40 protein-coding genes and 3 pseudogenes are annotated in these 57,671 nt (G+C 44.9%); 16 read left to right on the top strand and 27 right to left on the bottom strand.

The features are described from left to right. Nucleotides 1–118: 118 nt before the first annotated feature. Nucleotides 119–418, top strand: coding sequence for a ferredoxin (locus QUB56_RS20420; RefSeq protein WP_332957643.1), 300 nt, complete (start codon nucleotides 119–121; stop codon nucleotides 416–418). Between the two features lie 271 nt (nucleotides 419–689). Here QUB56_RS20420 and QUB56_RS20415 read toward each other — a convergent pair whose 3' ends face one another. Beyond that, nucleotides 690–2,336, bottom strand: a complete 1,647-nt coding sequence (locus tag QUB56_RS20415) for a SpoIID/LytB domain-containing protein (RefSeq protein ID WP_332957642.1) — start codon at nucleotides 2,334–2,336, stop codon at nucleotides 690–692. A 594-nt stretch (nucleotides 2,337–2,930) separates the two neighbouring features. Here QUB56_RS20415 and QUB56_RS20410 point away from each other — a divergent pair. Further along, a pseudogene (locus QUB56_RS20410) lies at nucleotides 2,931–4,165 on the top strand (RNA-guided endonuclease InsQ/TnpB family protein). A 238-nt stretch (nucleotides 4,166–4,403) separates the two neighbouring features. On the opposite strand, the gene QUB56_RS20405 reads toward QUB56_RS20410, so the two are convergent. The 3 genes from QUB56_RS20405 to QUB56_RS20395 form a co-directional block, all read right to left on the bottom strand. Further along, nucleotides 4,404–7,133, bottom strand: a complete 2,730-nt coding sequence (locus QUB56_RS20405; RefSeq protein ID WP_332957641.1) for an ATP-binding protein — start codon at nucleotides 7,131–7,133, stop codon at nucleotides 4,404–4,406. Between the two features lie 4 nt (nucleotides 7,134–7,137). Then, the gene (locus QUB56_RS20400; protein WP_332957660.1) at nucleotides 7,138–8,517 is read right to left on the bottom strand and encodes an ATP-binding protein; all 1,380 of its coding nucleotides are present in this window, start codon (nucleotides 8,515–8,517) and stop codon (nucleotides 7,138–7,140) included. A gap of 132 nt (nucleotides 8,518–8,649) precedes the next feature. Beyond that, complete coding sequence (locus QUB56_RS20395) at nucleotides 8,650–9,840, bottom strand: M20 family metallopeptidase (protein WP_332957640.1); 1,191 nt, start codon at nucleotides 9,838–9,840, stop codon at nucleotides 8,650–8,652. A gap of 339 nt (nucleotides 9,841–10,179) precedes the next feature. Here QUB56_RS20395 and QUB56_RS20390 point away from each other — a divergent pair, with 339 nt between their 5' ends. Continuing rightward, the gene (locus QUB56_RS20390; RefSeq protein WP_332957639.1) at nucleotides 10,180–11,610 is read left to right on the top strand and encodes a glycosyltransferase family 87 protein; all 1,431 of its coding nucleotides are present in this window, start codon (nucleotides 10,180–10,182) and stop codon (nucleotides 11,608–11,610) included. A gap of 128 nt (nucleotides 11,611–11,738) precedes the next feature. Here the strand turns inward: QUB56_RS20390 and QUB56_RS20385 are convergent, their stop codons facing one another. The 5 genes from QUB56_RS20385 to QUB56_RS20365 form a co-directional block, all read right to left on the bottom strand. Further along, nucleotides 11,739–11,945, bottom strand: coding sequence for a ribbon-helix-helix domain-containing protein (locus tag QUB56_RS20385; RefSeq protein WP_332957638.1), 207 nt, complete (start codon nucleotides 11,943–11,945; stop codon nucleotides 11,739–11,741). A 118-nt stretch (nucleotides 11,946–12,063) separates the two neighbouring features. Then, nucleotides 12,064–12,243 (bottom strand): ribbon-helix-helix domain-containing protein, encoded by a 180-nt coding sequence (locus QUB56_RS20380; RefSeq protein WP_332957637.1) that lies wholly within the window; start codon nucleotides 12,241–12,243, stop codon nucleotides 12,064–12,066. Nucleotides 12,244–12,445: 202 nt separating this feature from the next. Beyond that, a complete protein-coding gene (locus QUB56_RS20375; protein ID WP_332957635.1) occupies nucleotides 12,446–12,715 on the bottom strand; it encodes a ribbon-helix-helix domain-containing protein in 270 nt (89 codons plus the stop codon). Next, complete coding sequence (locus tag QUB56_RS20370) at nucleotides 12,699–13,169, bottom strand: GIY-YIG nuclease family protein (protein ID WP_332957633.1); 471 nt, start codon at nucleotides 13,167–13,169, stop codon at nucleotides 12,699–12,701. The genes QUB56_RS20375 and QUB56_RS20370 overlap by 17 nt, the downstream gene beginning before the upstream one ends. A gap of 39 nt (nucleotides 13,170–13,208) precedes the next feature. After that, the gene (locus QUB56_RS20365; RefSeq protein ID WP_332957632.1) at nucleotides 13,209–13,433 is read right to left on the bottom strand and encodes a helix-turn-helix transcriptional regulator; all 225 of its coding nucleotides are present in this window, start codon (nucleotides 13,431–13,433) and stop codon (nucleotides 13,209–13,211) included. Nucleotides 13,434–13,655: 222 nt separating this feature from the next. On the opposite strand from QUB56_RS20365, the gene QUB56_RS20360 reads away from it, so the two are divergent. After that, entirely contained in the window at nucleotides 13,656–13,889 is a 234-nt protein-coding gene (locus tag QUB56_RS20360) for a hypothetical protein (protein WP_006633397.1), read from the top strand. A 111-nt stretch (nucleotides 13,890–14,000) separates the two neighbouring features. Here the strand turns inward: QUB56_RS20360 and vapC are convergent, their stop codons facing one another. The 7 genes and pseudogenes from vapC to QUB56_RS20330 all read right to left on the bottom strand — a co-directional run bounded on the left by vapC (nucleotide 14,001) and on the right by QUB56_RS20330 (nucleotide 21,249). After that, nucleotides 14,001–14,369: a type II toxin-antitoxin system VapC family toxin gene (gene vapC / locus QUB56_RS20355; protein WP_332957630.1), complete on the bottom strand. Its 369-nt coding sequence runs from the start codon at nucleotides 14,367–14,369 to the stop codon at nucleotides 14,001–14,003. Then, nucleotides 14,356–14,568, bottom strand: a complete 213-nt coding sequence (locus QUB56_RS20350; protein ID WP_096829519.1) for a type II toxin-antitoxin system VapB family antitoxin — start codon at nucleotides 14,566–14,568, stop codon at nucleotides 14,356–14,358. Before QUB56_RS20350 ends, vapC begins: the two co-directional genes overlap by 14 nt. Nucleotides 14,569–15,018: 450 nt before the next feature. Further along, nucleotides 15,019–17,094 carry a WD40 repeat domain-containing serine/threonine-protein kinase gene (locus QUB56_RS20345; RefSeq protein WP_332957628.1) on the bottom strand — a complete coding sequence of 692 codons (2,076 nt, stop codon included), beginning with the start codon at nucleotides 17,092–17,094 and terminating at the stop codon, nucleotides 15,019–15,021. 33 nt (nucleotides 17,095–17,127) lie between these two features. After that, nucleotides 17,128–17,223 (bottom strand): annotated as a pseudogene (locus QUB56_RS37345) (hypothetical protein); the annotation flags it as partial. A gap of 346 nt (nucleotides 17,224–17,569) precedes the next feature. Further along, on the bottom strand, nucleotides 17,570–19,354 hold the full coding sequence (aspS, locus tag QUB56_RS20340) for an aspartate--tRNA ligase (RefSeq protein ID WP_332957627.1): 1,785 nt from the start codon (nucleotides 19,352–19,354) through the stop codon (nucleotides 17,570–17,572). 277 nt (nucleotides 19,355–19,631) lie between these two features. Next, nucleotides 19,632–20,237, bottom strand: coding sequence for a hypothetical protein (locus QUB56_RS20335; RefSeq protein WP_332957626.1), 606 nt, complete (start codon nucleotides 20,235–20,237; stop codon nucleotides 19,632–19,634). A 382-nt stretch (nucleotides 20,238–20,619) separates the two neighbouring features. Continuing rightward, nucleotides 20,620–21,249: a macro domain-containing protein gene (locus QUB56_RS20330; RefSeq protein WP_332957625.1), complete on the bottom strand. Its 630-nt coding sequence runs from the start codon at nucleotides 21,247–21,249 to the stop codon at nucleotides 20,620–20,622. 125 nt (nucleotides 21,250–21,374) lie between these two features. Here QUB56_RS20330 and crcB point away from each other — a divergent pair, with 125 nt between their 5' ends. Further along, nucleotides 21,375–21,773: a fluoride efflux transporter CrcB gene (gene crcB, locus QUB56_RS20325; RefSeq protein WP_332957622.1), complete on the top strand. Its 399-nt coding sequence runs from the start codon at nucleotides 21,375–21,377 to the stop codon at nucleotides 21,771–21,773. Between the two features lie 793 nt (nucleotides 21,774–22,566). Here crcB and QUB56_RS20320 read toward each other — a convergent pair. From QUB56_RS20320 to QUB56_RS20305, 4 genes are all read right to left on the bottom strand, one after another. Then, nucleotides 22,567–23,526 carry a diguanylate cyclase gene (locus QUB56_RS20320; RefSeq protein WP_332957620.1) on the bottom strand — a complete coding sequence of 320 codons (960 nt, stop codon included), beginning with the start codon at nucleotides 23,524–23,526 and terminating at the stop codon, nucleotides 22,567–22,569. A 10-nt stretch (nucleotides 23,527–23,536) separates the two neighbouring features. Next, entirely contained in the window at nucleotides 23,537–26,632 is a 3,096-nt protein-coding gene (locus QUB56_RS20315; protein WP_332957618.1) for a response regulator, read from the bottom strand. Between the two features lie 126 nt (nucleotides 26,633–26,758). Beyond that, the gene (locus QUB56_RS20310) at nucleotides 26,759–32,206 is read right to left on the bottom strand and encodes a PAS domain S-box protein (RefSeq protein ID WP_332957617.1); all 5,448 of its coding nucleotides are present in this window, start codon (nucleotides 32,204–32,206) and stop codon (nucleotides 26,759–26,761) included. Nucleotides 32,207–33,103: 897 nt separating this feature from the next. Next, complete coding sequence (locus QUB56_RS20305) at nucleotides 33,104–33,280, bottom strand: hypothetical protein (protein WP_332957614.1); 177 nt, start codon at nucleotides 33,278–33,280, stop codon at nucleotides 33,104–33,106. Between the two features lie 829 nt (nucleotides 33,281–34,109). Between QUB56_RS20305 and QUB56_RS20300 the strand changes: the two genes are divergently transcribed. Both QUB56_RS20300 and QUB56_RS20295 read left to right on the top strand, forming a co-directional pair. Beyond that, nucleotides 34,110–34,346: a hypothetical protein gene (locus tag QUB56_RS20300; protein WP_332957612.1), complete on the top strand. Its 237-nt coding sequence runs from the start codon at nucleotides 34,110–34,112 to the stop codon at nucleotides 34,344–34,346. Between the two features lie 226 nt (nucleotides 34,347–34,572). Then, on the top strand, nucleotides 34,573–35,916 hold the full coding sequence (locus tag QUB56_RS20295; protein WP_332957611.1) for a nitrate/sulfonate/bicarbonate ABC transporter ATP-binding protein: 1,344 nt from the start codon (nucleotides 34,573–34,575) through the stop codon (nucleotides 35,914–35,916). 105 nt (nucleotides 35,917–36,021) lie between these two features. Here QUB56_RS20295 and QUB56_RS20290 read toward each other — a convergent pair whose 3' ends face one another. Further along, nucleotides 36,022–36,246 (bottom strand): hypothetical protein, encoded by a 225-nt coding sequence (locus QUB56_RS20290; RefSeq protein WP_332957609.1) that lies wholly within the window; start codon nucleotides 36,244–36,246, stop codon nucleotides 36,022–36,024. A gap of 25 nt (nucleotides 36,247–36,271) precedes the next feature. Here QUB56_RS20290 and QUB56_RS20285 point away from each other — a divergent pair, with 25 nt between their 5' ends. The 4 genes from QUB56_RS20285 (at nucleotide 36,272) to QUB56_RS20270 (ending at nucleotide 41,889) form a co-directional block, all read left to right on the top strand. After that, complete coding sequence (locus tag QUB56_RS20285) at nucleotides 36,272–38,008, top strand: ABC transporter permease subunit (RefSeq protein ID WP_332957607.1); 1,737 nt, start codon at nucleotides 36,272–36,274, stop codon at nucleotides 38,006–38,008. Nucleotides 38,009–38,283: 275 nt separating this feature from the next. Beyond that, nucleotides 38,284–39,168 carry an amino acid ABC transporter substrate-binding protein gene (locus QUB56_RS20280; RefSeq protein ID WP_332957604.1) on the top strand — a complete coding sequence of 295 codons (885 nt, stop codon included), beginning with the start codon at nucleotides 38,284–38,286 and terminating at the stop codon, nucleotides 39,166–39,168. 153 nt (nucleotides 39,169–39,321) lie between these two features. Next, nucleotides 39,322–40,719 carry a magnesium transporter gene (gene mgtE / locus QUB56_RS20275; RefSeq protein WP_332957601.1) on the top strand — a complete coding sequence of 466 codons (1,398 nt, stop codon included), beginning with the start codon at nucleotides 39,322–39,324 and terminating at the stop codon, nucleotides 40,717–40,719. A 261-nt stretch (nucleotides 40,720–40,980) separates the two neighbouring features. Then, on the top strand, nucleotides 40,981–41,889 hold the full coding sequence (locus QUB56_RS20270; RefSeq protein ID WP_332957599.1) for a hypothetical protein: 909 nt from the start codon (nucleotides 40,981–40,983) through the stop codon (nucleotides 41,887–41,889). Nucleotides 41,890–42,233: 344 nt separating this feature from the next. Here the strand turns inward: QUB56_RS20270 and QUB56_RS20265 are convergent, their stop codons facing one another. Then, a complete protein-coding gene (locus QUB56_RS20265; RefSeq protein ID WP_332957597.1) occupies nucleotides 42,234–42,752 on the bottom strand; it encodes a hypothetical protein in 519 nt (172 codons plus the stop codon). Nucleotides 42,753–42,772: 20 nt separating this feature from the next. Beyond that, a complete protein-coding gene (locus tag QUB56_RS20260; RefSeq protein ID WP_172185049.1) occupies nucleotides 42,773–43,855 on the bottom strand; it encodes a ParM/StbA family protein in 1,083 nt (360 codons plus the stop codon). Between the two features lie 330 nt (nucleotides 43,856–44,185). Between QUB56_RS20260 and ftsH2 the strand changes: the two genes are divergently transcribed. The 5 genes from ftsH2 to QUB56_RS20235 all read left to right on the top strand — a co-directional run bounded on the left by ftsH2 (nucleotide 44,186) and on the right by QUB56_RS20235 (nucleotide 52,179). Continuing rightward, on the top strand, nucleotides 44,186–46,072 hold the full coding sequence (gene ftsH2 / locus QUB56_RS20255) for an ATP-dependent zinc metalloprotease FtsH2 (RefSeq protein ID WP_332957594.1): 1,887 nt from the start codon (nucleotides 44,186–44,188) through the stop codon (nucleotides 46,070–46,072). 236 nt (nucleotides 46,073–46,308) lie between these two features. Further along, complete coding sequence (locus QUB56_RS20250) at nucleotides 46,309–46,719, top strand: hypothetical protein (protein ID WP_332957593.1); 411 nt, start codon at nucleotides 46,309–46,311, stop codon at nucleotides 46,717–46,719. A gap of 139 nt (nucleotides 46,720–46,858) precedes the next feature. Then, nucleotides 46,859–48,148, top strand: a complete 1,290-nt coding sequence (locus QUB56_RS20245; protein WP_332957592.1) for an aminopeptidase P N-terminal domain-containing protein — start codon at nucleotides 46,859–46,861, stop codon at nucleotides 48,146–48,148. 260 nt (nucleotides 48,149–48,408) lie between these two features. Beyond that, complete coding sequence (locus QUB56_RS20240; RefSeq protein ID WP_332957590.1) at nucleotides 48,409–50,955, top strand: PAS domain S-box protein; 2,547 nt, start codon at nucleotides 48,409–48,411, stop codon at nucleotides 50,953–50,955. Between the two features lie 6 nt (nucleotides 50,956–50,961). Then, complete coding sequence (locus QUB56_RS20235) at nucleotides 50,962–52,179, top strand: ATP-binding protein (protein ID WP_332957589.1); 1,218 nt, start codon at nucleotides 50,962–50,964, stop codon at nucleotides 52,177–52,179. Between the two features lie 240 nt (nucleotides 52,180–52,419). Here the strand turns inward: QUB56_RS20235 and QUB56_RS20230 are convergent, their stop codons facing one another. The 4 genes and pseudogenes from QUB56_RS20230 to QUB56_RS20215 form a co-directional block, all read right to left on the bottom strand. Beyond that, complete coding sequence (locus QUB56_RS20230) at nucleotides 52,420–53,004, bottom strand: HAD family hydrolase (RefSeq protein ID WP_332957587.1); 585 nt, start codon at nucleotides 53,002–53,004, stop codon at nucleotides 52,420–52,422. Nucleotides 53,005–53,479: 475 nt separating this feature from the next. Continuing rightward, on the bottom strand, nucleotides 53,480–54,619 hold the full coding sequence (locus QUB56_RS20225; RefSeq protein WP_332957586.1) for an ATP-binding protein: 1,140 nt from the start codon (nucleotides 54,617–54,619) through the stop codon (nucleotides 53,480–53,482). Beyond that, nucleotides 54,616–56,844, bottom strand: coding sequence for a WD40 repeat domain-containing protein (locus tag QUB56_RS20220; protein ID WP_332957585.1), 2,229 nt, complete (start codon nucleotides 56,842–56,844; stop codon nucleotides 54,616–54,618). Before QUB56_RS20220 ends, QUB56_RS20225 begins: the two co-directional genes overlap by 4 nt. 1 nt (nucleotide 56,845) lies before the next feature. After that, nucleotides 56,846–57,671 (bottom strand): annotated as a pseudogene (locus QUB56_RS20215) (WD40 repeat domain-containing protein); the annotation flags it as partial.

Genomic DNA, 57,671 nt, shown 5'->3' with positions numbered 1-57,671 from the left:
TTTCCCCTAATATCATAGAGGGAACGAACCTAAGACCTAACCTCAAAGCTAATAGAGCCTTGAAGGTTGCATTAGGAAAAATTATCAATCTTGTTGAATTTTTGAGAGGATTTAGTGCATGGCAACTTACAAAGTTACCCTCGTCAACGAAACCGAAGGAATTAACCAGACCATTGACGTTGATGACGATACTTACATTCTTGATGCTGCTGAAGAAGCAGGAATCGACCTCCCCTACTCTTGTCGCGCTGGTGCTTGCTCCACCTGCGCCGGCAAACTCATATCAGGCACAATTGACCAATCCGACCAATCTTTCTTGGACGACGAGCAAATCGAGGCCGGATTTGTTCTCACCTGCGTCGCCTATCCCATGTCTGACTGCACCATAGAAACTCACAAAGAAGAAGAACTGTACTAAAAAGGTGGCCGTCAGCCATCTGCTCTAGCTCCCAGCTATGGATTAATAGCAGTTTGAGGCTATAACTGACCGAATAATTTTAGATTTTAGATAGCAGATTTTAGTTAACTCGTAAAATCCTGTCTAGAATCTAAAATCTAAAATCTCAAAATTTTAGGACTTGCGCTAAAGATTCGGAAAAATCCGGGATTGAGATTGCTTGGCTCCTGCTTGCATTCGATAGTTTTTACGCAAGTCCTCACTCAATTTTGGGTGTTTAATTTTATGGGTGTCAAAATTTAATGGCATCGCTGAGCGGCACAACTTGAGCGCCGGGAAAATAAAAGCCCAGAATTCGAGAGCCATTCCAGCCCAAATTAGCTAAATTGTAAGAACCAGTCTGACTCATTCCCACCCCGTGCCCGAAACCGCCTCCGACAAAAGCATAACCGTTGAGAGTTTTGTCTGGATTGTAAATTGGTTCGAGGTAAAAAAGCGTGCTAATCGGCGGGTAAAAAGCATTGCGAATCTCGTCTTTGTCGATATCAATGGGACCCAAGTCAGTTTGAACCTTCATTTTCAAAACACGACCGGCAGGCGACCTTTCCACCACTTGCACCTGAGTGAGAGTTTTAAAATTAGCCAGCGGGTGCTGTTTTTTCTGAAGATACTGTTTGAGAAATCCACCAATCGCTGTCAAAGAAGCTGGTTCGCGCCAGCGAAACGTGTCTTCTTTTTCCTCATTAAACCCTTTTTCCAAACTGATAAAGCGGCGGAAATTGTTTTCGTCAGACAAACTCTGCTTGGACAAATCCCAAATATTATTAGGCGAATCGACGATCGATCGCAAATATGGACGTTCCGCGCCCTCCCACACATCGCCAAAAGTCGCTGTCACGCCGCCGCTAGACGCGGAATAGAGCGCGTCAACCAACTGATTTTGATAAGTTAGCACCAAACCAGTCGTTTCGGCGATCGCCTTATCACTTTGCGGGTAAACTTCAGTCAAACCCTTATAAACTTGACAGTTAACATCAGCGCACAACTCATAATTATCCACAGCAAACCGGCGCAAATTTCTCAGGGCGTAGGTTCTCGCTAAAATCGTTTGAGCGACAATCGCAGCGTAAGGCGAAAAGGCCCCAATTTCGTGAGGAACAACACCCCGCAAATAAGTTTCAGTCGGCACTTGATTCACCAAAGTATAAGTGCCGTAAGCATTTTTTTGCAGGCGCAAACTGCCGCCATAACGGTGAGTTTGTTGAATAGCTTTTTCTGGTTCAGTAGCTGTCGCCTCTTGGGTGGTTTGTTCAAATACCTCAATCACATTTTTCCCCGCCGTCACATCCAACTCATTGCGGTTGAAACGAAAGCCGTTTAAAACCCAAAATGCCTGGGGTATTTGTTTAAAAACTTTGGAATCCAAAAAAGCTGTTTTGTTCCCTTGAGCTTGCAAACTTTGCAACAGCCAGCGCCGCACCAAAGGAGAGTTGTAAGTATCTCTTTTCGCCCAAACTTGCCAGCGAAAAGGTTGAGCAATTTCTACCTCAATTCCCTTAGCCCGCCACTGATTGGCGCTATCTTCTGCACTCTCGAAACTGCGGTGAGAACTCAGTACCACTCGTTCTTCTACTAAGGGCGATTCCAGCGGTTTCGGGGCTATTTCTAACTTGACGCTAGCAGCAGTTTTGGTTTCTATGCCTTGAGGAGTTTTGTAACGCAAAGTTAAGCTGTCGCCCGGTAATGCTTTCAGCGTCAGTTTGTCGGTTGCTTTGGTGCCAAACCGCTGCACCACGCCGATTTTGATGGGTCTATTTTGGGGAGTTTGGGCGTAGGCCGCAGCGCCCAAAAGGGGCAACAGGCACAGTGCGGTGAAAACAGTGCTGGAAATGCAGCTAAACCATTTGTAATTGGGAGTTGGAGGTGCTTGAGCGAACACGGTTATCTGTCTCGCGATAGTTGAAATTGAGGGATTTTTGATTGTACGTTAGCACATTTGACCGCTGCTATAGGGAAATTCCGGAAGATAGGCCAATACGCTTGAGCTAGCCGTGGGTGTGTCGCCTGAGATAAATCCCTAAAAAAAAGCGACAATCTCGCAGCGACGCACCTTGCAAAATAGTTGTGCTCTCAGAAACCGGGTTTCTTCGTAGATTTCTCGCTACTAAACACAAAATTTCCTAGAAACCCGGTTTCTAGCCTCCCATGAGAAGCCCTGAAACTATCCAAACTTTAGGTACAGGTGCGTCACCACTCGAAAAGTCGATATGCAAGTTGGGGATTTTCTGTGGCGACGCACCCTAGGACTACTTTAAATAGAGTATTGAAGGCGATTTATGAAAAGGCATGAAAATTTTGTCAGGGCATCCTGCCGAGAAATAACCTCTAACCAGACAACCGTCAGGGCATTAAGTCCCTGAGTTCCCCAAAGTTAGGAAGGTATGGAGCGACCAAAAAACGAACAACAACCCTGTGCTTGACAAGGCTAAACAATAATTTTATATTCAACCTAGAGAAGTAGTCAAAATATCTCGTGCAACACCAAGCCATCAAAGTTAGAATCTATCCAACGCAAAGCCAAGAACAAAAATTGGCTCAAGCATTTGGTTGTTCGCGTTGGTGGTGGAATTTTGCCCTAAATAAGTCGATCGAGACTTACAAACAAACAGGTAAAGGAATAGGACAAGTAGCACTAAATTCTTTATTGCCAAAACTCAAGCAGCAAGAAGAAACATCTTGGTTGGCTGATTGCTACAGTCAGGTATTGCAGGCTACTACTCTCAAATTAGTTACAGCTTATAAAAATTTCTTTGAGGGTCGAAGCCGATTTCCCAAATTCAAGTCAAAGAAAAGTAAGCAATCTATTCAATACCCTCAAAACGTCAAAATATTAGCCAATAACACTATTAAGATTCCTGGTGAAGTCGGGGAAGTGAGAGCTAAAATTCATCGACAGATTGATGGAAAAGTGAAAACCGTTACCTGAGCAAAACACCTGCTGGAAAATATTTTGCCTCGATATTGCTTGAGACGGAAGGAGAAAACCCACGGATCTCAACTGAGGGCAAGGTAATAGGTATTGACTTAGGCGTTAAGGACTTTGCAGTAACTCACGATGGAGAGAAAGTATATAAATATAGCAATCCCAAACATTTAGCTGTGCATGAAAAAAATCTCAAGAGGAAACAGCAAAAATTAGCCAGAAAAAAAGATGGTAGTAACTCAAGGTTCAAAGCAAAAAAAATAGCCTCTAGGGTATACGAGCGAGTATCAAACGCACGTCAAGATTTTCTACACAAGCTTTCGCATAAGCTAGTCAACGAAAACCAAGTTGTCGTTGTAGAGAATCTTAATGTCAAAGGCATGGTGCGAAATCATAGCTTAGCTAAAGCAATATCTGATTGTGGATGGGGAATTTTCACTAATTTTTTAGCCTATAAATTAGAACGTAAGGCGGGAAAGTTAGTAGAGATAAATAGATGGTTCCCTAGTTCCAAACTCTGTTCTAATTGTTTCTATCAAATAGATGAAATGCCGCTGGATGTAAGGGACTGGACTTGTCCCCATTGTGGCACTCATCACGATCGAGATGGAAACGCTGCTGCAAATAATAGAACAGAAGGAATCAGAATGCTACAGACGGATGGAACAGCCGTTTCTGCTGTAGGAGGGGAAGTAAGACCTCATAGCGGGCGTCAGTCTGTTTTGAGGCATTCGCCTGTGAGTACAGAAGCCCCCATCAAGCCGCTTGCGGTTAGTGGCGGGTAGTTCACATTCTTGTATCAGCTTGTCTGTTAGATCGCTCTATTTGATTATTTCCCCACTCAAACAGTCTCAAAGCATCACTTGCCGATCGCTCTAATTTTATCAATTTCTATGCTTGGTTTAGTTGTTGTTACGCTACTCCCCTTATAATCATATCGACCACTATAATGCTCAACAGAATTATACTATTAATAATAAAAATAGCCATAATTTTTAAATTTCTATTTTGTATTGCTAACAACTATTCTAATTCCTCTTGTATTTTTAAATTTCTATTGAGTAGTGCTAACAATTTTTCTAATTCCTCTTGTTGTTGGTCGCAAATTTTTCTGATTTCTTTGGCGCTCTGCTTTAAAGCTTTAATCTCCTCAGATTGTTCCATTATTTCTGGTAATTTAGCCTTGTCCCATTGGCGGACAAAAGGCACTAAATAATCGTGAACAAGTTGGTAGCGTTTCGGAGTTCCCGGCACTTCTAATACCAATCCCGATTTAACGATTATCTCTAAAACTAACTCTAATTCTACTAACTCTATTCGTAAACTTGCTGCTAATTCAGCAAAATTTTTCTGAGGACGAGTGTTGTTTTCATCCGTCAGTAAATACAACACAACTTTGGCAATATTTTGATTCTCCTTACCACAATCTGCGATAACTTCATCTAAAAACTCCTCAACCAGTTTGACCTTAGCCTGACTGCCAAGTTGCTGATATTCACTCAGTCGAGTAATCTGCCTTTTTTCCAGTTGCAATCCCACGATTTGCAGTTCGATCGGCCGTACTTCTCCCACTTCACCTGCTAAATCTGCTACCAGTGCGTTTACCAAATCATCGTCCAAGTAAAATTGAGATCCTTTTGTTAATGTTTGAACAATAGCTTTCGCATCTGAAATTGAGAAATTTCCCAAGTAATAGCAGATTTTTTTCGTGAGAATGTCGTTATCAATAATATATAAATTGGTAGCGCGATTGAACTCTAACAAGTAGAAAAGATAATCTTCCCGCAGCGAGAAGATAATTTTGAGCTCGCTAATCTGATTTAAACATTCAGCCAGAAAATCATATAACTCTTGCCTAGCAATTGGATCTCGATAAGCAAAGAAAAATTCCTCAAACTGGTCAAAGATTAATACAGTTAATAAATTACGGTCTTGATTCAGTCGCAACTGTTCTAAAATAGCTGTCGGAGTGTCGATCGCCCCTGACAAATTCACAGCTTTTAATTGTTCAATTCCTGCTTTCAAAGACTCACCGCAATCCCTCACCCAATCATGATATGATTGCAATAAAATAGGCAATATGTCCCGCGCTTCAAAGGTTGTCAGTTGCAGTGCCGGAACTAACCATGCCTGAATTATCGAACTTTTTCCTACCCCAGATTGTCCGTGAACGATCGTCAGCTTGCAAGCAGGTATACGTATCCGTTTACTGAGCTCTTTAATATCGTGCGATCGCCCGGAAGCTGCTTCAATTTCCTCAATAATTTCAGCTTTTGACTTACCGGATTCTAAACCGATGTCAATTATTTGTTGCGGCGACTGCAAGCGGCTGGCACCGATAAAAGCTTGCAGTCGATATTTGCTTTTAACTGCTTGTTGTTCTAGTTTAATGTGAAATGCTTTTAAATATTCGCTTTGCTCAAAATAGAGAGTTCTCAACTCTTCTAAAATCCTCAAATAAAGCTGCACGTCATCTTGAGGCTGTGTAATTTCTTTCGCTTGTGTTAAAGTTTCTATAATCTCAAGAGGGGAAAATACAGACTCACTCCCCCCCTTAGCAAGGGGGGGCTGGGGGGGGTTAACTGTCGAACAGGGGATAAGATTTCGCTGCGCTTTTGCCAAAAGTAGCAGATACAAACCAGTCTCTTTTTTATTTATTCCTGCTTGCGCCAAAACAGACAATGCTAATTTAGCCGATTCGCAAGCTTTTTCCCACTGAGATTGTTGCAGCGCCACCTCAGCCAAAAAGCCGTAATCTTCAGCTACTTGACTCGGAGTACCGTAAATTTCGTGCATTTCTAAGGCTTTGACTGCTAAAGTTTGCAACTCTTCCCAAGCTTGTAAAAGTCGCAGCACTTCGCCAAGTTCGCTAATACATTTAGCCGCTAAATCATTTCGTTGTGCTTGCTCAAAACTCTCCAGAGATTGCTGTAAATACTTTCTAGCTTCGCGCCAATAATCTTGATTTCCTGCCCGGTGCAATTCCGCTTTGCGGTTGTAAGCTTGGGCAATTTTCTGGCAGACAATTCCTTGCCTTTCCCACTGCTGATTTTGCTGCCAAAATGTCAAACTTTGCTGATAATGTTCTAGTGCTAAATCTATTAGACTTTTATGAAAGGCAACTAAACCCCCAATAAATAGCCAACTTGCGTGCAATTCTGGGTTTAATGTTTCTCCCAAACTTGACAGGTCATTCCTCAGGGACTCAATTTTACAGTCATCTAATTTGAAATTCTCAGCATTAGCAAAAGCTTGCTCTGCTTTTTGCCACAACAAATTCATCAAATCATCGGGCGGCATGGTAAACTGAATTGGGGGAGGAGCCCAAGACTTCAAATCACTCGCCGATCGACTAAATTTAGACAGTACAGCATCCGTCACCCATAATATCAAAGGAAAAGCAAAATCTTGCTTGAATTGGTCTCGCGCTCGATTAGCCCCAGCCAGGAGGTCATCAATGGCCACCACCGATTCTATACCGACAATTATTAAAGCTTTCGGCGGTTGCTCTTGGACGGCATTGAGAATGGTTTGATAAAGTGTTTTAGTCGCAGGTTCGAGGACTAATTCTTGATATTCAACAGTCGAGCGATCGCGCAATTTGTCCAGCATTGCCGAACGCAAGCTAGCATAATTGCAGCGCACTATAGTTAAAGAAAAACTTCCTTGAAAGCGGGCGATCGTCCGTACCAAAGTAGAGAGCGATCGCTCATTTTCTGCTGCAATATCTTCGGCTAGATTTGAGTTTATCATAATCTCACGAATTGTGCTGCTGCCACAGCTTAAATTTGTCAGTTTCCATCAACAGCGGATTCAACGCAAACCAAATTCCTTGAAGGTCTACATATTCAAAAACCCACAGGTTTCGCAGCAAGTCTTGGTATTCTTTATCTCCCTTAATGCTTTGTTCTTTCACAACCTTAAACAGTAATTCCCACTCATCATTATCAATGCCGCGAATCAGAGTGTCGCGGGCACTGCGAATCACTGATTTCAAAACACTTTGCGAAATAGGAGGGTCATCTTGCTGCAAGCAACCAAACAGCATCCCCATCAAGTTTCGCAGATGACCTCCGCTGACACGACACAATTCATCTAAAGTTTCAGGACTGTCAAAAACTTCGGTAATTAATGTAATATATTCCTCGGTTGGCACATCGGGAAAAGCCCGCGACATCACCATGCGCCGCAGCAAATTCATCCCCTCAACACATTCGCTGCCGTCTCTATTCTTTACTGGTACCATCGGCAAAACTTTCGGGTCAACTCCGCCTCCCAAGCGATTTTTCAAAATTTCACTTTCATTGCCAAAAATCAATCCCAGCGGCAGGGTATAAACTAAATGGCAATTCAGTTGCCGCAACTGATCGCCCCGGTCAATAAAGATATATTCTGGCAACAGTCGCCCCGCTGCATTGGGTCGAAAAACTATCCGGTCTAAGTTGTCAACAATCACCACCAATCCTTCTTTACTCCGCTGCTTTAGCTGATTAATGGCTACATCAATAATTTCTTGATTGATCAGTTCTAACATTTTATTCGCTTGCGGTTCCATGTACTGTCTCAGTTTAGATCGCAAGTCGGGATTGCTTTTGGTTTTGGCAATGATTTTGGCGATGCCTAAAGGCAGAGAAACTTCCAGATTTCCGTCTGTATTGCCCTTGATTTTGTTGCCAAAAAGTTCTCCTTCGGCTTCTAAAGTCACAGGGGTTTGTAAAAAATTCCAACTATTTTTTAAGAATTCTTTAAAACCCTGGGGCTGCAAGGAAATTTTGTTCTCTTCCAAGCTTTGGGTGACTCGCCGGGCGATCGCCAACATGATATCTGTCAAATCGAGATCCATTTGATCGAGGTCTTGTGTTGACTCGAAGTAAACTACATGAAATCCCTGATCTGTCAACTCTTTTTGCAGTCGCGACAATTCAGTAGACTTTCCGCAACCAATATGTCCGGTAAACAATTGGCAACTCGGTTTATCTGATGACGAACGGCTAATTGTCCGTTTGAGTACGTCAATAATTTTCTCGCCACGCACCTTAGAAAAATCAATGTAATACCGCCGATCTTCGGCATTGCCTAATTTTAGGGACTCAGTGGAGTTGCAGGCATTCCAGAATTTATCGAAATCTAGGTTCATAAAATTTTCTATCATTAGTTATTGTAGTTATTGTAGGGTGGGTCAGGGCTGAATGTCTTTACCAGAGACTAAACATTTTTGCCGCTAAGTACCCTACGGTTAGTTAGCTGACCACCCATACGTTCAAGACTATTAGTGTGAACCTGGATGCTGTTTCCAATATTGCCAGGCGGCATAGGCTAAGGTGACAGCGCCGGTCACAATCGCAGATTCATCAACTTCAAATTGCGGGTGATGGAGGGGATAGTTGGGTTTGTCAGTCAGTCCCACTCCTAAGCGAAACATGGTTCCCGGTGCGTGTTCTAAGTACATCGAAAAATCTTCGGCGCCGAGGGATGGTTCTGGTAAAATTTGGACGCGCGATCGCCCTAAAGCTTCTAAAGCCGCACTTTCGACTAATTGTGTGAGTTTTGGGTCGTTTTGGACTCCGGGCACGCCGCGCTTGTAGGTGAGTTCGTACTTAGCGCCGTAAGTCGCGCAAACGCTGGAGACAATTTGTTCGATCCAAGCCGGCAGGTTCTCGTGGGTTTCCGGATGCAGCGATCGCACGGTTCCCAATAATTTTACTCGATCGGCAATCACGTTCGGCGCTCGTCCGCCGCTTATTTGCCCGATCGTCAAAACCACAGGCCTCAAAGGATTTTGGGTGCGGCTAATTGCCTGCTGCAAGGTGGTAATTATCTGAGAAGCAATCCAAATTGCGTCGATCGCCTCGTGGGGACGCGCACCGTGGCCGGATTCGCCCATCACAATCAATTCTAGGTCATCTGCAGCCGCCGTCAGTGCCCCGTGGCGGATACCGACGCAACCGCCGGGAATCGTCGGGAAAACGTGCACTCCGAGGATGCCGGCAACATCTTGCATCGCCCCGTCTTTTATCATCCAGTGAGCACCTTGGGCAATCTCTTCTGCTGGCTGAAACAAGAAGCGGACGTGACCGGGCAGTTTTTCTTCTAGCTGAGACAATATCATGGCTGCGCCCAAACCGACGGTGGTGTGGATGTCGTGGCCGCAGGCGTGCATGACTCCTTCGTTGCGGGAGGCAAATTCTAAGTTTGTGCGTTCTTGAATCGGTAAAGCGTCCATATCGGTGCGAATTGCCAGCCACCGGGAGTCGCTGCTGTGGCCTTTGAGTTCGCCGAGCACTCCTGTTTTGCCGATTCCTTCGATGGCGTGAACTCCGCTGGATGCGAGAACTCCGGCTACGTAGGCGGCGGTTTGATATTCTTGGCCGCTGAGTTCGGGGTGGGAGTGGATGTGCCGGCGTATTTCGATTAAGCGGGGTGCTAGGGTGGCGGCTACTTCTTTGATGCGAGAAAGCATGAATTTAGTTGGGGAGTGCGGTACAAGTTGTAGTCAACTAGGGTAACGCATATGTTTGGGGGCGAACAGGGTTATAAGGCACAAAAGTGCGATCGGGCTTTTAGATGGCCATGCTATTTTGTTGGTGAATAAGATTTTTTTTTCTCACCGCAGAGGGCGCAGAGGACGCAGAGAAAAGATAGAAGAGAGAATTAGGTTGAAACGGGGAACAAAAGTCTATATTTTAGGTTTAAATGCTGATTTTTAGTTGAGGATTTCTGGTTGTGATATCATCAAAGAGTAAATTTATTAAATTTATTTTTTATGATTAGCTTTGGATTCTGGAATGTAATCATTCTAATGGCAGTCGCTTTGTTTCTCAATTTTAATTGGCGATTAGATAGCGAAAAAACTGCATGGCAAGATTCTTTGTTTTTAAAACATCCTTCGATCGAAAGGTTGACTCTGTTTTTTCGTCAACCTATCGTTAACTTTATTTTGCAAGCAGTTATTGTATTAGTTCTCACTCGATTTCTCTGTTATACGGGTTGGTTGGTTTACAATCTGACTAATCGACCGGATCCGCCTTACTGGGATTTTAAGTGGTTTTATGTAGCGAGTAGATTAGCCCATCAGCATTTGAGTCCCTTTAATGTCGAGGTGTTTAACATCGGTTTCTGTAGCATCACTAAAGTGTGTGGGTTTATTCCATCTTTTGTTTATCCACCTAATATCATTCCTCTGCTGTGGTTTTTGGGCTATTTCCCGATGAAGACTGCATTCACAATCTGGACTTGGCTGCATCTTATTGCCACAGGTTTTGTTTTATGGGGAGCGAATATCTTGTTGGTGTCGCACTCACGAGCTTTTCGGACTATTTGTAGTATATCAGTTGCATTCCTCTACGGTTTTGTCTTCGATCTTCAAGTTGGCAATGTGGCAACTTTTATTGCGGTTATGCTGTTAGGGATGTTTATTTATGCTAAAAAAAATCAGGATATAATTGCAGGGGTTTTATTAGGCGTTGCCCTTTTTAAACCAACTTTAGTTATATTGTTTATTCCTTATTTTTTAATCAAAAGACGGTTTAAGCTAGTTTTTATATCTATAGTCACGGTAACTTTTTTGGCAGTTATAGGTCTAGCTGTAACGGGCAATTCTTTAACAGGATTTATACAGGATGCAACTCGGGGATTTCCACTCTGGCTCAACGATCCATCGAATAATGCTTATATTTCTATGAGTCGCCTTGATTTAAGGGTTATGGGGCCGAGATTTTTCCCCGATAGTCCCTTGGTGGCGAAGCTATTTTCTGACTCTATGTGTCTGGTGCTAGTTGGTTTAGTGAGTTGGTATTTTTACAAAAAACAATCTCGCAATGCTTGGTCAAAAAAGGTTGACTTATCTGAAATGGTGCTAATTTCTACTTTGAGTATTGCTATCAACTATTCTCAGCCCACCAGTTCTGTGATGTTAGCACCGGCGGTGGTTTTTTTGCTGAATGATTTATGTTTTCAGATTAAAAATTGTGCCTTCTCTAGGCAAAGAATGTCGGTTTGGTTATTGGGGGTTGGCTGTGTCATGGTGCAAACCGCTGTGATTCATGGCGGGCTGTTGGTGTTTCTAGGAAAGCGGTGGAACTGGAAGGGGGGGGAATTGCCTTATTTGTTTAAAGTAACTATTTTTTCACTACCGAGTTATGCGATTTTAGGCCTTACCTTAAGTGTTTTAGTCTTAGCAATTACCTCTCTTCGTCAAAAACAGGTTGCTGAATTTGACCTACCGAGCTGAAGCAGGAAATAGACATTCACCTAGCCAAGAGTAAGTAATAGGTAGGGTGTTCAAAATGTCATTTTATAACAAATTTATTCATCTCTCTCTTCTCTTCCTCTGTGCTCTCTGCGTCCTCTGCGGTTAAATCATTCAGAGTCGCTGTCGCTTTTCTGTTGCTGCGATCGCTCTTCGCTTTGAATTCTCCCCTCAGATTTAGCCTCATCTACTGCTTGTTGAATTAATGTCAACACCATATTCGAGACCGGCCGATAATGCGATTTGGCTAACCGCTCTAGGTCTGCTTTAAGTTCTTCTGGAAGATATACAACTATTCTGGGGAGTTTTGCTGGCAAGGCTGTTATTTGTGCTTTTACTGCCCTATTGTACCTTACTGCGTCACCGTCCAAAACAAACTACACGGCAGGACACGCAGGCAGTTGAGAGCGATCGCGCGCAGTGGTAGTTGCTAGTTTAATCGTCTTTGGATTCATTAAACTTGCCTTCCTTCTGCGCTCTTTCGAGTCCTTCTTCCACCAAAAGTAATGCCATTTGGGAAATCGAACGACGCTCAATACTCGCCAGTTTTTCTAACTTCTCCTTAATTTCGGGCGGCGGGTAAAAGGCAACTCTAGGAGATTTTGCAGGACTCACATTGTTTGGGGGTAGCGTGTTCACGATGTCATTTTACCTGACTGCAAATTTTTTAGAAAAATTTTAAGCCAAGGTAGCACACCACAATCTAGTTTATGCTCAAGTAATCTAAACACCCAAAAACCAAACCCCACTCCAACACAAAATCAACGGCCCGACAGGTTGGCAGTTGAGAATGACCCATCAGCGTAGAGATCAAAGGTTAATTGCTGCTGGGTTCATCTTCTGTAGTCTTTTTAGCCAAGTAAGCATCTACAGCTTCAGAGACAATCCGACTTACGAGATTGCTGACTGTCCGGTCTTCTTTCTTGGCCCAATCTTCCAAGACGTTGTAGGCGTTTGGAGGAACGTAGCTGGTGACTCGTTTTAGGTTTTTTGCTGGCAAGTTAGGCAACTGGGAATTTACTTCATAGATCGATCGTACTTTCTTTGTACGCCTCTTTGGTGTCGCCCCTTCAGGTGTTTGACTCATCCCGTTTCGCCTGGGCTTGCTCTTGCTCTTGACACCAGTTTTCTATTAGTTGACCTCCGACGCTGCTCATATCCCTTTCCGCACGAACGCACAAGGCTTTGAACCTGATCTTCAATGCCTTGGGAATTACAAGTTTGATCGTGTTTTGTTCGCCTTCAACCCTTGTTCGGTTAAGAGATGGCTGGAAGTGTTCAATCAAGGCTTTTTCAATAGCTACCAGCAGACTAGCATCGCTGCATTCGAGCCAAGCGATGCGAATATTACCACTCATTACCTTTAGCTGATACCAGCGATGATGTGCTAGCCAACGCTGTTGAAGGTTCCTAGTTCTGCCAATATACAAAACCGCATCACCGTCTAAAACGAAGTATACGGCAGGACACGCAGGCAGTTGAGAGCGATCTGCCAGCAGCAGTGAGGGTAGAGTTAGTGGCTTAATCGTATTTGGATTCATGAACCTCCATTCCTGCTGCACTCTAATGTGTTAATCATGTCATTTTAAGTCATCGGGATTGTCCTCCTCGTAAACCATTAAGTCCCCAGGCTGACAGTTCAGTGCTCTGCACAAAGCGCTAAGGGTTGCTTCGTCAATTCTGGTGAGTCGGCGGCGGGTTTTGATTTTAGACACAGAAGTTGGGTGCATCCCAATTAAAGCAGCCAACTCTTTATTGCTGATATTACGCTCGGCCATCACAACTGCCAATTTCCAACGGATCACTACTGACTCTCAACTGCTAGCCATGATATTGCAAGCAGATGTTACCATTCTGCAACCTTGACTCTCCCTTAAATTGTCGCTACGACCATTTATTTTGTCGTAACGATTGACAAACGGCAGCGATTGAACTAGACTGAGGATGTACAAACGGAAAAGCGATCGCCCCTGGCCTGGAAAACTTGAGGGCGATCGCAATTCCACTATTCGTGTAATTCAAAGTCTATGATATCACAGCCAAAGTCAGTTCCCGAACTGCTCCGGGAAGAAATTCCTGATGTACCTCAAGGTAAGCAACCGATTCGTTTGCTGTTGTGTGGCGTTCCCAAAGCGGTAGAAAGTATCGTTAATCTGTTGCACGTTTTAGGTTTTGCAGAAGTTGGGGAATGGAGCCCGCCTCTACCATCGCCGATAGCGGGTGAGGTAATTCGGATTTTAACCCGTTACTGGAAAGAGTAATGTTTGAGGGCGATCGCACTTTTTTTGTGAAGTGCGATCGGCCTGATTAATTTCTAACCTTGAGATTAATCTTTAATTATTGTCAGGTCGGAAGCGCAAACAATTGAGCGATCACACTCTCTGAATTGTTTCAAAATCGCGATCGTTATGAACTAGAATAAGTTGGTGTTCGATCGCGAGTTGGGCAATGCAACAGTCGATACTACTTCTAACCGTCAACCCCTGTCGTTGCAAATCGTAATAAATCCGAGCAGCCGCTACCCAAGTATTAGGCGTAGACTCGATGTAGTCTTGTTCTTGGAGATAAGTTTCTAATAGTGTCCACTCGCGATCGTCTCGACAACCTTGCAAAAGCTCCATCTGAGTAAATCGGTTCAAAAAAATACTTTCATCATTAATTATTGCTTCCAGGGATTGGCGTACTACACCTGTCCTGTCGCGGAAAAGGCTGATCCAGACTGAGGTATCAATCAGAAACATTTCGGTTTTCCCGCAAAGCTTTGTAGTCGTAGTCAGTCGAAAATTGAATTTGTCCGCTTAAATCGAGTAAATTCCGCTTTTTACGGGTGCGAATTAATTCTTGCAAAGCAAAGTCTATCAGTTCTTTTTCTGTCTTGAAATTGGTTAAGCGAAATGCTTCTTTAACCAACTCTTCGTTAAGTTCAACGGGGGTTTTCATAGTTAATCTTTCATCTCATTGTAATGATACTTACCAGCCACGATCGCAATTTCTTGATCCGTAACTTGAATCGTAATTACTGCCATAGCCTTTAAAAAAGTCTTAACGGGAAAACAATTTCTTGTTTTCACAGTCCTGGATGCAAGGAATCATTTTTTATATTATACCCAGATTCCCGACTTTTTCAAGAAGTCTGGAATCTACAACTGGTTAAATTGTCAAGGTGTTTAATAATTATGACTTACGCATTTCAATGTAATTCTGAGATGCTTCGTTTCGCTCAGCTATTCAGTGTAATGATACTTACAAGCCGCGTTGGGAAACCATCAACTTAGTAAGAAACCCGGTTTCTTTTCTCTCCACCCTAGCCTCAGAAACCGGGTTTCTTTCCACCCTATCTTAGGGAAACCATCAACTTAGTAATAAACCCGGTTTTTGGAATCAAAAAAACTAATTTCCCACCCTCCACAATTTGATTATTTTGTCATCACTCCCACTAGCTAAAACCTTACCATCTGGACTAAATGCTACAAAATTAACAGGACCAGAATGACCTGAGAGAGTGTTGATTTCCCTTCCCGTTGCGACTTCCCACAATTTGATGGTTTCGTCCCTACTCCCACTAGCTAAAACCTGACCATCTGGACTAAATGCTACAGACTCAACTAAAAAAGAATGACCAGAGAGAGTGTTGGTTTCCCTTCCCGTTTGTACCTCCCACAATTTGATGGTTTTCTCCCCACCACTGGCTAAAACTTTACCATCTGGACTAAATGCTACAGAATAAACAGGATGATAATGACCTGAGAGAGTGTTGATTTCCCTTCCCGTTTTCACCTCCCACAATTTGATTGTATAGTCATAACTCCCACTAGCTAAAACCTTACCATCTGGACTAAATGCTACAGACTTAACAGAACTAGAATGACCTGAGAGAGTGTTGATTTCCCTTCCCGTTTTCACCTCCCACAATTTGATGGTACTGTCATTACCCTCCCTACTAGCTAAAACCTGACCATCTGGACTAAATGCTACAATAAACGAATCAGAATGATCTTTGAGAGAGTTGATTTCCCTTCCCGTTGCGACTTCCCACAATTTGAGGGTTTTGTCATAACCCCCACTAGCTAAAACCTTACCATCTGGACTAAATGCTGCACATCTAACCCTATCCCCATCAGAATAACCAGGGAGAGAGTTGATTTTCCTTCCCGTTTTCACCTCCCACAATTTGATGGTTCTGTCAGAACTCACACTGGCTAAAACCCTACCATCTGGACTAAATGCTACAGACTTAACAGACTCAGAATGACCTGAGAGGGTTTGAGCAAGGGAGATTTTTGTATATTTAATGAGTTGAATAGGTATAGTTTCAGGAGTAGGTGTTTCTATTGGAGTAGGTGTTGTTTCAGGAATTGGTGTTAACCTAGGAGTATTTATTGGGGTTGGTGTTTCTGTTGGTTGATTGGTTGTCACAATAGTTTCAGGAGTCGGTGTTTCTATTGGAGTCGGTGTTGTTTTAGGAATTGGTGTTAACCTAGGAGTATTTATCGGGGTTGGTGTTTCTGTTGGTTGATTGGTTGTCACAACTGATGAAGGTTGACGTAAAGAAACAATTCCTAAACCTAATAAAGTAATACTTCCGACAACAATCAAACTGTTTCTAATCTGTTTTTTGGGGAATTGAGGAGGTGAAATCGGTACAGGATGAGGTACAGGATTTTGAGGTTGTTTTAAATTCTGTTCAATACGCTCTAATCGTTGTAAAATAACCTGAGTATTTTGAGGGCGATCAGCCACTAATCTAGCCATTAAATCATCAATCAAATCTAATAGTAAGGGGTTAATATTTTCCGTATATCCACGCCAACTTAAAACATCCCTCATAGGATCATACATATCACAAGGATGTTTTCCTGTGAATAAATGGACAAAAGTTCGCCCCAACGCAAAAAAATCAGACGGTGCCACAGCTTGACCATGTTGTTGTTCAATGGGTGTATAACCTACGGAACTAATCCCCGTAACTTGTCCACCCTGTACTTTTTGATAATAAGTTTGCGTTTCTTCCCTAGCTGTGCCAAAATCAATTAACACCAATTCTCCATTATTTCGCATCATAATATTATGCGGTTTAATATCCCGATGGAAATATTTTTTCTGGTAAATTTTATCTAAAATTAAAACAATTTCTCGTAACCATTTTAAAGCCTGAGTTTGATTCACCTTGCCATTATTATTTAACCATTGAATCAAATCAACACCCTCGACCTTTTCCATCACCAAACAATATAATTTTAACCCTGGTTTGGTGGTATATTCAAAATAACTTTCCGCTTGGGGAATCCCTCTGACACCTTGTTGACTTAATTCCTTTAAAACCTCATATTCCCGTTTAAATAATTCTATCGCCTTCGGTTGATTATTCCATTCGGGCTTTAATACCTTTAAAATCTTCGCGGAAAAGCCCTGAAAAACCTCATAAATATTGCCAAAACCACTATCATCACTTAACAAACGACTCACCCGAAATTGACCCTTTAACAACAATTGTGATCCACAACTTAAACAGTAGGGAGTGTTAGAATTGTTATTCTCGGGGTGATCTGGTTGTTGACAGGCAGGATTGATACAGTAACAGGGTTGGGGTGACATAACTGGGAAGATCAATCAAGATGGAGGCGCTTAACTAAAATGATAACCCAGATATGGAATCGAATAATAGGACAAAGGTGAAATCGCTGAGTCTGACAAGACCTGTAATTCCTTCATCTGCTTCTCATCTACACCAGGCGGCGCATTTGTCAACAAACAACGCGCTTGCTGTGTCTTCGGAAAAGTCATTACATCTATAGCAATCCTAAATCATTTGTGAATTTCTGATTACCCGCAAATCAAAGAAACCGGGTTTTTCGCAGTTTCTGGGAGGTGTGACGAGTATTCTGGAAAAAACCCGGTTTCTCGCCACCCATCCACTATTCATTGAAGGTGTTTTACATACTTATGACTTCGGCGTATAAGTCGATCGCACTTGCAACTCCTTCAACTGCTTCTCATCCACACCAGACGGCGCATTCGTCAGCAAACAAGCAGCCTGCTGCGTCTTCGGAAACGCCATCACATCGCGAATCGATTCCTCACCAGCCAACAGCATCACCAACCGATCCAAGCCGTAAGCAATGCCTCCGTGGGGCGGAGTTCCATACTCAAACGCCTCCAACAAAAAGCCAAACTTATTGTAAGCTTCCTCAGTCGATAAGCCGATCGCCTCAAACACCTTTTCCTGAACTTCCCGCTGATAAATCCGCAGAGAACCGCCGCCGACTTCTGTACCGTTTAACACCAAATCGTAAGCTTGAGCTCTCGCAGTTTTCAAATCATTAATATCGTCGGGATGCGGCGCAGTAAACGGGTGGTGCAAAGCTTCCAAACGCTTCTCATCAGCGTTCCATTCAAACATCGGGAAATCAGTCACCCACAGCAGATTCATCTTGTCTTTATCAATCAATCCCAATTCGTTACCCACGAACAAACGCAATCTATCCAAAGTCTTATTGACAGTTATCGCGTCAGCCGCTGCGAATAACAACAAATGACCTGGTTGCGCGCCCGTGCGATCGAGCAATTGCTGTTTTTGTGCTTCCGTCAAATTATCCTTAATTGCGCCGATCGTATCAATTTCGCCATTCTCCCGCACCCGGATGTAAGCCAATCCCTTCGCACCGGCTTCGCTGGCTTCCTTAAACAAATCGCCTTTTTTAATCCGCTCATTAGAAAAAACCTCATTCCCGCCCGGAACCGGCAAAATTTTCACAATTCCGCCCGCAGCAATCGCCCCGGAAAATACCTTAAATCCCGAATCTTTCATCAAATCGGAAACATCGACTAATTCCAAACCGAAGCGAGTGTCTGGTTTGTCGCTACCGTAGCGGTCCATTGCTTCAGCGTAAGTCAAGCGCGGAAAAGGACGGGTCAATTCTACGCCTTTGACACTTTGGAAAATCTGGGAGACTAAACCTTCGTTTAATTCGATAACTTCTTCTAAAGACATGAAACTCATTTCCATGTCTAATTGTGTAAATTCCGGCTGTCTGTCCGCGCGCAAATCTTCATCGCGGAAACAGCGGGCAATTTGATAATATCTGTCCACACCCGAAACCATTAACAATTGTTTGAACAACTGCGGCGACTGCGGCAAAGCGTACCAATTGCCCAAATTGACCCGGCTGGGCACTAAATAATCTCTCGCACCTTCAGGAGTCGATCGCGTTAAAATCGGTGTTTCAACTTCAATAAAACCTCCCACATCTTCCAGGTAGCGGCGCATAGCTTTGACAACTTGGTGGCGAAGCTGCAAATTGCGACTCATGCGATCGCGCCGCAAGTCCAAATAGCGATATTTCAGCCGCAAATCTTCCCGCACGCTTTCATTTTCCGCCGTCGCCACCTGAAACGGTAACTGTTTGCGAACCGCATTTAACAACTCAATTTCGTCAGCATAAATTTCTACTTCACCCGTAGGCAATTTGGGGTTGAGGGAATCTGCGGGGCGGCCGGTGACTCGCCCGGTAATTTTAACCACGTATTCGCTGCGCAAAGCCTCAGCCCCGTGATAGGAATCGGGCGTGCGTTCAGGATCGCTGACAATTTGCACGATACCCGATCGATCGCGCACGTCCAGAAAAATCACCCCGCCATGATCGCGGCGGCGATCCACCCAGCCGTAAAGGGTGACAGTCTCTCCGATGTGTTCGCTTCGCAGTTCGCCGCAGTAGTAAGTTCTCATAATTGGGGGTTGTGGACTAAAAATAAAGCTTTTTAATTATGCAGTATGCCTGAAACAGTTGCTGAATGCAAATGCAGGTTCAATAGCTAATAGCCCGCCGGGGGTTCAAAACCCGGCGGGCTGTACATTAGACTTATTGCACAAATCTTTGATTGATAGGTCAACCGCAGATTGAGGCAGATAAACGCAGATAAACGCAGATAATTTCCTGTTATGGCGAACGAATGCCTGCAATTGATGTCTCATCAACGATCGCCAGACTGTTGTGGCAAATCTTCTAGGAATCTGGGCGATCGCTGTGAGACTTGTCAAAAAACGCCGTCAGCGCGTTCCATGCAGACTTAGCCGCATCCGTCAAGCGAGTGCCGATCGACTCAATTTGCTTCACAATAAGGTGCCAATTCTTTTCAGCTTCCGTGTGAATGTGGTCAACAGCTTGTTCGACGCGAGATCGTTCGATGAATGTATTTTGTTCCACCGCTTCTCGCGCTTGTCGCACTGCTTTCAAATAAGCTTCGCGACTGACTTCCCCGGCCTCTTGCACCTGCGCTTGCGCCCGCGTTTTAATCGCATCTACCACCAGCCAATTTTTCTCAGCTTCTTTTTTAATCAGGCTGACTGCTTCTGTGACTCTCTCGTGGGCGAGATCCTTATTTTCTTCGATCGCCTCGGAGGCCTTATTCACAGCTTTTAAATAAGCTTCGCGGGTGAGTTCGCCCGCTGCTTGCACTTCGGCGGCGGCGCGTTTTTTAATTGCTTCAAACAGCGCCGCAGTTTCTGCGATCGCCTCATCAGTCGCGTCGGGCATCTCTTTTTTGACGATCGCCGTCGTTTCGAGAGTTGCCTCTAAAATTGGTTCCTCGGTTACTTTTGGATCTGTCATATCAATCTTCTCCTTTCGTAGTAAACTTTTTGAAAAAAACTAACAGTCCCCGGAGGCAGACTTTGTATGTGTAGCGCCCGGATTGCTTCTGGCCTTTAATACAGACTTGGTACGTGTAGCGCCCGAATTGCTTCTGGCTTTTAATAAGAACTAGGCAATTATTGTTCCAGCTTCATCAAATTTTAAATCCGCGTTTCCGTAGTTGCTCAGCCTCGGTTCTATTTTACATTATATTTACCCAAATTAATCTCCTGTGTAGGATACCGCCCACTTGCAGGTACGGTTTAGCGTACTTAATTTTTTAATTAGTAGATCCACCCAAAACACACAGCACCAATAAAATTTGTTTCTCAACACTAGAAAAGTTTAAAATTCAATCCTTTCATTTTTCCCACTGTAAATCTTCGACCTTGCTCGCATATAACAAGTGGTGATCTTTTTGAGCCTGCAGCAAAGATTGAGGAAATTCGTATTTAGATAGGAGGATATTTTCCAGCGCGACTTTCATCTGATTGGCGCAGATATGTGGCGGCACTTTGCCCTGTCCCGTACCCATGCCGGGAATAGCGATAGTTTCAATGATATGTTTGACTGGCGTTCCGTCTGGGACTGTGCCAAATTTTACGAGAGTTAAAATAGCCCTGGTTGCTAGATAGACATTTACTGTCTCTCTTAAAACTGTGGGAACGCGCATTATTGGGGCAGCTATTAAGTAGGGAATTTTAGCATGATCGGTGTCTACAACTTCTGCTAGTCCTACTAAGAGTTCCCCGTGATGGCGAGTCTGAATTAGTTTTTGCAGGCGTTCCAGAACCTGCCCTCCAAAAAATTCCGAAATTTCTAAATTTAAGCCGCCCTCCATGAAGCCAAAACTATTCCCCGGACTAACAATAGCATCGCATTTCACATCAAAGATTGAGCCGCGGTGTATCTTTACACTCTCCATCTTGCCGCAAGTGCTTTCCCACGCTCTAACTAAGTCATCGTCTACGGCAGCCAGCACAATTTGCATAAATACTCTCTATCTATTTTAATTGCGAACGCCCAGAGCGATCGCCAATTTAATCATACAATACTTTACAGGAGCGCAGTAAATCTAAAATTCCTCTCAATGTCAGGCCAATCTAAAATCGCTGTATGCTGCAAGACCCGAATCTCCGCCACCCGATCGCCATTAGTTTAGGTGCCGTTGCCGGCGCTTTGAGCCGGTATTATATCACCTTGTGGTTTGCCAATCGTTTCGGTACGGCTTTTCCCTACGGAACTTTTTTTATTAATATCACGGGTTGCTTGGCTATGGGATTTTTTATCACCCTCGCTTTTGAACGGGCGGCGACTATTGGGCCGGAAGTGCGGTTAATGGTAGCAACGGGATTTTTGGGGGCTTATACTACTTTTTCAACTTACGGTTTAGAGACGAATGTCTTGTGGCGCGATCGATCTTACAGCATCGCCGCTTTTTACTGGGCAGGCAGTGCCATACTAGGAGTAATTGCAGTTCAGTTAGGTGTGATTCTAGCGCGATCGGGTAAATAGATAAAATCGGTTTGTGCAAATAATACCAGTTTTAAAAATGCAACTGCAGGCAAACTCCCAACCCATACAGCATCACTCATATCAATTCCGGTTGCACCGGAATTATTGTTGAATGTTGAATGTTGAATGTTGACTGTTGACTGATGACTGTTGACTGTGTTGTTTGACTTCCAGGCTCTACCTGATAACGCAGAGAAAGGAGGCTGTGCCTCCAATTTTCCTCCGCAATTGAGGCTCTTCCTAGAAGTTCAATCTAAAATCTAAAATCTAAAATCTAAAATCGATTGACTGTTAACGGGCAGGTCGAAAAACTGAATGATAGTTGATATCAAATCCGTTAGCATCGGAATAGTAAATTCGAGTTCACTGTTGACGGTTGACTGTTGACGCCGTGAACAGTCAACCGTCAACCGTCAACATCATTATACTCGTTACCAGGAAGAGCCTGGTAACACAGATCCGGAGGAAGAGCCTCCATAGTCTGGGCCGAGGCAGAGCCTCTGGACATCGATTCCCAGGCTCTGCCTGGGAACCAGTTATGATATGAGTATTGACTGTTGATTCGATTTTACGCCCGACGATGCTAGCGGAGTTGATATCAGTCGATTTTAGATCGGGGTTGTGGAAAATACCCACGACATTTTTCGATCGCAAGTTCCCTTAACCTAATACAGGGAGGGCTTTTAACGGGGTTGCCACCCTCTCTTGTTTTCAGTTTACTCTTTCTCGGTTTATATCATGTTTAATAAATAATCCTTCTGGCGCTCAGATAGCGCTGTTCTCAAAAGAACGGTTAACAATTTAAACAGCGTTTGGTGCGTTTATGCTCGTACATAAGTTTGTCAGCCTTGGCAACCAATTGTTCTAAGGAAAATTCATTATTTAAATCCCCCGACTGCACACCAAGACTTATGGATATATAAGCTCGCTCGGACTGCTGATTAAAGCGCTCTACATTTTCTTGCAAGCGAATATAAAAATTAGATAAATCACCCGAAAAAGTAGGAATAAATATAGCAAACTCATCTCCTCCCAGTCGAGCCACAATATCCGCCTCGCGAAAGGTTTCCTTCAATATTTGACCTGTATCAACGATTACTCTGTCTCCCATTTCGTGTCCGCAAGTGTCATTAATATTTTTCAAACCATCTAAGTCAGCGAACAAAATAAAATAGGATGTTTGCGTGCGTCGAGCAATTTTTAGTTGTTGTTCTGCTAGCAAAAAGAAGCCCCGTCGGTTATATAATCCAGTTAATTCATCGGTCACGGATAGCTGCCTTACTTCTGCTTCTGCCCTCAGACGTTCCTGGATTTCGTGTTCTAAACGTTGATTTTGTTCGATCAGTTGTTGGCGTTGCTTTTGGATGAGTAATTGATTTTTTACTCGCATCAGCACTTCCTGCTCTTGAAAGGGTTTGGTAATATAGTCTACACCACCCATTTCAAAGGCTTGTACCTTGTTTTCGAGTCGTTCGAGCGCACTGATAAAAATAACCGGGATCTGAGCACTCGCTTCAGATGCTTTTAACTTTTGGCAAACTTCGTACCCATTCATCTGGGGCATATTGATGTCAAGTAAAATCAGAGTCGGTGGGTCGCGATGAACACCTTGGAGTGCCATTCTGCCGTTGAGGGCTTTACGGACAATATAGCCCTGTGACTCGAGAATTTTGGCTAACAACCGCAGATTGTCGGGGTTATCGTCCACGATGAGAATATTCGTTTGGGCCGCAAGTTGGAATAGAGTTGTCATGGTCTTCTTCCTAAATCTGGGTGAGAGTTGCGATCGCTTCAAGCTGAAAGTTATCAACCAGAGATGTCATCGCCTCGATGAAATCTTGTTTGTCCTTGGGAATTTGAGCGATAAGTTGATAAAGCTTATTATCACTAAGATCGAGTGCTGCTTCATGAACTTCTGCAATCCACTTGGTTGGCATCGTTTTCAAGTCTGGAGTAAATATCTTAGGTGGCGAAGCTGATGACTGGAGCCCAACTTGTTCGGCTAAGCAGTAGCGGACACCCAATAGATGAGCTATTTTGTCGAAAAGTGTGGCTTCAGTAAACGGCTTGGCAATGTAGTCATCGCAACCGGCTTCCAGGCTGGCGGTGCGATCGTCTTCAAAAGCATAGGCAGTTAGGGCAATGATTCGTGTCATTTGTCTGTTGTCCTGTGACATTTGCTCTCTCGTGTCTGCTGAGGATTCATGACTAATGACTGATGACTGTTGCGATCGAATCTGTCTCGTCGCTTCATAACCATCCATGACAGGCATTTGAATGTCCATCAAAATCAGGTCAGGCTGCCATGTTTGGCAACGAGCGATCGCCTCTGCCCCATTGTCCACCGCACACACCTCAAACCCAACTGACTCCAGCAGTGTCACCAGCAGTTGCTGATTTTCTGGAACGTCTTCTGCTACTAGAATTCGGTAGATAGGTTGCCCGGGTTCGAGTCCGATAATCCGATCGCTCGTTTCAGGTTCCTCTAAATAAACGGACTCTGGTAGTTGCAAAACGACTTTGCACGTAAAAGTCGAGCCTTGATCCAGGGTGCTTCGCACGGTGATATCGCCTCCCATCAGACGCGCAAACTGACGGCTGATAGACAATCCTAAACCTGTTCCCCGATCGTGACGACCGCGATCGGTTTGCATGAAGGCGTCAAAAATTGATTCTAAATCTGAGGGAGAAATACCAGATCCGGTATCCTCAACTTCGAGACACAGGGTAATAGTTGATGGAAGATCGGGTTGATTAGTGGCGCGATCGCGATTCGTACCCGATGACATATCATCTGATGAAAAAGCTCGTCCGCGCAGCACGATCCTTCCTGTGGTTGTAAATTTGATCGCGTTCCCAAGCAGATTAATCAAGATTTGGCGAAGTTTTGCTTGATCCCCACAAACATAACGGGGGACAGTAGCATCCCACTCGCTGCTCAGATGTAACCCTTTCTCAGGCGCTTTGAGGGTGAACATCTCGTTAATAGAACCCAACAGTCGATGCAGATTAAAACAGCTTGTACTCAGTACCAAGTGCCCTGCTTCAATCCTAGACATTTGCAAAACATCGTCGATCAATGTCAGCAAGTGTTCTCCACTACGGCTAATGATGCCTAAATGCTCTTGAAATTCTTCTGGGATATGGGGGCTGCGGTTCATTAGCTGGGTAAATCCCAGAATGGCGTTGAGTGGCGTTCTGAGCTCGTGGCTCATGTTCGCAAGGAACTGGCTTTTGGCACGGTTGGCTATGGCTGCCCTTTCTGCGGCTTGTTCTAGGGCAGCTTGCGAAACTTCTAACACCGCCAGCATGAGGATATTTCTCATTTCCGCGGCTGCTTCTAACTCTGCAATCTGCCACGGATCAGACATTTCCTGCACTGTCTCTTTCCACACTTCAAAGGATTTGCGGGGACACAGGTGCATTTTTCCAATGGAGTCGATCGAGACAGCATCCTGTGGATTTCCTGCCCAGTTTACGGTTTGAATTTGTTCTGGTCGGAACCAAAGGATGTGGTATGACTTTTGTTGGTTGTAGCATAGCAAGATTGAGATTGCTAAAACACCGCTAGCTCGATCTTTAAATTGCTTTGCTTGGGGATACAACTGAGACAAAGAAGCCGTTGCAAACACACGTTCTTGGTTGTTTTGCAGCAGCCACTGCACGAGCTCGCCCACCTCCGCTTCAGATGGTGTTTGACCCACCAATGTCAGGCGACCATCGAGGACAATTGCTACCCCGCGAGCACCAACTAAATCTAGCAGTTGAGAGGCATTTCGGGCCAATACCTGTTCGCTCCAACTAGACTCTCGCCGGAATGCCTGCTGAATTTGATCCTGAATGGTTTTCGCCTGCGATCGGTAAACGTTCAATTGTCGCTCTTGTTCGTGCACCAGTTCGATCGAGGCAAATTGTCCTAAAAATTCACAGGTTTTGCGAGTGTCGCAATCTACCAATCGCGGGCTGTAATGGTGACAAGCAATTAATCCCCAGAGGCGCCGATCGTCAATTAAGGAAATTGTCAGTGTCCCAGCAACTCCCATATTCTGCAAATATTCAATGTGGTAGGGAGATACTCCCCTTAACACGCAAGCACTGAGATCCAGGGGTTTATCGGTTAGGGGATGGTTGGTGGGAATTAGGCGGGCCGGGGTGTAATTGATATTGGGAATTTGGCGCACCCAGTTGCGGTAAAACAATTTGCGGGCGGGTACGGGAATATCGATCGCCGGGTAATGCAATCCCAGGTAGCTTTCTAGATAGCTTTTTTTCTCTTCGGCAATCACCACCCCATGCTCATCGGCTTCAAAGCGATAGACCATCACGCGATCGAACCCGGTCATGGCTTTGACTTCACGAGCAATGGTTTGAGCTAAATCAGAAAGACCGATCGCACTGCGAAGGTTGAGGATAACTGTTTGCAGGCGATCGTAGAAATCGATTGAATGATGGTTTTCAGTAGGGAATTGGGGTTCTAGCTCCAGAATCCACCCATCTGATATCTGATGCAGTGTGCTTCTAAATGTTTGAATTTTGCCGTCTTTTACAGGTAGTTTTATATCGAAAGAATTATGAAAATTTATGGTTGTTTCATGTATATTGCTGACAATTTCTTGTCCTTGAACTTTACCAACTAACCGTTGCAATGGCTGACCTAGCAATTCTTCTGCAGAAATACCAAAAAACTTTTCTACATTTTCACTTGTCTGTAAAATATTGAGATTAGTTCCTTGCAGCAAGAAAACGATTCCGTGCGGCTGAATATGACCGGGAGCATACACAGATTCTTCGGTGCATTCCTCTAAACTTGTTAAATCAGAAGGAGTGATTTGGGAGAGGGTGGTAACGTTATCAGGCATTTTAGGTCAGTAATTATCAATAAAAATTAAGGATGTTTTTTAAAAAAAATACCAAAAATTAGATGGTCTTCTTGTTCACTGTTCCTAATTCCCTAGTCCTCCTCAAACGTTTAAATGCACAACAGCTTATAAATCCAATGGAGGAATTCCACTTAGGAAATTACCTTGAATTAGATTAAGAATTTTTTCAAATTGATACTGGTTGGCGAGTTCGGTCAGATGAGTACCGAATTGAGCGAATTCTGAGGAAAGTTGAGCTACCAGTTCAACGATCGCCAGATCGTTCCCGCATAAAGCAGCATCTTCCAACTGAACCAGCCATGCTTCTGGTAATGTCGCCCGAAGGGTGGGATCGAGGGCATCTGAAACCCCAGAGGTAACAGAACAGAGGTAAGAAGACAAAGGATTTGTTCCCCGTTCCCCGTTCTCTGTTTCATCGGACTGATATACATACTCTAACCCCAGGTATTGGGCCATCTTGAGAAATAGGGTCTGTTCCCGGAAGGGCTTGCTGATGTAGTCGTTGCAGCCAGCAGCGAAGGCGAGGGCGCGATCGCTCTGGGAAGCCTGGGCCGTAAGTGCAATAATTATACTGTTGTGCCCGTCTTCCCTTGCCCGAATTTGCTTGGTAGCTTCGTATCCATCTAACACGGGCATCCGAATGTCCATCCAGGTTAAGTCTGGTTGCCATTCTTGCCAAATCTGCACCGCTTCCTGTCCGTTGGTAGCTTCTTTTACCTCTAATCCTAATTGTGTCAGTAATCTGACCATTAGCAAGCGATTTTCTGGTCGATCGTCAACCACCAAAATGCGATGATGAGGTTGACCGGGAGCCAGCCCAATCACGAAGCGATTATTCTCTTCGGGTGTAACATTAACTCCACTGACTGGGGTGACGGGAAGGGTAAAGGTGAAGGTACTCCCCTGTCCCAGAGTGCTGCTGACAGAAATTTCTCCGCCCATGAGTTCCAACAATTTGCGGCTAATGGTTAGACCTAGCCCAGTACCGCAGGTCGATCGCTTCCCAGCTTGGGCTTGCACAAACGCATCGAAAATGGTATTGAGTTCGACCGATTCCATCCCTACACCTGTGTCAGCCACTACAAACTGGAGAATCTGCCGAGTTGTGGTTAATTCCCCTGTACCGTTCGCCTCAATGCTGACGTGCAAAGTAATACTTCCCCGATTAGTAAATTTGATGGCATTACTCAGCAGATTGAGCAAAACCTGGCGCAGTTTTTGAGCATCGGCAAGAATAAATTGGGGAACTTCTGGCGCAATCTCTAAACAAAGGTCAAGTCCTTTAGAACTTGCTCGTTCCGCCAACATATTTCGGAGGGAATGCAGCAGCGCAATTAAGTCCAATCCGCTCTCTTCAACTGTGCAGTGCCCCGATTCAATTTTCGAGAGATCCAACACATCGTTAATCAAACTCAAGAGGTGATCGCCACTGCGGCGAATTGTTTGCAGGTCTTCTTTTTGGTTGGGAGTTAGGGAGGGGTCATGAGCCATCACCTGAGCAAATCCCAGAATCACGTTGAGGGGAGTGCGTAATTCATGGCTCATATTGGCTAGGAAGGTAGTTTTTGCCAAATTCGCAGATTCTGCAGCTTCCATTGCCTGCTGCAGTGCCAGTTCTTTTTGTTTGCGATGGCTAATATCTTGCCCAATGCCCAAAAAATACCCGCTGGAAAGCGGCACGTGCGCCCAAGATGTCTCTAACTGCTGTCCGCTGGCGGTCATTGTTGTCAAATCCTTCCACTTTCCGGTTGCCGATAGCATATGTTCTAAGACACTTTGGCAATAAACCGGGTCAGGATAACACTCAGCCAAGATATCTTTTTGCTGCCAATCTTCTAGGGACCAACCTAAAATTTTTTCAAATTCCGGGTTGAGCAATTCCATTTTACCCTGCTTGTTAAACAAACCAATCATTACAGGAATATGATCGACGATTGTTTGAAACATCTCTTTCTGATAGCGCAGAGCTTCCTCTGCCTGTTGTCGAGCCGTAATATCTCGCAGAAAGGTAGTAAAAATAATTTCACCGTCGATCTCGATCTTGGAAATGGAAGCCTCGGCGGGAAACTCTGTGCCATCTTTGCGCCGTCCAAAAATGTCTCCTCGCTCTGCCATTTGCCTTGCAGAGCCTGCATTCTGGGCATACTGGCTGACGTGCTGATGGTGAACACCGGCAAGGCGCGAGGGCATCAACATCGCCAGGGGTTGGCCTAAAACTTCCTCAGCCGCGTAACCAAAAATGCGTTCGGCTCCTTTGTTAAACAGAGTAATTTGCTGATTGCTATGGATAGAAATGATGGCATCGCTGGCAATCTCTAAAATCCCAGCAAATCGCGCTTGAGAGATTTGTAAGTCGATTTCAGCTTGTTTGCGTTCGGTGATATCCCGGCAGATACAGAAGTGCATCATCTCACCTTCTACTTCCACCCGGTTCCAGCTAATTTCCACGTCATACTCCGAACCATCCTTACGCCGATGTCGCGTCTCAAATAGAGGAACAATTTCATCTATTGTTAACCTAGTTTGTAGTTCTTCCTTCGTCCATTGAGCATCCCAATCACAGACACTAATATTCAGGATTTCTTCCTGGGTATAGCCCAGCATCCGCGCAAAACTGGGGCTAGCTTCGAGAACTTTTCCGAGCCGATCCATGACAACAACACCGTCCATTGAAGTGTTGAAGAAGGTTTTACTCCGCAGGAGTTCCTGTTCTAGTGCAAGTTCGGCTTTTTTGCGATCGCTAATATCTTTCATGAAGCAGTAATGACCCAAAAATTGATGCTGTTCGTCGTAAGTTGAAATCATCACCACTTGTTTGTAAAAAACCGAACCATCTTTACGAACCCCTTTCATTTCAACTTCCACTCTGCCCTCTTGCACCATCCGCTCATAGGCAGCCACCAGTTTTTCCAACTCATCAGGATCTACGGTCTTTTCCCAGGACATCCCGATCATTTCTTCTGGCTGATAGCCTGTCATGTCAGCATAAGCTTTATTGACATAGAGGTAACGCCCTTGTAAATCCAGCTTGGAAATGCCGGACACCGCATTTTTCATCACCTCATTCATTTCTCTACGCTCTGCTTCTGCGTGTTTGCGATCGGTGATATCTTCTGAAAAACCAAGTAGGTACTGGGACTGATGCTGCTCGTCGTAAATGGGAATCTTCACCGTATGCAGCCAACGTTTTCCCAGACTGTGACTGTCAATCACTTCTTCGAGAATATCCTCAGTCTTACCTTTCTCCAAGACTTCTCTATCCTTTTGGTCAAAAAAGATAGCCTGTTCTGTTGGGAACAAATCATAGTCACTTTTGCCGATCGCTTGTTCTGCCGAGATGCCAAATAACCGTTCGCTGGTTTTATTCCAAAACTGAAATACGCCAAATCGTTTAGGCTGTGCGTCCTTCACAAAAACCGCCACCGGTAAATTATCCAGAAGTGCTTGTAAGAAATTGCGAGTTTTTTGGATTTCCTGCTCGACTTTTTGGCGCTGGCTAATATCAATAAACGTAACTACAACTTGTTTTATTTGACCGTTTGGCTCTAACTCCGGGTAGGCAGTAACTAATACCCAAACAACACTATCAATTACTTTTTTAATTCCTAAAACATAATTTTTAATGGAACTTCCCGTGGATAAAACCTGATTCACGGGATATTCCTCGAGGGGCATAACGCTGCCATCTTCCCGCACCAAATGCCATGACCGATCGCTGACGGTTTTTCCCACTATTTGATCCATTGAAAGCCCTAGTAATTCACAGCCCGTTTTATTACATAATTGGATGCTGGTATCTATCGCATAAATCACAAAACCCGCATTTAAGTTATCGATCAATTGCCGATATCTGGCTTCGCTTACCTGTAAAGCAACTTCAGCTTGCTTGCGCTCTGTAATGTCGGTGTGAGAGCCAGCCATCCGAATTACGTTACCTGCATCATCCCAAAGTGCCTGACCGCGATCGAGCATCCATTTGTAGGAACCATCTTTGCAGCGAATGCGATGTTCTGTGATATAGAAAGGAGTTTTCTTGGCAAAATGGTCTTGAATGGCTTGCATCACCCATCCCAAATCATCGGGATGTACCAGATTAGCCCATTCGTCTACAATGTTTGGGATTTCATGGTCTTCATAGCCCAGGATTTCCTTTGAGCGACTAGACAAGAAGACCTCATTCGTTTGAACATTCCAATCCCAAATGCCGTCATTATTCCCGCGGACAGACAGTTCCCAGCGTTCTTCACTTTGGCGTAGTGCTGCTTCCGCTTGTTTGCGGTCAGCAATATTCCGGGCAATCTTTGAGGCTCCAATTATATTCCCTGTTTCGTCTTTAATGGGGGAGACACTCATCGAGACATCGATTAATGTTCCATCTTTCCTCAGCCTCTTTGTATCGTAGTGTTCGATGCGTTCTCCTCGCTGGATTTTGGTGAGAACTTCGTTTTCCTGATCTCGATAGTCTGCGGGAATCAGTTTTCTCCCTGATTGCCCTACTATTTCGACCGCTGTATAGCCAAAAATTGTTTCTGCTCCTACATTCCAACTTGTAACTACACCCTCTAAATCTTGGCTGATAATGGCATCTTCCGAAGATTCAACGATCGCAGCTAGTCGAGCGATCGCAATTTCTGCCTGTTGTCGCTGGTGAATTTCCCCTTGCAACTGGCGATTTGCTTTTTTGAATTGATGGACTTCGCGATAACTCAATTCTGCCAGATACACGACCAATATCAGCAGCCAAACTAAAATTAACCCACCACTTAATACAATTACTGCCAAATCCAGTTTACCCTTTTCGACTAAATCTAAATTTGGATAAACATCTATTCGCCACTCTGCACTATAGGCTTTCACTACAACTGTTTTCGGCTGTGATTTTTGAGAAAAAAGCTCTTGACCGTAGATCAAATTTGTGCCAGCATAGATAGCCACCTTGTACCCGGGTGGCACTTGTAAAATACTGTCAAATAGAGTTTTAAACTGAAAAACTCCGACAATAAACCCATCAAACCGTTCCCCGACAAATAAAGGAATAGTTGCTAGAAATCCTTGACCGCCTTGAACGAGTGAAATATTCTTACTTAAGATAGGTTGACGCAAATCACGAGCCACTTGCAAAGTGATTTTGCGGCGCATTTCTTGATTAAAATCTAGGTTTTGTGCTGCCTCATTCCCAGCCAGTGGCACAACCGATCGCACTTTAAAGGATGGATCGACTAATTCGATCGCCTGATAACCGTAGAAATCCTTTACATAAGCATCAGCATCGGCTTCCCAAAGAGCCTTTGGTGTACCGCCATTGGCTTGCCAGCGGTTCGCCATTTGCCGAAGTGTCAGCACCCGAATTGACAATTCTTCGCTCAGTTGTGACTGAATCGCCTTGGCTTCCTGCTGAATTAACTCCTCGATGTGAATTTGTCCGTTGATTGTTAGCTGTTGCCACATAAGTAAAACAGCAAGAGAAGCCAGCACCCCAAGCAGAAGAGGTAGCAATCTTTTAAAGGGTGTTTGGCATAAGGTTCTAATCAGGTTGAGTCTAGTGATATCCATAAATTAAGCGCTATTTTAATAGATCGATCTTCAATTTTTTGGGCGAGAGTTTGGTAATTTAATGATGCAAGAGAGTCAAGTTGTGAGCGTGAAAATTCGTCAGCGCTAGGACAATCTCTAAACTTTATCATGGCTAAATAGAACTGTTAAATCCCACCGATAAAGAATGTTGTTTCTTAAGCCCTAGCTCTCTAACTAAAGTTAGAGAGGGCGATGAGCTACATCTGTTCAGATTGTAAATATCCATTGTTTGCGAAAATTGGCGACAAAACCAGTAGATTTGATGCTGGCTGGACAGAGGATTTGATTCTAGCAGCAGGCGCCCTGTGTCATAAAAAGGTATTTTTTTACTAAGGGGCATTTCACTGTTCCATGTGCTATAAACTGAGTTGAATCCACCATAACAAGAACATACATAAAAAAAATAAACATTTGGTAAATAATACAAAATGGTTAAGGAAAAGATACAAGTTTCAACATTTTGTAATAATCTTAAGAGCGCCGAGAACTTTTCTGCCACAATATGCACCTTTTTACGCACCTTGTAATGTCACATCTGTTTTTTGAGAAGTCAACACTATTCAGAGGCAACTTTTGAGGTCAATTCCTAGATAAAATGGTTTTCTTCCCGTTCATTCTGCCCTGTTCCCTGTTCCTTGATTTGATCGGAGACTCTAAATCCCAGGTCCAAACATTGGCAGTTTGAACAGAAAGCATAGCTGGATCGAGGGGATTAACTATCACTGCTGGCAGGTGATATCATTTCCGGTTACACCGTCCGTGATGTTGACTGTTGACGGTTGACTGTTGACGGTTGACAGTGAACAGTAAACAGTCAACAGTCAACAGTCAACTCGAATTTACTATTCCGATGCTAACGGATTTGATATGATATTGTTAGAACCAGCTTTGCTGTAAATCACCCCGTGAAGCTGCGTAAGTTAGTATCGCAACTGGAATTACTTGGGTGTCTGGTGGTGTTCTTAGTTGTTTGAGAAATCGCAATCCATCTATTTCGCCGACGGCAACTTCCACAATAATGGTCTCGGGCTGAGAGAGTATTGCTTGTGGCACGCCTTCTCAAGTCAAATTAGCAACTCGCACATTTCAACCTGCAAAAGTGGTTAAACAAGTTTGTATTACCTCCTGCTTATTGGGTTCATTGTGAATTAGTATTTTTTTTCAGATAAACCCCTTCTAAACTATTGATTTATTTCGGGATTCGAGATACTGCCTGACCTCATTGAATGGCTTAAGAACATTCATTTACTGTCGAATTATGCGAAGAGCTTTTAGCTGCATAAGTAGGTGGTTACAAATAAACATTAGATGGGGATGACGGGTTTTGGACTTATAACTCTATACGGTTCATATCAGCCCGAACCCGCCTAAAAAAAGGGAGGACAAGAGTGTTCTCTCCCGTCCGCTGGGAGGGGGAACTCCGGGCAATAAACAGTGTTAACCCAAGGGTATTGACCTATAAATCGCTTGTATTATAGATTTTTCGCGCTTACCCGCCCCCACCAGATACTATGTTTTTTTTTGCCCTTACCTGCATACCTGAAGGCTAGATAGCAACAGTCAGGAGTTGGTAAAGATTCTTGAAATTAACAGTTTTCGTGACAAAATTTAACAATAATCATTAAAGTCAATCAACCCATCCTCAAATCTCTGCCACTTCTTCGCACAGGGTGAGGGGTTGGATCGGTTTGGTAATTACCCCAGCTACCGCCGTCTGGGCAAATTTAGCACGATCTCGGTCAAACTTTCGCTGTCAGCAGAATGACGCGGATCGATCGGGTAATCGGATCGGACTGAAGGATCTCGTACACAGCAAACCCATCCATTCCCCGCAGACGATCCAGAATGGCGCGGAGACTAAAGAGGCGATCGGGGTATAGGTATGGGATCCCAGGAATCGATTTTGAAAGCTACCGTAGCTGGACTCGTGCCTGCCGACAAAAGAGGTTCCGCCTATGGGATATTTAACACAGCTATGGCTTATCTGGCTGGTTGTATTTTCAGTTGCGATCCAACTCGCTACTCTTGCAGTCTTGTTGCTGGTGAAAAAGCGATCGCCTGTCACAGAAAATTGACCGAATACTCGGCAGTCATACCATTTTCGATTTTCGATTTTTGATTTTCGATTGAGAATGACTGACTGCATCATGGTTTGGGGCTTGTCTGCCCTTGCATTATTTGACTAAACTGGTATCAATTAGCCGTTATCCGTTGTCAGTTTCCCAGAGTTTGTAACTAAGGACTACTGACTGCGGACTGCGGACTAATGACTGCGGACTGCGGACTACAGACTAATGACTACAGACTAATGACTAAATTTAAACAACAAGCGAGGAGGTTTAGTTGTGGTAGTTAAAACAGCAACAGAGTGCCTCATTACCTTAGAAGGAGTTAGCAAAGTTTACCAGCAGCCAAACGGTCAAAAAATCTCTATTTTAGAGCCAATTAATTTAGAGATAAGAGCGGGCGAAATAGTAGCTTTGCTCGGTCCTTCCGGTTCGGGTAAATCAACATTAATGCGGATGATAGCCGGACTTATCCCGCCCACCGCAGGTCAAGTTCTCTACCACAATCGTCCTTTAGTCGGCTTAAATCCTGGAGTGGCTATTGTATTTCAAAACTTTGCGCTTTATCCCTGGTTGACGGTACTAGAAAATGTAGAATTAGGCTTAAAAGCTAAAGGAGAATTGCCCGAACCGCGGGGAAAAAAAGCCTTGCAGATGATTGACATTATCGGTTTAGACGGATTTGAAAATGCTTATCCGAAAGAACTTTCCGGCGGGATGCGGCAGCGGGTGGGATTTGCTAGAGCTTTGGCGGTAGAACCCGAATTACTTTGCATGGATGAACCATTTTCAGCTTTAGACGTGCTGACGGCGGAAAACTTGCGGTTTGAGTTATTAGATTTGTGGCTGGAAAAGAAGATTCCTACTAAAGCGGTGTTAATCGTAACTCACGGGATTGAGGAAGCGGTAATTTTAGCCGATAGAGTTGTAGTCTTGGGTCGGAATCCCGGTCGAATTCGCGCCGAATTGAAAGTGACTTTGCCGCACTACCGCGATCGTAAAACTCCGGAATTCCAAGCTCTCGTGGACCAAGTTTACAAAATTCTCACCAATCCCGAATTGAGCTGCGACACAGTGACAGCACCTGCTGAAAGTGCCGCTGCTGTGTCTCAACCTCAACCCGCTCAAAGCGCTAAATATCAATCTCTGCCGCAGGTGCGAATCGGTGCGATCGCAGGTTTGTTGGAACTCTTGGAAGACCGCAAGGAGAAAGACCTCTACCGCCTCGGTCAAGAATTAATGTTAGAGGTTGACGACATTTTGCCGATCGTGGAAGCAGCAAAATTAATGGATTTTCTAGTAATCAAAGAAGGCGACCTCATTTTAACTCCAGTTGGCATTCAGTTCATTGCCGGCGGAATTGACCAGCGAAAACAAATTGTTCGCACCCAAATTCTCAGCAATATTCGCCTCGTACAGCAAATTTCTAGAATGCTTCAGGCAAAGCGCAATCATCGCATTTCTGAAGAGTTGATTTTGGATATTCTCGAAACCCACTTTAGCCCGCAAGAAGCAATGCGGCAATTGAAAACTGCTATTGATTGGGGACGTTATGCAGAGTTGTACAGCTACGACGAACCAGGGGGCGAAATTTTCTTAGAATCGGAAGATAAAGCTGAGTAGCTATTTGCTATTGGTTATTTGTTATTGGTTAGTTCGTAGTTGTTAGTTGTGATTTGTTATCTGTTATTTGTTGGTATCTTAGTCTTGTTTGTTGGTATCTTACTCTTAGTCTTGTTCCCAGGCTCTGCCTGGGAATACATACCCGGAGGCTCTGCCTCCAAAAACCAAAAACCAATAACCAAAAACCAATAACCAATTCCCGATGCCCAATTCCCGATGCCCAATTCCCGATGCCCAATTCCCGATGCCCAATTCCCGATGCCCAATTCCCGATGCCCCATGCCCCATGCCCCATGCCCCATGCCCCATGCCCCATGCCCCATGCCCCATGCCCCATGCCCAATAACTAATTATTATGACAAGACCTCTAACACCAGCAAATAAAACTTTAGAAAGGTCAGCGTGGACTTGGCAAGACGGCTTGCTGATTCTAGCAATCTTCTCTCTAATTTTGGCAATTGTCCAAACAGCTTCTCAATTCAGCAGTGACTACAACCCAAATTTTAAAATTGAGACCACACTAAATGTCTTGCCAGCATATACAGTCCAGACTCTTTTACGCATGGCAGCCGCCTATTTTTTATCGCTGCTGTTTACCCTAGTTTATGCTTATTCTGCTTACCGCTTTCCCCTGGCCGCAAAAATTTTAATTCCCTTGTTAGACATTTTGCAGTCGATTCCGGTTTTATCTTTTTTGCCGGGAGTTGTTTTAGCGCTAATTACTTTATTTCCCGGTCAAATAATCGGCGTAGAACTCGCATCGATTATCTTAATATTTACTGGGATGACTTGGAACATGACCTTTAGTTTCTATCAGTCACTTTCCGGAATTCCACGAGAACTTAAGGAAGCTGCTCAAATTTATCGGCTCAATGCTTGGCAGCAGTTCTGGACGTTAGAATTGCCTGCTGGTGCGATCGGACTGGTGTGGAACAGCGTCATGTCAGTGGCGGGCGGCTGGTTCTTTTTGATTGCGATCGAATCTTTTACATTGGGGGACAAAAACTTTAATTTGCCCGGACTCGGTTCCTATTTGGGCAAGGCAGCCAATGAAGGGAATTTTGGGGCCATCGGCTGGGGTTTAGCAGTATTAATTGGTGTGATTATAGCCATAGACTTTTTTATATGGCAGCCTTTGATTGCTTGGGTAGAAAAGTTTAAATATCAATCTGTGGAAGCTACCGATGTACCGCAGTCAAGCGTGTTAGATTTTTTAAGGCGATCGGCGACGCTGCGGATTTTGAAGTCGCGTATTTCGCCGCTCGGCGACAGTTTCGATATTGGTTTGGCTAGAGCTTTTGCACCTGCTAATTTAACAACAAATTCCAGAAAAAAAACTCGCATCGGAAATTGGATAAATTGGATATTTGTCAGCGGGTTTGCCGCCATTGTACTTTGGGGAACTTGGGAAGCGGTGCTGCTGCTGCGGTTGCTGAGTTTGTCTGACTGGCAAAAAGTCATGGGAGGTGCATTTTTCACAGCTTTGCGAGTCATTTGCGCGCTATTTTTATCGCTGTTGTGGACAGTACCGCTCGGAGTGGCGATCGGTCGAAATCCGCGTTTAGCTCAGATTTTGCAGCCATTAGTACAAATAGCTGCTTCTGTCCCGGCAACGGCTTTATTTCCAGTATTGCTACTAGCTTTAATTAAAACTGGAGGTGGCTTAGAAATTGGTTCTGTGGCGCTGATGATGTTGGGTACAATGTGGTATTTGCTGTTTAATGTTATTGCCGGTGCCCAATCGATACCTTCCGAGTTGTTTGAAGCTGCGCAAGTTTACAAACTTTCCCTGTTCCTGCGCTGGAAAACTTTAATTATACCGGGAATTTTTCCTTATTTAATTACAGGAATTATTACGGCGGTGGGCGGAGCTTGGAATGCCAGTATTGTCAGCGAATACGTGCAGTATAAAGGTGAAATAATTACAACAAGCGGTTTGGGCGAGACGATTTCTCAAGCAACGGCATCAGGCAATTTTCCTTTGCTTTTAGCGGCTACTTCTGTGATGTCGCTATTGGTTGTAGTGACTAACCGTTTAGTGTGGCGACCGCTTTACCGTTTAGCCCAAGAAAAATATCAATTGTTGGTTTAGTTCTGGTAAAGTAGGGCTGCAATATAGCAGTAAAAGCTGAGCGAGAGCGGCTGTCAATTCTCGGCTCTAGCGACTTCATTAAAGCAGGCGACACTTTTTTGCTGCCCAACCCCCGAAACTTAATTTTAGAGGGTGCAGGTTGAAGTTAGCCGATCGCACGCAGCACCCAAAACACCCCCACAGTCCAAAATTAGACCACCAAAATATATTGACAATATAGTTTTTTTGCGTATCCTATTAAAACCCAGTAAAATATCTATTCGGATGCCGAACTAATGAAATCAGCACTAGCCAACAAAAGCAGGAAATTCGCAGCAGTTACAGCGATATTTTCACTATTATTCCCCGCAGCTTTACCTACAGTAGCCTCAGCCCAGACAGCACTGGAAGAAATTCGGCAAACCGGCATTCTCAAAGTCGGTATCAGAAAAGACTCCCCTCCCTTCGGCTACTTAGAAGGCGAAAAATGGCTAGGAGTTTGCATCGAAGGCTTAGAACTTTTCAGAGCTGACTTAGAAAAGAAATTTAATCGCTCCGTCCGCTTAGAAAAACTAGAAACAGACCTAAACGAATCAGGGGAAAAAGGGCGATTCCGCAGCGTCACCAGCAAGCGCGCTCACCTAGAATGCGGACCCAATACAATCCTGAAAAATCCCCCCAACGGGATTGCATATTCGCTACCTTTTTTATACAGCGGCACCTATCTCTTAGTCAAGCCAGAAAACAGACTGAGAGTCAATCCTGCGGGATTCCTGCAAGACGTGACAATTGGGGTGCTGAGCGGTTCTGTTACCGAACAATTCATTGCAGGGCGATATCAACTAGCCAACCAGCGAATTTATGAAGGTATCACGGCCAGAGAGTCGGGTGTAAAAGATGCGGTATCCGGCAGAATCGATGCCTTCGCCAGCGACAGAATGCTGTTAGTGGGAGAAGCGCGGAGACAGGGTTTAACTCCCAGCCAATATTCTATTATACCGGATCAGCCTTTAACCTGTATTTCCTACGGAATGATCCTGCCGGCAAGCGATACTGAATGGAAAGAAACAGTCAATAATTTTATTCGCAATCAAAGTTCGACGAACCTGTTGGAAAAAGTGCTGGGCCGCAATTCTCCTTTCCTAACGATCAGTGTCACGGATCAAGATAAATGTATTTGATCCCAAATCAGACAAGGTGCTGCGCGCGCACCATTCGAATAGGCGTAAGGTGGGGATCTTGTCACGGCAAGTCTGATAACTGCAACCAGTGGCGTCAATAGGCTCTAAACTGGATTTAGGAAGGCGCGCAGCACAGGTTTAGGAGGGTCATCAGTGGCAGAAAAAAGTTATCAATCGTCTTCTTTACCCACCTACGCGCGAAAGGAACTGCGGGAATTAGTTCGATCGCAGTTAAGAGCCCTGTTGGAAGAAGGAGATTTTAAAGGAGCAAAAGCGATTTTGCACCCGGTGCAGGAAGCCGACATAGCTGAAGCTATCGAAGGCCTGCCAGAAACCATGCAAGTAATAGCTTTCCGCTTGCTTTCCAAAGACGAAGCTATCGCAGTTTACGAATATCTCGACTCCAGCGTTCAGCAGTCCCTCTGCGAAAAATTCAAACGCCAAGAAGTCCTCGATATTGTAGACAAAATGTCCCCGGACGATCGCGCTAAACTCTTTGACGAACTGCCGGCAATATTAGTCCGCCGCCTCTTAGCTCAATTGAGCCCAACCGAACGCGAAGCTACGGCTCAACTTTTGGGTTACGAAGCCAGTACGGCCGGCCGGATCATGACCCCGGAATATATTTCTCTGAAAGAAAGCTTTACCGTCGCCCAAGCTTTAGACCGAATTCGCTCTTTGGCTAAAACTACCGAAACAATTTATTCTCTTTACGTCACCGACGCCGGACGCAGCTTGACTGGCATTTTATCCCTGCGGGATTTAGTAACTTCGCCCCTGGACAAAACTGTCGGCGAGATTATGACCCGCGATGTAGTTTCTGTTCAAACTGGCACGGATCAAGAAGAAGTAGCTAGGCTGATCCAGCGTTACGATTTTTTAGCTGTGCCCGTTGTAGACCGCGAACAGCGTCTGGTCGGGATCATTACAGTTGACGACGCGATCGACATTTTAGAACAAGAAGCCGCCAAAGATATTTATACCTTGGGCGGCGTCCAGTCCGGCGGCGACAATTATTTTCAGACCGATTTAATTACCGTTGCCCGCAAAAGGGTCGTGTGGCTGTTTGTTCTACTTTTAACGAATACTGTTACCGGCGCAATTATTCGAGCTCAAGAAGATATTTTGCACCAAGTAGTCGCCCTAGCAGCCTTTATTCCGTTGCTGACTGGCACTGGAGGCAATGTCGGAGCTCAGTCCTCAACGGTTGTAATTCGCGGTTTGAATACTGAGGAAATTACAGCAATGGGGCCGTTTCAAGTAATTGTGCGCGAGGGGATGGCGGGAGCGCTGCTAGGAGCTATATTGGGGACTGTAGCGACGGGCTGGGCTTACACTCTGCAAGGGAGTTTAGCAGTGGCGAGCGCGGTGGGGGTGAGTTTGTTTGCGATCGCAATTTTAGCTTCTCTTGCCGGTTCAGCTCTGCCGTTTCTATTTCGTTCTTTGGGTTTAGACCCCGCTTTAATGTCTGCTCCTTTTATTACCACCGCAGTTGATGTCCTCGGCGTCTTGATTTATTTCACTTTAGCTCGACTAATTTTGCAGATTTAATATATTTAATTAGATGGCGGTCAATAAAAAACTTAATCTGTTTTTCACCACCGCTCACTTCTGGGTCTGCGTGCGATTCCTTACGGGATAGCTGCCAAGAGCGCGTACTTTATTTTTACCCGCATACTTGCACCAGTTAAAAAAAAGAATGCAACTATAAGTCCGCGATCCAAACTACGAGCTTCATCAGTCATTCCCCATCTAAAATCTAAAATCTAAAATCTAAAATCTAAAATCTAAAATCTAAAATGGTAGTAGCCTATGTCATCATCCAATTTACCAACCAAAATCCAAAATCCCAAGTCGAGCAATTTGTTAGAAACTGCTGAAGTGGTTTGTCTGGCAGCCTCTGCTGTGGGATTGGCTGCTAGTTTGGTTTGGGGGCAGAGCGTTTATGCTCAAGTGCCTGTAGTGATTTCGTTGGTGTTGAATTTTGTGAACCGGCAGAAGTTGCACAGGCAAGTAAAAGCAAGTACGGCGGCAACTTTCGATCGGGTAAATCAACAAGCAGTTACTACCGATCGCGCGATCGAGCAATTGCAACTTGCTGTTAATGCTTTAGACGAAGCTCTTGCTCAAACATCTCGCGAAAATCTCAATGTTGGGCCGGGAGAAAACGTACACTCTCTAATTTCAGCAATTGAGAACCTGCGCCAGCGACTAATAATTTTAGAAAAAACTATTAAAATGATTCAAAGCGAGATCGAACTCACCAGCCGCCAATTTAAACAGCGGCCGGAGTTGCAACAAGTCGAAACTTTGACAACAATAATTCTGGACTTGCAGGAGTTTATCAACGAACTGCCGCAGTGGGGCAGTTTGCAGCAGCGGCAGCTAACAGAACTTCAGCAAAAAGTAGACAATGCTTTGGCTCAGCTATCTGAAGAAATTGCTGTAATTCCCAACCGCGTGCAGGAGGCGGTAGCTAGTCGCGGCGGGCAAATTAACCCACAGTTTGGTTCTAGCTTGAATGCCGATCGACCTAAAACCCAGAATGAGAAAATTCGCCAGAAATATCCCAGAGCTTATGTCAAGTGGAGTCAGGATGAAGACGAAAATTTGAAGAAAGAATATGCTAGCTGTCAACAAATTGGGGAATTAGCTCAGAGATTTCAGCGACAGCCTGGTGCCATTCGTTCGCGCTTACAAAAATTAGGATTGATGGAATAATGGTAATTAATAATTTGTCACCACAGAAAATATACCAGCGTCAACTGTCAACGACAACTGACAAATAATATCAAATCTGTTAGCATCGGAATTATTCTTATCTCTCTTCTTTTCATCGGCGTGAATCAGCGTCAATCCATTGTCATCTGCGGTTAATAAGTTATCTTTTTTTAACCGCAGATACAGGCAGATAAACACAGATTAACGCAGATGAATTGATATAACAAAGCGATCGCCCTTTTTTTCAAAAGAGCGATCGCTTTGTTTCTTTATTCAGTACCGGCTGCCAACAGCAGGCCACTAACATCACATCTCAAGGCTTTTTAGCCTGGGTCTACCTCATTTTAGAAATCTTGGGGTAACAAAGAACTTAAACGCTCCAACAAAGGATCAGAATCCCGACGAGGAGCAACCTCAGCATCAGACACTAAATTATCATCCGCCACAGACTCAGATTCAATCGGGCCAGGCTCTACTACTTTTGAAACTTGGGCAAAAGAAACTTGAGCAAACTTACTGTTAACACTCCCCTGCAACTGATCCAACTGCGCGCTGAGTTGACTCAGGTGATGTTCCAGTGCTTCCAAACGGCTTAATTCCTCTGCAGAAACATTGTGTTCAAACTCAGCAAATTTGACCACAAGTTCAGCAATACGCTGTTCCAACCGTTGAAAGCTCTGTGTAGAGCTAGCAGACTCAGATACAGACAAAAACTGCCACAAAGCTTGCTTGCAGAGATTGCTGAAAGTCTGATACTTCGTGAAAGCCAACTCTTTTTCAATAGCGGCCAGCAAAGTTTGATCCGCAGCATCTTCTGTAAACGCTACCGAGAAATTCGCTTTATTTTTTGCCCACAGTGCCATAGGGTTCAAGCCTTAATGCGTTACTTTATCGTGGCTAGCTGAGCCTCAGCATAAATAAACTGTCCCAAAGCATTAGCTTTCCGAGAAGGCTGAGCCAAGTGAGCCTTAAGATTGGCGTCTTTAAGCAAAGGTTGCAGCACTTCCCAGAAAAACTCGCCGCCACCGCCAGTCAGAACCACATCCGTCACCCGTTCCGGCAGCCACTGCACCAAACGTTCGGACAGTTCGTTAGCGAAAGCCTCCCGCAAATCCTTAATAATCGGATCTAAATTAGTCGGCTTAGTCGCTCCTCTGGGACGGTAGAAACGTTGGCCTTCTGGTTTATTTACCGCTTCCAGTAAAGACAGAGATTGAGGGTCTGCCCCCGGAATCTTTGAGGCAACTTGTTCGTAGAACTTGTTCATTGCGAAGGAATCGCTCTTAGAAGCCGCCCGGGCGAACCGGAAACGATCGACCATTAACAAATCGGTAGTTTGGTGTCCGATATCGACAACAGCCACTGACAGTTCGGGCAACTCCGGCGTAAACTCCTTGTTGTCTTGAGCCTCGCACCAAATCAGGCTGCCGAACCCTTCGGGCATCACCCAAACGTGACTGATGTTAATATCCACACGCTCGCCCCGGTACACCACAACGTGGGGAGAGCGCAGTTGGCTGATAATCTCTTCCTTTTCCTTCTCAAACTGATCCTGCGAATAAAACGGCAAACCCAGCACAACTGCTATTTCGCCCTTCATCTGGAAATATCCAGCACAGGAAAAAACCTTAACCAAAGCATCTACTACTTTCGACTGGTCGGCACCGCCGAGATTAGCGCCAAAATCTGCCGCCAGTTGACCGATCGCGTAGCCCTTGCCCTGGTACTCCAGCCACATATCCAACAGAGGGTCTGTTGCTTTCGACTCAAAGCTGCCGCCACGAACCTTTTCAACGGGCATAGCAGCCACGTTGGCAGGGATGAAAACCACGCTGCTCGGGTTGCGACTCACGCAGGCTTTAGTTGCCGTCCGACCCAAATCAGCACTAATAATCGATTTGTGAGAAGCGATCTTAGTCTGCTGCGTCAGCATAGCCGAATTAGGAACAAGCTGTCTAGTTGTCATTGAAATGTGTTACCTCACTGAGCCTCACCATTATCATGCCTTATCCCTTGACACTGCCACGCTTAAAGGCAGAAAGACAGTGGGTTTTGCGGCGATTCTTCTAACTCTACCTAGATCGGTATCGAAATCAGCACCAAACATTATATTCGGGACGATCGCCCTTACCGTAACTAACCTAACTTTTTCTGGAGCGATCGTGCTCGAAGCTCTGTTGCCTGAGAGTGCATTGTTAAGTTAAATTTAGTTAAGATTCTGAGTGTAAACTTTTGTCGCACTCCTCCGACACCGCGATCTTACCCGATCGGTCCCCCATTCAAGGCATCCGCATTTATGAAAATTTCTTGGCGAACTATACTACTTTGGACTTTACCGGCCTTAGTCATCGGGTTTTTCTTGTGGCAGGGAGCCTTTGCCCCATCCCCTGCAGAAATGACCAAGAACACCGCCAGCACCCGCCTGAGCTACGGTCGATTCTTAGATTACTTAAACGCCGGTCGAGTCACCAGCGTTGACCTTTACGACGGAGGTCGGACGGCTATTGTCCTAGCAGTCGATCCCGAACTGGACAATCACGAGCAGCGGTGGCGGGTGGACTTGCCCTCAAATGCCCCGGAACTGGTTTCTAGGCTCAGAGACTCCAAAATCAGCTTCGACACTCACCCCCTGCGCAACGACGGCGCTGTCTGGGGACTTTTAGGCAATCTAGTATTTCCCCTGTTGTTAGTAGGAGGGCTGTTTTTCCTCTTCCGCCGCGGTGGCAACGTTCCCGGCGGTCCGGGCCAAGCTATGAATTTTGGCAAGTCCAAAGCTCGCTTTCAAATGGAAGCTAAAACAGGCGTACTGTTCGACGACGTAGCAGGCGTTGAGGAAGCCAAAGAAGAACTTCAAGAAGTGGTGACATTCCTCAAAAAACCCGAACGCTTTACCGCTGTCGGGGCGAAGATTCCCAAAGGGGTGCTGCTAGTGGGCCCTCCCGGAACTGGTAAAACCCTGCTGGCAAAAGCGATCGCAGGTGAAGCGGGTGTGCCTTTCTTCAGCATCTCGGGTTCGGAATTTGTCGAAATGTTCGTCGGTGTCGGCGCTTCCCGCGTTCGGGACTTGTTCAAGAAAGCTAAAGAAAATGCTCCTTGCATCATCTTTATCGATGAAATTGATGCCGTGGGCCGCCAGCGCGGTGCCGGTATCGGCGGCGGTAACGACGAACGGGAACAAACCCTGAACCAGTTGCTGACGGAAATGGACGGTTTTGAGGGCAATACTGGCATTATCATCATTGCTGCTACGAACCGCCCCGACGTGCTCGACTCAGCGTTGCTGCGTCCGGGACGTTTTGACCGCCAAGTTAGCGTAGATACGCCGGATATCAAAGGCCGCTTGGAAATTTTGGAAGTTCACGCGCGCAACAAGAAGCTGTCTGCAGAGATTTCTTTGGACGCCATCGCCCGCCGGACTCCTGGTTTTACGGGCGCTGATTTGGCTAACTTGCTCAACGAAGCTGCTATTTTAACCGCCCGCCGCCGCAAAGAAGCGATTACGATGCTCGAAATTGACGATGCAGTCGATCGCGTGGTAGCAGGTATGGAAGGCACTCCCTTGGTGGACAGCAAGAGCAAGCGCTTGATTGCTTACCACGAAATCGGCCACGCGATCGTCGGTACAATCATTCAAGCCCACGATCCCGTTCAAAAAGTTACCTTAGTACCTCGCGGACAGGCCCGCGGCTTGACTTGGTTCATGCCCAGCGAAGACCAAGGTTTGATTTCAAGATCCCAAATTTTAGCCCGCATTAGCGGTGCTTTGGGTGGTCGCGCAGCCGAAGAAGTAGTTTTCGGCGATGCCGAAGTAACCACCGGTGCCGGCAATGACTTGCAGCAAGTAAGCGGCATGGCGCGCCAAATGGTGACTCGCTACGGGATGTCTACTTTGGGCCCGATCGCCCTGGAAGCTCAGCAAAGCGAAATTTTCCTCGGCCGCGACTTCACGGCGCGATCGGAATATTCCGAAGAAATTGCCTCTCGGATTGACTCACAAGTCCGGGTAATTGTCGATAGCTGTTACGAGGAAGCCCGCCGAATTATTCGCGAAAATCGCGCCGTAGTCGATCGCTTAGTCGATTTGTTGATCGAAAAAGAAACCATCGACGGTGAAGAGTTCCGGCTAATTGTCGCGGAATACACTTTTGTTCCTGAAAAAGAACAATACGTTCCTCAGCTTTAAGACTTGTTTAAAGATTAGGGACGCGGCAATGCCGTGTCTTTAAAAAGTAGGGACGCAGCACTATTTCTACGTCCCTACTTTTATCTTAAACTGTCAATATAGCAGAAGGAAGAAGGAAGAAGGAAGAAGGAAGAAGGAAGAACCAGTAATAGTAAGGCTTTCAGCGATTAAGAATGTCCTAACCGTCTTGGCGGTTGCTATAATATTAAACCGCCCCTAAACGCCAATTAACGCAGATGAATACTACATTTGCCATACATACTAAGAATTCGTCTTTTTTTTTTATAGCAACTTTTATTTTTGTTGGTGTCAATACTTTGAGCGCCCGCGCCGAAAAATTAAGATGTTTTGTAGATATTTGCATTGACTCCAACAGCGTTGAATTAAGCAAATCCGATATTCCCGGTGCTCCCTCTTATCCAGTCAGAACTATTTTAGGAACTCAACAGTTTAGTAACGAGAAATTGTTGGCGCAAATGGAAGTTGACTGCAAGCAACGACAGTTTAGAACTGTCAGAGTTAGCCAAGACGGCGAAAATTGGTCGAATTTCGATCCGAGATGGACTTTAGTCGATCGCAACTCATCTTTGTCTCGGCTGCTTGACTATACTTGTCAATTGGCGATCGCAGAACAATACAATAAATAAGTAGACCAAGAAAAAAAACCGAACACCTATATCTTCAAATCTTGCCCCTTGCGGGTTTTGTCTGAAAATAAGCGGTTTCAATCACAAGGTGTTAATATTACACTCAATCTAAAATCTAAAATCTAAAATCTAAAATCGGATGACCAACCCCAGCGAATACCGGCAAAGACGCGAACAGTTAATGGCAAAAATTGGCAGCGGGGCGGCGATATTTCGCAGCGCGCCCGCAGCCGTCATGCACAACGATGTAGAATACGCATACCGACAAGATAGCGATTTTTTCTACTTAACCGGTTTCAATGAAGCGGAGGCGGTAGCAGTGCTCGCGCCGCACCACGAAGAACACAAATTTGTCTTGTTTGTCCAGCCAAAAGACTTGGAAAAAGAAACTTGGCACGGTTATCGCGCCGGAGTAGAAGGCGCTAAGGAATTGTACGGCGCGGATGAAGCTTTCCCCATCGCCGAACTTGCGGAAAAATTGCCGAAATATTTAGAAAAGGCCGATCGCATATACTATCACTTCGGGCGCGATCGTAATTTCGACCAAACAGTCCTCAATCACTGGCAGCGCTTGATGGCCACCTACCCCAAACGCGGCACAGGTCCGACAGCAGTCGAAGATTCCAACATCATTTTACACCCGATGCGGCTGGTGAAAAGCGAAACTGAATTAGCATTAATGCGAAAAGCCGCTAATATCTCAGTTGCAGCGCACAACCGCGCCCAAGAATTCGCCAAACCGGGCAGGTACGAATATGAAATTCAAGCTGAAATAGAACATACTTTTGGCTTAAATGGCTGCACTCCCGCTTACCCTTCAATTGTTGCATCCGGTTACAATTCCTGCGTCCTCCACTACATCGAAAACAACCGCCAAATACAGGAAAACGATTTGTTGCTAATAGATGCCGGTTGTGCTTGCGACTACTACAACGCTGATATTACTCGCACCTTTCCTGTTAGCGGCAAATTTACCACTGAACAACAGATAATTTATGACTTAGTTTTGCAAGCACAATTGCAGGCAATTAGTCAAGTATATCCGGGAAATCCTTACAGCAAAATTCACGAAACAGCAGTTCGCGTTTTGGTGGAAGGTTTAATGGATTTAAAACTTTTGGTGGGGGACATTGAAGAGATAATTAAAGAAGAGAAATACAAGCCATTTTATATGCACCGCACTGGTCATTGGCTGGGATTGGACGTACACGATGTCGGCGTTTATCAGTACGGCGAAAATCCGCAAGTTTTGCAGCCAGGACAAGTGCTGACGGTGGAACCGGGGATTTATATTTCTCCTTATATTAAACCCGTTGAAGGACAGCCGGAGGTTCCTGAAAAATGGCGCGGTATTGGCGTGAGAATTGAAGATGATGTTTTGGTGACACTTGATGGCCATGAAGTGTTGACGGCGGGAGTTCCTAAATAAAGGTAGAAGGCTTTGGAAGTCAATCGATTTTAGATTTGAGATTTTAGATTTGAGATTGACCCCACGGATAAATGCTCTTTCTTGAGGATTTTCGAAAATCGATTTTCGATTGATTCCACGGATAAATCACGTGGCGGGTACCACCTTTGAAATTCGCTTGTCAAGAAAGATTGACTGCTTAAGTTGGCAGTAAAGGCTTGAGCTTTGTTAGTATTAACTTGACAAAGCTCAAGTCCGCAACTGCCAAACCTAGAGCCATTATGTGTATTGATCCTGCCAAGATCGATCGACCTCTCGAAACCTGCGAAGCATTAGTAGCAGAGCAAACCGCAAAAATTCGGCAACTGGAAGAGGATTTGCAGCAGCAGAGAGAATTGTGCCAGAAATTAGAAGCACAACTCAAAGCAGTCGAGAATGCTGGCTTTTCGGGTTCGGCAACTGAATTTGATATCACTGACGACGATCGCATTCGGTTAATCGCATCTCTGGAAAAAAGCCAGGAAATGTACCGAACTCTCATCAAACATTATCCGAATGGGTCGGTGTTTTTGTTCGATCGCGATTTGCGCTATACTCTGGTTGACGGTCAAGGTTTGGCAGCAGTTGGTTTGTCCAAAGAACTGTTGGAAGGCAAAACACTGTGGGAAGTATCGCCACCTGAAGATTGGTCACTTTTTGAGGCTAAATATCGCGCGGCTTTGGCAGGAAAAGAGAATTCTTTTGAATATAAATACCGCGATCGCATTTATTCAATAACAATTGCTCCCGTCAAAAACGACCGGGAAGAAATTTTTGCGGGCATGGTAGTTACTCAAGAGATAACTGAAAAAAAACAGGCAGAAATAGGGCTGCAAGAAATCAAAAATCAGCTAAAAATTAAATATCAAAAGCGCACTGAAGACTTGAAAGCAGCCAACAATCAATTGCGGGAAGAAATTATCTATCGCTGGCGCGCCGAAGAAGCTCTGCGGGAAAGCCAGGAACAGCTAGAATTGTTTTTCTCTCAATCTTTAGATGGCTTTTTCTTTATGATGCTGGACGAACCGGTACACTGGAACAATACCGTTGACAAAGAAAAAGTCTTGGATTACGTATTTGCTAACGGGCGGGTAACGAAGGCAAACGATGCTTTGATAGCTCAATACGGAGGTACTAGGGAAGAGTTTATTGGCCGGACGCTTTACTCTTTATTGTCCCACAATTTGACTGGCGGCAGAGAGATAATCAGGCAATTGTTTGATGCTGGCAGAATTCATATCGAAAATGAGAATCGCAAGTTTGACGGGGTTCCAGTTTGGGTGGAAGGCGACTATATTTGCATTTACGATTCCCCGGGCAGAATCGTGGGGTATTTTGGCGTGCAGCGCGATATTAGCGATCGCAAAAAAACAGAAGCAGCACTGAAAGAAAGCGAAGAAAGGTTCCGACAGCTAGCAGAAAACATTGAAAGCGTGTTTTGGATGGTAAACGTTCAACCCCAGGAAATTATTTATATCAGTCCGGCTTATGAAAAAATTTGGGGTAGAAGCTGCGCTGATTTGTATACTTACGGACGCTTTTTTGCCGAGTCCCTCCATCCAGAAGATCGCGAGCGCGTTATTGCTAATTTCACTAAACAAATTGAGTCGGAAAACGAGATAGAATATCGAATTGTCAGGCCGGACGGCGAAATTCGCTGGATTCGCGATCGGGCTTTTCCGATTAGAAATCAAGCGGGTAAAGTTTACCGCATCGTTGGCATTGCAGAAGATATCAGCGAAGGCAAACAGGCAGAAAAGGTCATTCGCGAAAGTGAAGAACGATTCCGTCAGCTAGCAGAAAATATCCAAGATTCCTTTTGGCTACTTTCTGCTGAATTCACCGATTTATTGTATCTGAGTCCAGCTTACGAACAAATCTGGGGGCGCGGCAGGGAAGAATTGTATGCCGAGCCCTTAAAATTGCTCGAGTGGGTGCATCCAGAAGATAGACACCTGTTGGAAGAGGCAATGACGCAAGTGTTGCAGGGCGAGTCCACCAGTACCGAATATCGGATTTTTCGGCCAGACGGCACAATTCGCTGGCTGTGCGATCGAGCTTTTCCCATTTACGACGAATCGGGCAAAATTTACCGGATCGCGGGTATTGGCGAAGATATCAGCGATCGCAAATGTACCGAGGCCCGCATCCAAGCAGCACTCCGCGAAAAAGAAGTTTTGCTCAAAGAAATTCACCACCGAGTCAAAAATAATATGCAGGTAATTTCCAGCTTGCTGCAACTTCAAGCTCAATACATTGAAGACGAACCGACCCTAACTTTATTTGAAGAAAGCCAGACCCGTATCCATTCAATGGCTCTGATTCACGAGCAACTGTATCAATCCGAACATCTCGATCGCATCGACCTCCCCCCCTACATCAAAAACTTGGTTGCTAATTTGTATCAATCTTTTGGTTGCGGCAACACAGCCATCCAATTCAATCTCAACCTTGACCCAATTTATTTAAACATAGAAACAGCAATTCCTTGCGGTTTAATTATTAACGAACTGGTTTCTAATTCTTTAAAATATGCTTTTGCCCAAAGTTTAGGAGGGGAAATTAATATTGAATTTCATAAAATAAATTCTCAGGAATTTCAATTAATCATTCAAGATAATGGTAGCGGGTTTCCGGCTGGTTTCGATGTAGAAAATGCAGACACATTAGGATTGCGATTAGTTAGAATGTTGGCTTACCAATTAGAGGCGAGAATCGCCATTGACATTCAGTGTGGAACCTGCTACAATCTCATATTTAAAGAGTTAAATTATCGGCAGCGCATTTAACGAAAAATGAACCCTATAAAAATTTTGGTTGTCGAAGACGAAGTTATTGTAGCCCAAGACATAGCAGGGCGATTAAAAAAACTGGGATATGCAGTAACAGCTACAGTTTCTTCAGGAGAAGAAGCAATTCAAAAAGCTAGAGAAAACCAGCCAGATTTAGTGTTGATGGACATCGTGCTTAAAGGTGATATGGACGGGGTAACAGCGGCCGAAAAAATCAAAACTAATATGAATGTGCCGACTGTATTTTTAACAGCTTATGCCGACGATAAAACCCTGCAAAGAGCGAAACTTACAGATCCATTCGGTTACATTATAAAACCATTTCAACAAAATGATTTACGGGTGGCGATCGAGATTGCCCTGCACAGACACGAAATCGAAACCAAGATGCAAGAAGCTCTAAAAGCTGCGGAAGCAGCTAGAGAGTCGCTGGAAGAAAAATCGCACCGCCAAAACCATTATATTTCAATGGCCGCTCACGAATTGCGCAACCCGCTCAACGCGATTTTAATCTCTGCGGAACTTCTAGAACTCGCTCGCACTCGCAAGAGTGATGAATCCCAAGTTAGAACACTGCGACTGGTGCATTCAGCTACCCAAAAGATGAACCAGCTAATCGACGATATGCTGTTCATGGGTCGAGCAGAATCAGGCAAACTCAAATGCAATCCCTTACCGATAAATTTAGTTGAATTTTGTCAAGATTTGCTCGATCAATTGCAGTTAGGAAATGAAGGCAAGCACAAACTAACATTAGTCCCCTCAAACGTTACCAGCGCCATATTAGATCAACAATTGCTGCACGGCATCCTTTCTAACTTAATCGTCAACGCCATCAAATATTCCCCAAACGGCGGGCAAGTCACCTTGGAATTGGAATACCGTCAAGCAGGCGAGGTAGACAAAGAAGCTATTTTCTGCTTATCTTCTGAGTGTTTGTTGACCAATTCCCCATTTGGCAATATTCACGCTCCCTTACTAATTATGCGCGTCCGAGACGAAGGGATCGGCATCCCAGAAACCGAAGTAGAGAAAATATTTGAAATCTTCTACCGCTGCCAGAATACGGGAAAGATTAAAGGTAACGGTTTGGGATTAACAATTGTTAAAAAAGCTGTGGAATTGCAAGGAGGTGCGATCGCCTGCGAAAGCAAAGTCGGCGTTGGTACAACCTTCACAGTCGCGCTTCCTTACGTTGCCCTTTCCTGCAGAATTAAGTGAATCTATAGCCTTTCGAGCTCTCTTATGAGGTACTATAAGGCATAGGGCATAGGGCATAGGGCATAGGGCATACCTCACTTTTTTGAGAACCGCTATAGAAATTTTCTCTCTTTATTCCTTAGTCCGCGAAGGACGTTCGGCGAACCTCAGTCGAGTCGCGGACGAAAGTTTGTGCAGGATCGGTTTCAACCAGTTTTATAAAGGATAAGGTGCGCAGTGCGCCCCGTAAAAATAGATTTTCTAATCATCAAAGTTTTCCAAAATCCACTCAACCGCCGTCACTAAATTTGCTGCAATAAAATCCGGTTTAGTATGGTGCTGATAATCCCCGCTCAACACGCTTTCTCCGTAACCAGTCTGCACCAAAATTCCAGTACAGCCGGCATTGTGAGCCATATCAACATCAGTCGCTTTGTCCCCCACCATAAAACTATTCCGCAAATCCAAATCGTGTTCCCAAGCCGCCGCTACCAACATCCCGGTATTTGGTTTTCGCCAAGTGGAATACCGCGTAAATTCTGGGTTTGTTCCGCCTTCGGCTGCGCTTAAATAAGGACAGTAATAAAGAGCATCTAACTTGGCTCCTGCTTCATTTTCTAAAAACTGACACAGGCGTTTGTGCAAAGCTTCTATGTGGCTAACCGGGTTATAACCCCTCGCTGGACCCGATTGATTGGAAACCAAGCAGCAAAATATTTGTTTGTCATTTAAACGGCGTACAGCTTGGGCTATGCCGGGGATTAAATGCAAATCTTCTACTTTGTGGATGTAGCCGACTTCGATATTGAGAACGCCATCGCGATCGAGAAATACTGCTCGTTTCATTGTGGTATTGTTTTTGATTTAATATAAAACCCGGTGGCAGCGGAATTGATATTACCCACATTCAGGACATGGCAATGCCCAAGGCGTGTCAACTTAAGCTTTTCGTCCGCTAGTCCTCCCGCCTAACCGCCAGTCCGCCAGGGAATGAATTCCCTGTCTAATAGCGAAAGTCCTCTCAAAGAGGACTGAATAATTCATTAGTCCTCTTTTAGAGGACTTTCGCTATTCAGGACAGGGCATTGCCCAAGGCGTGTCAACTTAAGCTTTTCGTCCGCTAGTCCTCCCGCCTACCCGCCAGTCCGCCAGGGAATGAATTCCCTGTCTAATAGCGAAAGTCCTCTCAAAGAGGACTAAATCATTCATTAGTCCTCTTTTAGAGGACTTTCGCTTTGAGGCAGGGGTTTCAACCCCTGTCGGACTATCGGTGTAACGTTAAGTTGACACCAAGGGACACTGCCGTGTCCTCATTAGGATTCTAAAATAGATTGTTTCCCAGCCATTCCCGGAAGCTGGCATGATACAAGCTATAACAAATTTCTCCTCGGATTTCCTGGGAATTCAAGAACTCAATCCAATTGTCTAACACTTTTTCTATTTCGTATTCATCCTCATCAATTATATTGGATATCGCACTTACAGACAAATCTGTTGTGGATTGTACCAAAACATTCAGCACAGATAAGTCAACTTCTGATAAGCCCTCACCTCTCATCCGCAGCCAGTGGTTTTGATAATACGCTGCTAAACCGGGAGGAAGTTCAGGGAAAAGTGAGGATTCTCCCAGATTAGCATCGGGGTGTGAATTCTCGCCGATCGCCCTTAGCATCTGACTCAGATACATGAAATTGTTTTCGCTGACTGTGGCGAGTTGTTGGCAGAATTCCGGTTGAGTTAAATCCGGTGCGGTTGATAGGTATTGCTGAATGTAGTTAAGGGCATCTTCGCGATTTTGGGCGGGATAATCTCTTAAATCGAGAGTTTGAGAGGGCGTTTCAATTAACAAACCGGATTTTTCTCTCAAAAACGGGCGGCGGGCGAGGATGAAATAAGTACGATCGCCCAAATATCTCGGCAGATAAAACAGATTGGTACTGGGAGGCTGACTCGTGCGGGCGATCGCGTCTACAGAATCAATGACTATTATCAACTTTTGGCGATGACGTGCCGTCTCCCAAGCTACGTCTAATTTATCGCTAATTTGCTGAAGCAACAAAGACAGAAACCAACTCCCCTCATCGGATTCTAGATTTTGAATTTGAGATCTTAGCTTGACAATTTCGGATGTTTCCCCATTGGCGGCAAGGTATTTGTCAATCAGTTGAGTGCAGACTGAAGCGAGAAAATCTTCAGCTCGATTTTTGCCCTCAACTGCAGCGTTGTAATAGATACTGCGAGGATGGGCCCTGGCATATTGGGCGAGGATGGAACTTTTGCCGCAGCCGGGTGTGCCGACAATTGTGAAATAACCGCGGCTGTGGGAGCTCAGAAAGTCGGATATGGCAGAAAATACAAATTTGCGCCCGACAAAATTCTCGCTTTTTTCTCGCAGGAGTTGCTGAAATTCTGGTGGGTAAGCGGCGGTAGAGATGGGAGTTGGCAGAGGTGAGGAGTTCATGTTAGTGCCTCCACCCCTTCTAGCCGCAGGAAATATACGCGGCCGGATTCGTCGCCTGCTACAATTGTGACTCCATCGGGGGCGATCGCGCAACAAGAAATTTGGCTTTCACCAGTGAAACTGGCAATGACATTTCCACTCGACAAATCCCAGACTTTGAGGGTTTTGTCTGTTGAACCAGAAATTGCCCGCTTGCCATCCTCCGTGACGGCTACTGCATTTACTGAGTCGCTATGACCAGTGAGAGTAAATTCTTCCTTTCGAGTTGTTAAATCCCAGACTTTGATGGTGTTGTCCCACGAACCAGAAATTGCCCGTTTCCCATCAGCAGTAACGCCTACTGCATTTACTGAGTTTCTGTGACCTTGGAGAGTAAACTCTTCCTTTCGAGTTGTTAAATCCCAGACTTTGAGGGTTTTTTCCCACGAACCAGAAATCATCCGTTTCCCATCAGCAGTGACGGCAACTGCATTTACTGAGTTGCTGTGACCTTGGAGAGTAAACTCTTCCTTTCGAGTTGTTAAATCCCAGACTTTGAGGGTGTTGTCGAAAGAACCAGAAATAGCCCGCTTGCCATCAGCAGTGACCGCAACTGCATTTACTGAGCCGCTATGACCCGTGAGAGTAAACTCTTCCTTTCGAGTTGTTAAATCCCAGACTTTGAGGGTGTTGTCGAAAGAACCAGAAATCCCGCGTTTCCCCTCAGCAGTGAGGGCTACTGCATTGACTGAGTTGCTGTGACCAGTGAGAGTAAACTCTTCCTTTGGAGTTGTTAAATCCCAGACTTTGAGGGTTTTATCTATTGAACCAGAAATCGCCCGTTTCCCATCAGCAGTGACGGCAACTGCGTTTATCCAGTTTCTGTGACCAGTGAGAGTAAATTCTTCCTTTCGAGTTGTTAAATCCCAGACTTTGAGGGTGTTGTCTCTTGAACCAGAAATCGCCCGTTTCCCATCAGCAGTGACGGCTACTGCATTTATCCAGTTTCTGTGACCAGTGAGAGTAAATTCTTCCTTTCGAGTTGTTAAATCCCAGACTTTGAGGGTGTAGTCTCTTGAACCAGAAATCGCCCGCTTCCCATCAGCAGTGACGGCTACTGCATTTACCAAGCCGCTGGGATTTTTGAGAGTAAATTCTTCCTTTCCAGTTGTTAAATCCCAGACTTTGAGGGTGTCGTCGAAAGAAGCAGAAATTGCCCGCTTGCCATCAGCAGTGACAGCTACTGCATTTACCCACTGGCTGTGACCTCTGAGAGTAAACTCTTCCTTTCGAGTTGTTAAATCCCAGACTTTGAGGGTTTTATCTCTTGAACCAGAAATCGCCCGCTTCCCATCCGCAGTAACGGCTACCGCATTTACCAAGTAGCTGTGACCTCTGAGAGTAAACTCTTCCTTTCCACTGGTTAAATCCCAGACTTTGACGGTGTTGTCAAATGAACCAGAAATTGCCATTTTGCCATCCTCCGTGACGGCTACTGCATTTACCCAGTCGCTGTGACCAGTGAGAGTAAACTCTTCCTTTCCAGTGGTTAAATCCCAGACTTTGAGGGTTTTGTCTTCTGAACCAGAAATTGCCCGCTTGCCATCAGTAGTGACTGCTACTGCATTTACTGAATAGCTATGACCTTTGAGAGTAAACAGTTCCTTTCCAGTTGTTAAATCCCAGACTTTGAGGGTGTTGTCCGATGAACCAGAAATCACCCGCTTGCCATCAGTAGTGAGGGCAACTGCATATACTGAGTTGCTGTGACCTTCGAGGGTGCGTAGTAGTCCCCTGGCAGGGGGAGTTAAACAGGGTATCAAAGGACGCAACCAAGGTTCTGCTTTCCACTGTTTTGCTACCTCTGGCATTGCCTGAATTGCCGGAATGTTAAAGTGCAGCAAGCGCCCTAACAATTGCCCTGCCAGTTGCGTTTTATCTAAGTCCCAAATATCGGCTGACATCCACAGCGCCACTTGAATCAAGTTCAGGGCTTTCGCTGTTTCTGGATTGTACTCTGGGTGAGTTACTGCTTCTGAATCGTTAATCAAATCGAAATCATCAATAAGTGCCTGCACCCCAAACTCAGGATGCTGAATCTTTGCCATCAGGAAGTTAAAATCAGTCAGTCTTTGATAATACTTTTCTAAATTCCCTGACTTAACATAATTTGGCAGTAAGCTGCCCAGATAAGCACGTTGATAGAAAAGTGGTTTGGCCGCTAACCTGTCAGCAAATTCTTCCATCTCACGCCATCCCCTTTTCTAAATACTCAGTAATCCCTTCGAGTCGCAGGAAATATACGCGGCCGGATTCGTCGCCTGCCACAATTGTGACTCCATCGGGGGCGATCGCGCAACAGGCGATCGAACTTTTACACGTGAAACTAGCAATGACATTTCTACTCGACAAATCCCAGACTTTGAGGGTGTTGTCATCTGAACCAGAAATTGCCAGCTTCCCATCAGCAGTGACGGCTACTGCATTTACCGAACTGGTGTGACCATTGAGAGTAAACTGTTCCTTTCGAGTTGTTAAATCCCAGACTTTGAGGGTGTTGTCAATTGAACCAGAAATCGCCCGATTGCCATCAGCAGTGAGGGCTACTGCATTTACCGAACTGATGTGACCATTGAGAGTAAACAGTTCCTTTCCAGTTGTTAAATCCCAGCCGTTGAGGGTTTTGTCTCTTGAACCAGAAATCGCCCGCTTGCCATCATCAGTGAGGGCTACTGCATATACCGAACTGGTGTGACCATTGAGAGTAAACTGTTCCTTTCGAGTTGTTAAATCCCAAACTTTGAGGGTTGTGTCACTTGAGCCAGAAATCGCCCGCTTGCCATCAGCAGTGAGGGCTACTGCATATACCGAACTGGTGTGACCATTGAGAGTAAACTGTTCCTTTCGAGTTGTTAAATCCCAGACTTTGAGGGTTTTGTCAATTGAACCAGAAATCGCCCGCTTGCCATCAGCAGTGAGGGCTACTGCATTTACCAAACTGGTGTGACCATTGAGAGTAAACTGTTCCTTTCGAGTTGTTAAATCCCAGACTTTGAGGGTTTTGTCAATTGAA

Source organism: Microcoleus sp. AR_TQ3_B6, from assembly GCF_036702785.1.
In the GTDB taxonomy this organism is placed as follows: Bacteria; Cyanobacteriota; Cyanobacteriia; order Cyanobacteriales; family Microcoleaceae; genus Microcoleus.
The sequence above is the reverse complement of the archived record's forward strand: the minus strand, read 5'-3'. Positions and strand labels throughout refer to the sequence as shown.

What these genes read in the sequence shown, in the direction of transcription:
- QUB56_RS20420 (WP_332957643.1), top strand. Translation starts at nt 119, where the DNA reads ATGGCAACTTACAAAGTTACCCTCGTCAACGAAACCGAAGGAATTAAC.
- QUB56_RS20405 (WP_332957641.1), bottom strand. Translation starts at nt 7,133, where the DNA reads ATGATAAACTCAAATCTAGCCGAAGATATTGCAGCAGAAAATGAGCGA.
- QUB56_RS20400 (WP_332957660.1), bottom strand. Translation starts at nt 8,517, where the DNA reads ATGAACCTAGATTTCGATAAATTCTGGAATGCCTGCAACTCCACTGAG.
- QUB56_RS20395 (WP_332957640.1), bottom strand. Translation starts at nt 9,840, where the DNA reads ATGCTTTCTCGCATCAAAGAAGTAGCCGCCACCCTAGCACCCCGCTTA.
- QUB56_RS20390 (WP_332957639.1), top strand. Translation starts at nt 10,180, where the DNA reads ATGGCAGTCGCTTTGTTTCTCAATTTTAATTGGCGATTAGATAGCGAA.
- QUB56_RS20375 (WP_332957635.1), bottom strand. Translation starts at nt 12,715, where the DNA reads ATGAGTCAAACACCTGAAGGGGCGACACCAAAGAGGCGTACAAAGAAA.
- QUB56_RS20370 (WP_332957633.1), bottom strand. Translation starts at nt 13,169, where the DNA reads ATGAATCCAAATACGATTAAGCCACTAACTCTACCCTCACTGCTGCTG.
- QUB56_RS20360 (WP_006633397.1), top strand. Translation starts at nt 13,656, where the DNA reads ATGATATCACAGCCAAAGTCAGTTCCCGAACTGCTCCGGGAAGAAATT.
- vapC (WP_332957630.1), bottom strand. Translation starts at nt 14,369, where the DNA reads ATGTTTCTGATTGATACCTCAGTCTGGATCAGCCTTTTCCGCGACAGG.
- QUB56_RS20350 (WP_096829519.1), bottom strand. Translation starts at nt 14,568, where the DNA reads ATGAAAACCCCCGTTGAACTTAACGAAGAGTTGGTTAAAGAAGCATTT.
- aspS (WP_332957627.1), bottom strand. Translation starts at nt 19,354, where the DNA reads ATGAGAACTTACTACTGCGGCGAACTGCGAAGCGAACACATCGGAGAG.
- QUB56_RS20335 (WP_332957626.1), bottom strand. Translation starts at nt 20,237, where the DNA reads ATGACAGATCCAAAAGTAACCGAGGAACCAATTTTAGAGGCAACTCTC.
- QUB56_RS20330 (WP_332957625.1), bottom strand. Translation starts at nt 21,249, where the DNA reads ATGCAAATTGTGCTGGCTGCCGTAGACGATGACTTAGTTAGAGCGTGG.
- crcB (WP_332957622.1), top strand. Translation starts at nt 21,375, where the DNA reads ATGCTGCAAGACCCGAATCTCCGCCACCCGATCGCCATTAGTTTAGGT.
- QUB56_RS20320 (WP_332957620.1), bottom strand. Translation starts at nt 23,526, where the DNA reads ATGACAACTCTATTCCAACTTGCGGCCCAAACGAATATTCTCATCGTG.
- QUB56_RS20315 (WP_332957618.1), bottom strand. Translation starts at nt 26,632, where the DNA reads ATGCCTGATAACGTTACCACCCTCTCCCAAATCACTCCTTCTGATTTA.
- QUB56_RS20310 (WP_332957617.1), bottom strand. Translation starts at nt 32,206, where the DNA reads ATGGATATCACTAGACTCAACCTGATTAGAACCTTATGCCAAACACCC.
- QUB56_RS20300 (WP_332957612.1), top strand. Translation starts at nt 34,110, where the DNA reads ATGGGATCCCAGGAATCGATTTTGAAAGCTACCGTAGCTGGACTCGTG.
- QUB56_RS20290 (WP_332957609.1), bottom strand. Translation starts at nt 36,246, where the DNA reads ATGGGGCATGGGGCATGGGGCATGGGGCATGGGGCATGGGGCATGGGG.
- QUB56_RS20285 (WP_332957607.1), top strand. Translation starts at nt 36,272, where the DNA reads ATGACAAGACCTCTAACACCAGCAAATAAAACTTTAGAAAGGTCAGCG.
- QUB56_RS20280 (WP_332957604.1), top strand. Translation starts at nt 38,284, where the DNA reads ATGAAATCAGCACTAGCCAACAAAAGCAGGAAATTCGCAGCAGTTACA.
- QUB56_RS20270 (WP_332957599.1), top strand. Translation starts at nt 40,981, where the DNA reads ATGTCATCATCCAATTTACCAACCAAAATCCAAAATCCCAAGTCGAGC.
- QUB56_RS20265 (WP_332957597.1), bottom strand. Translation starts at nt 42,752, where the DNA reads ATGGCACTGTGGGCAAAAAATAAAGCGAATTTCTCGGTAGCGTTTACA.
- QUB56_RS20260 (WP_172185049.1), bottom strand. Translation starts at nt 43,855, where the DNA reads ATGACAACTAGACAGCTTGTTCCTAATTCGGCTATGCTGACGCAGCAG.
- ftsH2 (WP_332957594.1), top strand. Translation starts at nt 44,186, where the DNA reads ATGAAAATTTCTTGGCGAACTATACTACTTTGGACTTTACCGGCCTTA.
- QUB56_RS20250 (WP_332957593.1), top strand. Translation starts at nt 46,309, where the DNA reads ATGAATACTACATTTGCCATACATACTAAGAATTCGTCTTTTTTTTTT.
- QUB56_RS20245 (WP_332957592.1), top strand. Translation starts at nt 46,859, where the DNA reads ATGACCAACCCCAGCGAATACCGGCAAAGACGCGAACAGTTAATGGCA.
- QUB56_RS20240 (WP_332957590.1), top strand. Translation starts at nt 48,409, where the DNA reads ATGTGTATTGATCCTGCCAAGATCGATCGACCTCTCGAAACCTGCGAA.
- QUB56_RS20235 (WP_332957589.1), top strand. Translation starts at nt 50,962, where the DNA reads ATGAACCCTATAAAAATTTTGGTTGTCGAAGACGAAGTTATTGTAGCC.
- QUB56_RS20230 (WP_332957587.1), bottom strand. Translation starts at nt 53,004, where the DNA reads ATGAAACGAGCAGTATTTCTCGATCGCGATGGCGTTCTCAATATCGAA.
- QUB56_RS20225 (WP_332957586.1), bottom strand. Translation starts at nt 54,619, where the DNA reads ATGAACTCCTCACCTCTGCCAACTCCCATCTCTACCGCCGCTTACCCA.
- QUB56_RS20220 (WP_332957585.1), bottom strand. Translation starts at nt 56,844, where the DNA reads ATGGAAGAATTTGCTGACAGGTTAGCGGCCAAACCACTTTTCTATCAA.